Source organism: Rhabdaerophilum sp. SD176 (genome assembly GCF_030143245.1).
Lineage (GTDB): Bacteria > Pseudomonadota > Alphaproteobacteria > Rhizobiales > Beijerinckiaceae > Rhabdaerophilum.
Genome location: NZ_JARJNS010000006.1, coordinates 114,337 through 172,007, shown reverse-complemented (window position 1 = coordinate 172,007; position 57,671 = coordinate 114,337). Strand labels below are relative to the sequence as shown.

At 65.4% G+C, this 57,671-nt stretch carries 50 protein-coding genes (2 of these 50 only partly in view); 29 read left to right on the top strand and 21 right to left on the bottom strand.

Annotation, left to right across the window (positions count from 1 at the left end; translation table 11 throughout):
* Positions 1-370, top strand: the end of a protein-coding gene (abc-f, locus tag P0652_RS15270) for a ribosomal protection-like ABC-F family protein (protein ID WP_284179718.1). It extends 1,253 nt beyond the left edge of the window; 370 of the gene's 1,623 nt are visible here — the last part of the coding sequence; its start codon lies beyond the left edge, outside the window; the stop codon is at positions 368-370.
* Between the two features lie 8 nt (positions 371-378).
* Here the strand turns inward: abc-f and P0652_RS15265 are convergent, their stop codons facing one another.
* The 3 genes from P0652_RS15265 to P0652_RS15255 all read right to left on the bottom strand — a co-directional run bounded on the left by P0652_RS15265 (position 379) and on the right by P0652_RS15255 (position 4,127).
* A complete protein-coding gene (locus P0652_RS15265) occupies positions 379-858 on the bottom strand; it encodes a DM13 domain-containing protein (protein WP_284179717.1) in 480 nt (159 codons plus the stop codon).
* 150 nt (positions 859-1,008) lie between these two features.
* Positions 1,009-3,108 (bottom strand): malate synthase G, encoded by a 2,100-nt coding sequence (locus P0652_RS15260; protein WP_284179716.1) that lies wholly within the window; start codon positions 3,106-3,108, stop codon positions 1,009-1,011.
* 182 nt (positions 3,109-3,290) lie between these two features.
* Positions 3,291-4,127: an SDR family NAD(P)-dependent oxidoreductase gene (locus tag P0652_RS15255; protein ID WP_284179715.1), complete on the bottom strand. Its 837-nt coding sequence runs from the start codon at positions 4,125-4,127 to the stop codon at positions 3,291-3,293.
* A gap of 221 nt (positions 4,128-4,348) precedes the next feature.
* On the opposite strand from P0652_RS15255, the gene P0652_RS15250 reads away from it, so the two are divergent.
* The 10 genes from P0652_RS15250 to soxA all read left to right on the top strand — a co-directional run bounded on the left by P0652_RS15250 (position 4,349) and on the right by soxA (position 13,311).
* Positions 4,349-5,182, top strand: a complete 834-nt coding sequence (locus tag P0652_RS15250; RefSeq protein WP_284179714.1) for an IclR family transcriptional regulator — start codon at positions 4,349-4,351, stop codon at positions 5,180-5,182.
* Between the two features lie 79 nt (positions 5,183-5,261).
* On the top strand, positions 5,262-6,890 hold the full coding sequence (locus tag P0652_RS15245; protein ID WP_284179713.1) for an acyl-CoA synthetase: 1,629 nt from the start codon (positions 5,262-5,264) through the stop codon (positions 6,888-6,890).
* 1 nt (position 6,891) lies between these two features.
* Complete coding sequence (locus P0652_RS15240; protein ID WP_284179712.1) at positions 6,892-7,755, top strand: PPC domain-containing DNA-binding protein; 864 nt, start codon at positions 6,892-6,894, stop codon at positions 7,753-7,755.
* Between the two features lie 9 nt (positions 7,756-7,764).
* Positions 7,765-8,550: an SDR family NAD(P)-dependent oxidoreductase gene (locus tag P0652_RS15235; RefSeq protein WP_284179711.1), complete on the top strand. Its 786-nt coding sequence runs from the start codon at positions 7,765-7,767 to the stop codon at positions 8,548-8,550.
* 121 nt (positions 8,551-8,671) lie between these two features.
* Positions 8,672-9,121: a (2Fe-2S)-binding protein gene (locus P0652_RS15230; protein ID WP_284179710.1), complete on the top strand. Its 450-nt coding sequence runs from the start codon at positions 8,672-8,674 to the stop codon at positions 9,119-9,121.
* Positions 9,122-9,134: 13 nt separating this feature from the next.
* Positions 9,135-11,306 (top strand): xanthine dehydrogenase family protein molybdopterin-binding subunit, encoded by a 2,172-nt coding sequence (locus tag P0652_RS15225; RefSeq protein ID WP_284179709.1) that lies wholly within the window; start codon positions 9,135-9,137, stop codon positions 11,304-11,306.
* Positions 11,303-11,761 carry a sulfur oxidation c-type cytochrome SoxX gene (gene soxX, locus P0652_RS15220; RefSeq protein ID WP_284179708.1) on the top strand — a complete coding sequence of 153 codons (459 nt, stop codon included), beginning with the start codon at positions 11,303-11,305 and terminating at the stop codon, positions 11,759-11,761. The genes P0652_RS15225 and soxX overlap by 4 nt, the downstream gene beginning before the upstream one ends.
* Entirely contained in the window at positions 11,727-12,203 is a 477-nt protein-coding gene (locus P0652_RS15215) for a SoxY-related AACIE arm protein (RefSeq protein ID WP_284179707.1), read from the top strand. Before soxX ends, P0652_RS15215 begins: the two co-directional genes overlap by 35 nt.
* Before the next feature lie 2 nt (positions 12,204-12,205).
* Positions 12,206-12,535 carry a thiosulfate oxidation carrier complex protein SoxZ gene (locus P0652_RS15210; RefSeq protein ID WP_284179706.1) on the top strand — a complete coding sequence of 110 codons (330 nt, stop codon included), beginning with the start codon at positions 12,206-12,208 and terminating at the stop codon, positions 12,533-12,535.
* Positions 12,532-13,311 (top strand): sulfur oxidation c-type cytochrome SoxA, encoded by a 780-nt coding sequence (soxA, locus tag P0652_RS15205; protein WP_284179705.1) that lies wholly within the window; start codon positions 12,532-12,534, stop codon positions 13,309-13,311. The genes P0652_RS15210 and soxA overlap by 4 nt, the downstream gene beginning before the upstream one ends.
* Before the next feature lie 4 nt (positions 13,312-13,315).
* Here soxA and P0652_RS15200 read toward each other — a convergent pair whose 3' ends face one another.
* Entirely contained in the window at positions 13,316-14,053 is a 738-nt protein-coding gene (locus P0652_RS15200) for a hypothetical protein (RefSeq protein WP_284179704.1), read from the bottom strand.
* A 172-nt stretch (positions 14,054-14,225) separates the two neighbouring features.
* On the opposite strand from P0652_RS15200, the gene P0652_RS15195 reads away from it, so the two are divergent.
* The gene (locus tag P0652_RS15195; RefSeq protein WP_284179703.1) at positions 14,226-15,620 is read left to right on the top strand and encodes a M20 family metallopeptidase; all 1,395 of its coding nucleotides are present in this window, start codon (positions 14,226-14,228) and stop codon (positions 15,618-15,620) included.
* A gap of 6 nt (positions 15,621-15,626) precedes the next feature.
* Here the strand turns inward: P0652_RS15195 and P0652_RS15190 are convergent, their stop codons facing one another.
* The gene (locus tag P0652_RS15190) at positions 15,627-18,011 is read right to left on the bottom strand and encodes a penicillin acylase family protein (RefSeq protein ID WP_284179702.1); all 2,385 of its coding nucleotides are present in this window, start codon (positions 18,009-18,011) and stop codon (positions 15,627-15,629) included.
* Positions 18,012-18,203: 192 nt separating this feature from the next.
* Between P0652_RS15190 and P0652_RS15185 the strand changes: the two genes are divergently transcribed.
* From P0652_RS15185 to P0652_RS15160, 6 genes are all read left to right on the top strand, one after another.
* Positions 18,204-19,718 carry an ABC transporter substrate-binding protein gene (locus P0652_RS15185; RefSeq protein ID WP_284179701.1) on the top strand — a complete coding sequence of 505 codons (1,515 nt, stop codon included), beginning with the start codon at positions 18,204-18,206 and terminating at the stop codon, positions 19,716-19,718.
* A 3-nt stretch (positions 19,719-19,721) separates the two neighbouring features.
* Positions 19,722-20,639: an ABC transporter permease gene (locus P0652_RS15180; protein WP_284179700.1), complete on the top strand. Its 918-nt coding sequence runs from the start codon at positions 19,722-19,724 to the stop codon at positions 20,637-20,639.
* A complete protein-coding gene (locus P0652_RS15175) occupies positions 20,639-21,541 on the top strand; it encodes an ABC transporter permease (protein WP_284179699.1) in 903 nt (300 codons plus the stop codon). Before P0652_RS15180 ends, P0652_RS15175 begins: the two co-directional genes overlap by 1 nt.
* On the top strand, positions 21,538-22,503 hold the full coding sequence (locus tag P0652_RS15170; RefSeq protein WP_284179698.1) for an ABC transporter ATP-binding protein: 966 nt from the start codon (positions 21,538-21,540) through the stop codon (positions 22,501-22,503). Before P0652_RS15175 ends, P0652_RS15170 begins: the two co-directional genes overlap by 4 nt.
* Positions 22,500-23,477 carry an ABC transporter ATP-binding protein gene (locus P0652_RS15165; protein WP_284179697.1) on the top strand — a complete coding sequence of 326 codons (978 nt, stop codon included), beginning with the start codon at positions 22,500-22,502 and terminating at the stop codon, positions 23,475-23,477. Before P0652_RS15170 ends, P0652_RS15165 begins: the two co-directional genes overlap by 4 nt.
* Before the next feature lie 163 nt (positions 23,478-23,640).
* Complete coding sequence (locus P0652_RS15160) at positions 23,641-24,768, top strand: S-(hydroxymethyl)glutathione dehydrogenase/class III alcohol dehydrogenase (RefSeq protein ID WP_284179696.1); 1,128 nt, start codon at positions 23,641-23,643, stop codon at positions 24,766-24,768.
* Between the two features lie 5 nt (positions 24,769-24,773).
* Here the strand turns inward: P0652_RS15160 and dinB are convergent, their stop codons facing one another.
* Together dinB and P0652_RS15150 are read right to left on the bottom strand one after the other, a co-directional pair.
* Positions 24,774-25,901 carry a DNA polymerase IV gene (gene dinB / locus P0652_RS15155; RefSeq protein WP_284179695.1) on the bottom strand — a complete coding sequence of 376 codons (1,128 nt, stop codon included), beginning with the start codon at positions 25,899-25,901 and terminating at the stop codon, positions 24,774-24,776.
* A gap of 120 nt (positions 25,902-26,021) precedes the next feature.
* On the bottom strand, positions 26,022-27,965 hold the full coding sequence (locus P0652_RS15150; RefSeq protein ID WP_284179694.1) for an FAD-binding monooxygenase: 1,944 nt from the start codon (positions 27,963-27,965) through the stop codon (positions 26,022-26,024).
* A 165-nt stretch (positions 27,966-28,130) separates the two neighbouring features.
* Here P0652_RS15150 and P0652_RS15145 point away from each other — a divergent pair, with 165 nt between their 5' ends.
* Complete coding sequence (locus P0652_RS15145; RefSeq protein ID WP_284179693.1) at positions 28,131-28,589, top strand: MarR family winged helix-turn-helix transcriptional regulator; 459 nt, start codon at positions 28,131-28,133, stop codon at positions 28,587-28,589.
* 12 nt (positions 28,590-28,601) lie between these two features.
* On the opposite strand, the gene P0652_RS15140 is transcribed toward P0652_RS15145, so the two are convergent.
* The 5 genes from P0652_RS15140 to P0652_RS15120 form a co-directional block, all read right to left on the bottom strand.
* Positions 28,602-29,480: a transglutaminase family protein gene (locus tag P0652_RS15140; protein WP_284179692.1), complete on the bottom strand. Its 879-nt coding sequence runs from the start codon at positions 29,478-29,480 to the stop codon at positions 28,602-28,604.
* Between the two features lie 8 nt (positions 29,481-29,488).
* A complete protein-coding gene (locus P0652_RS15135; protein ID WP_284179691.1) occupies positions 29,489-31,873 on the bottom strand; it encodes a circularly permuted type 2 ATP-grasp protein in 2,385 nt (794 codons plus the stop codon).
* Positions 31,870-35,208 carry a transglutaminase family protein gene (locus tag P0652_RS15130; RefSeq protein ID WP_284179690.1) on the bottom strand — a complete coding sequence of 1,113 codons (3,339 nt, stop codon included), beginning with the start codon at positions 35,206-35,208 and terminating at the stop codon, positions 31,870-31,872. The genes P0652_RS15135 and P0652_RS15130 overlap by 4 nt, the downstream gene beginning before the upstream one ends.
* Before the next feature lie 158 nt (positions 35,209-35,366).
* Positions 35,367-36,050, bottom strand: coding sequence for an ankyrin repeat domain-containing protein (locus P0652_RS15125; protein WP_284179689.1), 684 nt, complete (start codon positions 36,048-36,050; stop codon positions 35,367-35,369).
* 83 nt (positions 36,051-36,133) lie between these two features.
* The gene (locus P0652_RS15120; protein WP_284179688.1) at positions 36,134-36,505 is read right to left on the bottom strand and encodes a YciI family protein; all 372 of its coding nucleotides are present in this window, start codon (positions 36,503-36,505) and stop codon (positions 36,134-36,136) included.
* Between the two features lie 239 nt (positions 36,506-36,744).
* Between P0652_RS15120 and P0652_RS15115 the strand changes: the two genes are divergently transcribed.
* The 10 genes from P0652_RS15115 to hpxZ all read left to right on the top strand — a co-directional run bounded on the left by P0652_RS15115 (position 36,745) and on the right by hpxZ (position 47,754).
* Positions 36,745-37,713 carry a TAXI family TRAP transporter solute-binding subunit gene (locus P0652_RS15115; protein WP_284179687.1) on the top strand — a complete coding sequence of 323 codons (969 nt, stop codon included), beginning with the start codon at positions 36,745-36,747 and terminating at the stop codon, positions 37,711-37,713.
* Positions 37,714-37,832: 119 nt separating this feature from the next.
* Positions 37,833-40,016: a TRAP transporter permease gene (locus tag P0652_RS15110; protein ID WP_284179686.1), complete on the top strand. Its 2,184-nt coding sequence runs from the start codon at positions 37,833-37,835 to the stop codon at positions 40,014-40,016.
* Positions 40,017-40,306: 290 nt separating this feature from the next.
* Entirely contained in the window at positions 40,307-41,629 is a 1,323-nt protein-coding gene (gene ugpB / locus P0652_RS15105; RefSeq protein ID WP_284179685.1) for a sn-glycerol-3-phosphate ABC transporter substrate-binding protein UgpB, read from the top strand.
* Between the two features lie 95 nt (positions 41,630-41,724).
* Positions 41,725-42,606: a sn-glycerol-3-phosphate ABC transporter permease UgpA gene (ugpA, locus tag P0652_RS15100; RefSeq protein ID WP_284179684.1), complete on the top strand. Its 882-nt coding sequence runs from the start codon at positions 41,725-41,727 to the stop codon at positions 42,604-42,606.
* A complete protein-coding gene (locus P0652_RS15095; protein ID WP_284179683.1) occupies positions 42,606-43,133 on the top strand; it encodes a hypothetical protein in 528 nt (175 codons plus the stop codon). Before ugpA ends, P0652_RS15095 begins: the two co-directional genes overlap by 1 nt.
* Positions 43,134-43,155: 22 nt before the next feature.
* Complete coding sequence (ugpE, locus tag P0652_RS15090; RefSeq protein ID WP_284179682.1) at positions 43,156-44,004, top strand: sn-glycerol-3-phosphate ABC transporter permease UgpE; 849 nt, start codon at positions 43,156-43,158, stop codon at positions 44,002-44,004.
* The gene (locus P0652_RS15085; RefSeq protein WP_284179681.1) at positions 44,001-45,044 is read left to right on the top strand and encodes a sn-glycerol-3-phosphate import ATP-binding protein UgpC; all 1,044 of its coding nucleotides are present in this window, start codon (positions 44,001-44,003) and stop codon (positions 45,042-45,044) included. The genes ugpE and P0652_RS15085 overlap by 4 nt, the downstream gene beginning before the upstream one ends.
* Before the next feature lie 36 nt (positions 45,045-45,080).
* Complete coding sequence (locus tag P0652_RS15080) at positions 45,081-46,670, top strand: ATP-binding protein (RefSeq protein WP_284179680.1); 1,590 nt, start codon at positions 45,081-45,083, stop codon at positions 46,668-46,670.
* A 17-nt stretch (positions 46,671-46,687) separates the two neighbouring features.
* Positions 46,688-47,299, top strand: coding sequence for a response regulator transcription factor (locus P0652_RS15075; RefSeq protein ID WP_284179679.1), 612 nt, complete (start codon positions 46,688-46,690; stop codon positions 47,297-47,299).
* A gap of 68 nt (positions 47,300-47,367) precedes the next feature.
* Positions 47,368-47,754, top strand: a complete 387-nt coding sequence (gene hpxZ, locus P0652_RS15070; protein ID WP_284179678.1) for an oxalurate catabolism protein HpxZ — start codon at positions 47,368-47,370, stop codon at positions 47,752-47,754.
* A gap of 9 nt (positions 47,755-47,763) precedes the next feature.
* On the opposite strand, the gene hydA is transcribed toward hpxZ, so the two are convergent.
* From hydA to P0652_RS15025, 9 genes are all read right to left on the bottom strand, one after another.
* A complete protein-coding gene (hydA, locus tag P0652_RS15065) occupies positions 47,764-49,179 on the bottom strand; it encodes a dihydropyrimidinase (RefSeq protein ID WP_284179677.1) in 1,416 nt (471 codons plus the stop codon).
* 18 nt (positions 49,180-49,197) lie between these two features.
* A complete protein-coding gene (locus P0652_RS15060) occupies positions 49,198-49,941 on the bottom strand; it encodes an aspartate/glutamate racemase family protein (protein ID WP_284179676.1) in 744 nt (247 codons plus the stop codon).
* Positions 49,938-51,323: an amidase gene (locus P0652_RS15055; protein ID WP_284179675.1), complete on the bottom strand. Its 1,386-nt coding sequence runs from the start codon at positions 51,321-51,323 to the stop codon at positions 49,938-49,940. Before P0652_RS15055 ends, P0652_RS15060 begins: the two co-directional genes overlap by 4 nt.
* Positions 51,320-52,285, bottom strand: coding sequence for a polysaccharide deacetylase family protein (locus P0652_RS15050; RefSeq protein WP_284179674.1), 966 nt, complete (start codon positions 52,283-52,285; stop codon positions 51,320-51,322). Before P0652_RS15050 ends, P0652_RS15055 begins: the two co-directional genes overlap by 4 nt.
* Before the next feature lie 3 nt (positions 52,286-52,288).
* Positions 52,289-53,089, bottom strand: coding sequence for an ABC transporter permease (locus tag P0652_RS15045; RefSeq protein ID WP_284179673.1), 801 nt, complete (start codon positions 53,087-53,089; stop codon positions 52,289-52,291).
* Positions 53,086-53,922, bottom strand: a complete 837-nt coding sequence (locus P0652_RS15040) for an ABC transporter permease (RefSeq protein ID WP_284179672.1) — start codon at positions 53,920-53,922, stop codon at positions 53,086-53,088. The genes P0652_RS15045 and P0652_RS15040 overlap by 4 nt, the downstream gene beginning before the upstream one ends.
* Positions 53,919-54,995: an ABC transporter ATP-binding protein gene (locus tag P0652_RS15035; protein ID WP_284179671.1), complete on the bottom strand. Its 1,077-nt coding sequence runs from the start codon at positions 54,993-54,995 to the stop codon at positions 53,919-53,921. Before P0652_RS15035 ends, P0652_RS15040 begins: the two co-directional genes overlap by 4 nt.
* A 46-nt stretch (positions 54,996-55,041) precedes the next feature.
* Positions 55,042-56,109 (bottom strand): ABC transporter substrate-binding protein, encoded by a 1,068-nt coding sequence (locus P0652_RS15030; protein WP_284179670.1) that lies wholly within the window; start codon positions 56,107-56,109, stop codon positions 55,042-55,044.
* Between the two features lie 200 nt (positions 56,110-56,309).
* On the bottom strand, positions 56,310-57,671 hold the 3' portion of the coding sequence (locus P0652_RS15025; RefSeq protein WP_284179669.1) for a hypothetical protein. It continues 12 nt past the right edge of the window; only the last 1,362 of its 1,374 coding nucleotides appear in the window; its start codon lies off the right edge, out of view; the stop codon is at positions 56,310-56,312.

Here is a 57,671-nt window from a genome sequence, read left to right as displayed (position 1 = left end):
GCAGGGCTCCCTTCGCACGCTTGCCGGTTGCTTCGGGTTTTCCGGCGATGATATCGAGAAGCGCTGCCGCGTGCTCTCCGGTGGGGAGAAGGCGCGGCTGGTCATGGCGATGATGCTGTTCGACCCGCCGAACCTGCTGGTTCTCGACGAACCGACCAACCATCTGGATCTCGCGACGAAGGAAATGCTGGTCAACGCGCTGGCGCAGTTCGAGGGCACCATGCTGTTTGTCTCGCATGACCGCCATTTCCTTGCCGCCCTGTCGAACCGCGTGCTCGAACTGACGCCCGATGGCGTGCATGCCTATGGCGGCGGCTATACGGAATATGTCGCCAGCACCGGGCAGGAAGCGCCCGGCCTCAGGAGTTGAGGGGCGCCTTACCGATACTTCGCTGCGCTGATGAATTCGCTGAAGGACTCGCACCAGACCAGCACGGTCGTGTACTCGGCAAGGTCCAGCCCGGCCGGCAGGTCGAGGATGAAGCCGTTGAACGTCTTCACGTCGCCGATCAGCCGGGATTCGCTCTTGACCGCGAGGAATTCCGCCTCGTCCTCGACGAAGGTCTTCACGAGATAGAGCTTGTAGTCCGGCCCCGGTGCCAGCTTGCCCTCATGGGCGATGCGCTGCGGCGTGAGGCTCACCTTGCCTTCGCCCCAGTGGAAGAAGTCGCTGCCCCTGAGGTCCCGCCGGAACTCGGCGCTGAACATGGCGCCCTCTGCCGCTGCGACCAGCGCGGCCCGGTCCGGCCCCTTCGGCGCGATCAGGATCGGCAGCATGTAGATGCCGAGGGCGAAGCCGATGCCCAGCATGGCGAGATGGGAGCCGACAAGGACGAATTTTCGCAGGGTCTTCAGCATCGCGCGGCTCCGGAACAAAATCAGCGTCCCGAAGGATGCCACAGCGAAGCGCGGGGGGGAATTGCCAGCGTGGAGAGCGGTGCGGGCTTGGAGTGTCATGGCCGGGCTTGTCCCGGCCATCCACGATTCCACTCGGCAGGCGAAGCGCCTTTACCCCTGCGCCTTCACGCGCTGGCGGAAGGCATGGAGCAGCGGCTCGGTATAGCCGTTTGGCTGGGTGATGCCGTCGAAAACCAGCGCCCGCGCGGCCTGGAAGGCGAGGCTGGTGGCCTCGTTCCCTGCCATCGGGCGGTAAAGCGGATCGCCGGCATTCTGGCCATCGACTTTCTTCGCCATGCGGGAGAAGGCCGCGTCGATCTGCTCTGCCGTGCAGACGCCATGGAGCAGCCAGTTGGCCATGTGCTGCGAGGAAATGCGCAGGGTGGCGCGATCTTCCATCAGCCCGACATCATGGATATCCGGCACCTTGGAGCAGCCGATGCCCTGGTCGACCCAGCGCACGACATAGCCGAGAATGCCCTGGGCATTGTTGTCCAGTTCGGCGGTGATCTCCTCCGGCGACCAGTTGCGGCCCTGCGCGGTGGGGATCGTCAGCAATGCCGAAAGCGGCGCGACCGGCTCGGCCAGGCGCTCCTTTTGGCGCGCATAGACATCGACCTGGTGGTAATGCGTGGCATGAAGCGTCGCGGCGGTCGGGGAGGGCACCCAGGCCGTGGTCGCGCCCGATTTCGGATGCCCGATCTTCTGCGCCAGCATGTCGGCCATCCGGTCCGGCGCGGCCCACATGCCCTTGCCGATCTGCGCCTTGCCCGAAAGCCCACAGGCGAGGCCGATCTGCACGTTTCGGTCCTCGTAGGCGGAGATCCAGGACGAGGCCTTCATGTCGCCCTTGCGGATCATCGCGCCGGCCTGCATCGAGGTATGCATCTCGTCGCCGGTCCGGTCGAGGAACCCGGTATTGATGAAGACGATCCGGTTCTGCACCGCCGCAATGCAGGCCGCGAGATTGGCCGAGGTCCGGCGCTCCTCATCCATCACGCCCACTTTGAGGGTGTAGCGGGTGAGGCCAAGCAGGTCCTCGACGGCATCGAACAGGTCATTCGTGAAGGCGGCCTCGGCCGGGCCATGCATCTTCGGCTTCACGATATAGACATTGCCGTTCCGGCTGTTGCGGAACTTGCCGAGGCCCTTGATGTCATGCAGGGCGATCGTGCTCGTCATGATGCCATCGAGAATGCCTTCCGGCGCCTCGCTGCCATCCGGCAGCAGGATGGCCGGGTTGGTCATCAGATGGCCGACATTCCGCACGAAGAGGAGGCTGCGGCCCGGCAGCGTCAGGCGCGTGCCATCGGGGGCGGAGTAGTTGCGGTCGCTGTTGAGGCGGCGCGTCATCGGCTTGCCGCCCTTCTCGAACGTATCCTCGAGCGTGCCGTTCATCAGGCCAAGCCAGTTTGAATAGGCCGCGACCTTGTCCTCGGCATCGACGGCGGCAATCGAATCCTCGAGATCAACAATGGTCGTCAGCGCAGATTCCAGCACGATATCGGCGAGGCCGGCCGGATCATCCTTGCCGATCCGGTGGGTCGGATCGATCACCAGCTCGATATGCAGGCCATTGTTCTTCAGCAGGAAATTGGCGCCATTCGTGCCGACGAACTGCGCGGGGTTGGCGAGAGCCGGCTGGCCACCCGCCCACTCGGTCCAGCTGCCGGAAGCCAGCGGCGCGGCCTTGTCCAGGAAGGCCTTGGCCCAGGCGATCACCTTGGCGCCGCGGGCAGGGTCATAGCCGCCGGCCTGCGGCGGGGCGAGCGCATCCGTGCCATAGAGCGCGTCATACAGGCTGCCCCAGCGCGCATTGGCGGCGTTGAGCACGAAGCGCGCATTGAGCACCGGCACCACCAGTTGCGGGCCGGCGGAAGAGGCGATTTCCGCATCGACATTGGTCGTGCTGACCTTGAACGGCGCCGGTTCGGGCACGAGATAGCCGATCTCGCGGAGGAAAGCTTCGTAGGTGGCTGCATCGAAGGGTTTGCCGGCCCGGTCAGTGTGCCAGGCATCGATCTTCGCCTGAAGCTGGTCACGCGCGGCGAGCAGGTCGCGGTTGCGCGGCGTGAACCGCTCGAAAATCGCGGCCATGCCGCTCCAGAAGGCGCCGGCCTCGAGGCCGGTACCCGGCAGGACGCGCGCCTCGACGAAATCGGCGAGTTCCGCCGCCACCTTCAGGCCAGCCTTGTCGATCCGGTTCGTCATGTCGGGTCCCTCCTTCGCGCGCTTCGCGGCTTCAGCCGCATGGCCATTTACGCCGGAAACGGCAATTCGCCGACATGTCAAGAATTCCAAGGAATTATGCAAGGAGGGAAAGAATAGTGGCGCTTGCTCTCCTGTTGCCTGCGAGGAGATTGCAGAGCCTTTCTTGGCCGTCGCGAGGGTTGTCAGCCGCGCATGGATTCGGTTTGCCCGCCATCGACCGGGAGAGCAACGCCGGTGATGAAGCGGGATTCGTCGGAGGCGAGGAACAAGGCGGCCGCGGCAATATCATAGGCCGTGCCCATCCTGCCCATCGGCACCGCCTGGTTGCGCTTGGCGATGACCTCTTCGACCGAGCCGAAGGATCCGGCGATCTGCTTGTAGACCAGCGGCGTGTTGATCAGACCCGGCAAGATCGCATTGGCGCGGATATTCTGCGCGGCATGATGCAGCGCAATCGCCTTGGTGGCCTGGATCACGGCGGCCTTGGCGGCGGAATAGATAAAATAGGGGTAGCCGGTCCAGCGGATCCCGGCAATCGAGGCGATGTTCACGAAAACACCGTGGCCTTGCGCAAGGAAGCGCGGCAGCATCACCTTCGCGCTGCGCCAGACCGGGCCGAGATTGAGGTCGATCCCGCGTTGGAAATCATCCTCGGTCAGCTCATGCGCGTCGCCGGGAACCACCATCCCGACATTGTTGTGGACGACGTCGATACGCCCGAACCGCGTGAGTGTCGCCATCACGGCGTCTTCGATCGAGTCCAGCCGGGTCACATCCGCCGCGAGAGCGATTGCCTCGCCGCCTTCCGCCGCGATCAGTCCGGCCGTTTCCTCTGCCGCTGAGAGCTGGATATCGACGCAGGCAACCCGGGCGCCTTCGCGGGCATAGAGAACCGCTGCCGCCTTGCCATTACCCCAGCCGGGCCCGGAGGAGCCGGCGCCGAAGACGATCACCGTTTTTCCGGCCATGCGGGTGCCGGCGCGGAAGGGCGGCATCGGGTTCGGCGGAATATGCGTCATGGCGTGGCTCCCGTCATTCCGGCCGGCCGGATCTCCCGTCGGGCCGGCATCGGGGCTGCCGGAACCCTCCGGGAAACCGGAAGGGCAAACCATAGGTCCATGATATGAACCAATGAGGCCCAGTTTCCGATTGTCTAATTCCACTCGCTGCAATAGCGTCTCAAGTCAATGAAAATTGACCGGATCATTATTCCATTATGTGGACCCAGGGTGCTGGAATCGTGACGGCTTTGGATCCTGTCGAAGCCTTCGGGGCCCAGAGCGCGATCCGGACATTGCGCCTGCTCCGGCTCCTTGGCGATGCCGGCACGGAGGGAGCTTCCCTCGCGGCTCTGGTCCGCCAGTCGGGCCTCTCGAAGCCGACCTGTCGTCGCCTGCTTATCGCCCTGATGGAAGAGGGGATGGCCGTACAGGACACCGCGACCCGCCTCTATTTCCTCGGTCGCGAGATCTACCTGCTCGGCATGGTCGCAGCCGATCGCTACGGCATCCATCGCGTTGCGCTCGACAGCGTCGCCCGGCTCGCCCAGCGAACCGGTGACGCGGCGTTCCTGCAGGTGCGCCACGGGGAAGAGGTGGTCTGCCTCGCGCGGGAGGATGGAACGTTCCCGCTCCGGTCTCATGTGCTGAAAGCGGGGGACAGGCACCTGCTCGGCGCCGGCGCCGGGCCGCTGGCGATCCTTGCCGCCCTGCCGGAGGCCGAGGCCGAAGCCTATCTCGCCGGCCATGCGCGGCCGCTGGCAGAGCGCTATCCGCCGCTCGTTCCGCTCCTGCCTGACCTTCTCCGCGAAACGCGCGAACGGAGATATAGCCTCAACCGTGGTATTCTCTTTCCCGGCTCCTGGGGGATGGCGATGGCCATTCGCGGCCCCTCGGGCCGGATCGAGGCCTGCCTCTCCCTTGCTGCTGTGGAAAGTCGAATGCAGCCGGACCGCGAGCCCGAACTGGCCGCGCTTCTCGCTGCGGAGGTGCAGCTTGTGGAGCAACGGCTCGCGCGGGCGCCAGGCCCGCCCACCCCGCTGACGAGCCCGCCCCGCAGGAGAACCATGGCATGAGGGAGAACCGTGCCGTCAGCCGGAAACCTCGCATGCGTGCTGCCCTTGCTGATCCAGTCACGATTGTGGAGTGCCTGAAATGATGCCTGAAGGACCGAAAGGCGGTCTGCCCCGCTGCTCGAACCGGGTGATGAATCTCGCGCATATTCTGCGCCAGAATGCCCGTCGCTTTCCCGAGAGGCCGGGCTTCGTCTGGGGCGAGCAGAGCTGGAACTGGGCCGAGATCGAGCGAGAGGTCAATGCGCTGGCCGGCGCCCTGCAGGCGCGCGGCCTCGGCAAGGGTGACCGGCTGATTGTGCATTCGAAGAACACCGCACAGATGTTCTTCTCGCTTTTTGCGGCCTTCAAGCTCGGTGCGGTCTGGGTGCCGACCAATTTCCGCCTGATGCCGGAAGAGGTGATCTATCTCGCCGATTTTTCGGGCGCGAAGGGCTTTCTCTGCCATGGCGACTTCCCGGATCATGCCGAGGCCGTGGCAAAAAACGTCCCCGGAATCGAATTCACCTGGCGGATGGACGAGCAGGCGAGGCCTGGCAGTTTCGGCGAGGCGGATGTCTCCGCGCGGATGGATGCCTTCCGCGGCCAGACCGTGCCGGACGTGCCGGTCGAGCATGATGATCCCTGCTGGTATTTCTTCACCTCCGGCACGACGGGCCGCTCCAAGGCGGCGGTACTGACGCATGGCCAGATGGCCTTCGTTATCACCAACCACCTTTGTGATCTGCTGCCAGGCACGACCGAAGCGGATGCCTCGCTGGTCGTCGCGCCGCTCAGCCATGGCGCGGGCGTCCACCAACTTAACATCGTCGCACGCGGAGCGCCGACCATCCTCCTCCCGACCGAGAAATTCGATGTCGAGGAAGCCTGGCGCCTCGTCGAGCACTACCGCGTGACGAACATGTTCACGGTGCCGACCATCCTGAAGCTGCTGGTCGAGCATCCGTCCGTCGACCGGTTTGATCATTCCTCGCTGCGCTCGGTCATCTATGCCGGCGCGCCGATGTATCGCGAGGACCAGAAATTCGCGCTGAAGAAGCTCGGCAAGGTTATCACGCAATATTTCGGCCTCGGCGAGGTGACCGGCAACATCACCGTGCTTCCGCCCGCCCATCACGACCCGGAGGATCAGGCCAATACAAAGTTCGGAACCTGCGGCTTCGAGCGGACGGGGATGCAGGTCTCGATCCAGAACGATGCCGGCGAGGAGCTGAGGCCTTTCGAGACGGGCGAGATCTGCGTCATCGGGCCGGCCGTCTTCGCGGGCTACTACAACAACCCGGAGGCCAATGCGAAAGCCTTCCGCAATGGCTGGTTCCGGACAGGCGATCTCGGCCATATGGACGAGCAGGGCTTCGTCTACATTACCGGCCGGGCCTCGGACATGTATATTTCCGGCGGCTCGAACATCTATCCGCGCGAGGTCGAGGAGAAGATCCTCACCCATCCGGCCATTGTCGAAGTGGCGGTTCTGGGCGTGCCCGACAAGCTCTGGGGCGAGGTCGGTGTCGCGGTCTGCGTGGCGCGGGAGCCGGTGGACGAGGCCACCCTTGCAGCCTTTCTGAGCCCGAAGATCCCGCGCTACAAGATGCCCAAGCGCTTCTTCTTCTGGGAGGCGCTGCCGAAATCCGGCTATGGCAAGGTGCCCAAGCGCCTTGTGAAGGACGAATTGATCGCCCGCGGCCTCATCACCGAAGACGGGTTGGCCTGACATGGCCCGCCCCGCCTTCATCGCGCAGCCGGGTCCGCCGCAATCGCCGCGCATTCTTGCGGTCGAGGGCAGGGGCCGCGCCTTCCGCATGGTGCTGAAGGCCGGGACGCCGCTGCTCGAGGCCACACGGCAGGGTTTCGCGGCGGAAGGCTTTGCCAGCGGCACGCTCACTCTCGGTGCGCTGGCTTTGGGACCTATCGCCTATGTCATGCCGGCCCTGAGCGTCGACGGGAAGAACGCCGCCTTCTATTCCGGGACCTTCCGGCCTGCCGGCATCTCCCGGCTCGAGGCCGGGGCGCTGACCTTCGGCTGGCGCGATGGCCAGCCCTTCTTCCATTGCCACGCCCTTTGGCGCGAGGCGGACGGGCACCGCACGGGCGGGCATATCCTGCCGGAGGAGGCCGTCCTCGCCGAGGATGCGGAGGTCGAGGCTTTCGGAATCGACGGCGCGCGCTTCGAAGGCAACCCGGACCCCGAGACGAATTTCAAGCTGTTCGGCCCGGTTCCCGCCGCGCCGGCCGGCACCCGGACCGACCGCCGCGCTTTCGCGGTGCGGCTGCGGCCGAACCAGTGTTTCCATGCCGCGCTCGAAACGCTGGTGCGGGAGCAGGGCCTCGCTGCCGCGTCGATCCATGGCGGCGTCGGCTCGCTGATCGGCTCTTCCTTCGAGCACGGGCTGGAGACAGAGCCTTTTGCTACCGAGGTCTTCATCACCCGGGCGCTTGTCCGCCCGGATGGCCCGGGACTGCGCGCCGAGATCGATATTGGCCTTGTGGACTATACCGGCGGCCTCGCCGAAGGGCGCCTGAAGCGGGGTGCCAACCCGATACTCATGACCTTCGAACTGATCGTGGCAGAAGCCTGAGGAATGACCATGAAACCGACCCCCTTGAAAACCGTGCTCGTCACCGGAGCAGCTCGTGGCATCGGTCTTGCCGCCGCCGAACGCTTTCTTGCCGAAGGCTGGGCCGTGGCCATGCTCGACAGCAACCATGAGACGCTGGCGGCCACCGTAAAGGCCCTTGATCGGCCTGACCGCGTCATGGAACTGCCGCTTGATGTCTCGAAACCAGCCGATGCGGCGGAAGCCGCCGAAGCGATGCGGGCCCGGTTCGGCCGCATTGATGCGCTGGTCAACAATGCCGGCATCGCGCATTTCGGCATGGCGATCGACACCCCGCTCGAGGTCTGGAACGAGATCATGGCGGTCAATCTGACCGGGCCCTTCATCATGACGCAGGCCCTGTTCCCGCTGATGCGCGAGACCGGCGGCGCGATCGTCAACATCACCTCGATCTCGGGGCTGCGGGCCTCCACCCTGCGCGTGGCCTATGGCACGTCGAAAGCCGGCCTTGCCCATCTCACGCGGCAGCTGGCGGTCGAACTGGCAAGCTATGGTATCCGCGTCAATGCCGTAGCGCCCGGCCCTGTCGACACAGCCATGGCGAAGAAGGTCCATTCGCCGGAAATCCGGAAGGATTACCACGATGCCATGCCGTTGAACCGCTACGGGCTGCCCGAGGAGCTGGCGGATGCGATCTTCTATCTCTGCTCGCCGGGTTCGAGCTACATCACGGGCCAGGTGCTCGCCGTGGATGGCGGTTTCGATGCGGCCGGGATCGGCCTGCCGACCTTGCGCCGCGATCTCGGAAACGGTTGAACCGGGAAGGGCCGATTTCGATCACGAAAATGTGGGCGGCTGCGGCCTCACAACCGCGTGACAACCATTATCCCTGGGATAGTCTCGAACCATTCCAGAAAAAGCTCCCGGGGAGGTCTCGATGGCCAGCTTGAATGTCAACGGACGCGTCGTCGAGATCGATGCGCATCCGGATACGCCGCTGCTTTGGGCCCTGCGCGAACAGGCCGGGCTGACCGGAACGAAGTATGGGTGCGGCATCGCCCAATGCGGCGCCTGCACCGTGCATATCGATGGTGAGCCCGTCCGCGCCTGCTCGGTCACGCTGGGTTCGCTCAATGCCAATCAGAAGGTTGTCACGATCGAGGGCCTTTCGCCCGATGTCAGCCACCCGATCCAGAAAGCCTGGCTACAGCTCGACGTGCCGCAATGCGGCTATTGCCAGTCCGGCATGATCATGGCGGCGGCCGCGCTTCTCGCGAAGAAGCCGAAGCCCACCGATGCCGATATCGACGAGGCGATGACGAATATCTGCCGCTGCGGCACCTATAATCGCGTGCGGGCGGGCATCAAGCTCGCCGCCGGCATCTGAGGGAGAGGCGATCATGGCTGACAATGCTGTTCTTTCCCGCCGCTCGCTCCTGAAGGGCTCCGCTGCGGCGGTTGGTGCCTTCACGCTGGGCTTCTCCATCCCCTTCACCGAGGCGCAGGCCCAGGGCGCAACGCCGGAAGTCAATGCCTGGGTTGTGATCCACCCGGATGACCGGATTGTTGTGCGCATTGCCCGCTCGGAGATGGGGCAGGGCACGCTGACGGGCCTTGCCCAGCTTGTGGCCGAGGAACTCGAGGCCGATTGGTCGAAGGTGAGCTGGGAATACCCGACCCCGGGCGAGAACCTGCGCCGCAACCGCGTCTGGCGCAATTTCGCGACCGGTGGCTCACGCGGGATCCGCGATAGCCACCAATATGTGCGCGAAGGCGGTGCAGCGGCGCGGATCATGCTGGTCCAGGCGGCGGCGAAGGAATGGGGCGTGCCCGAAGGCGAATGCCGCGCGGCGAAGAGCGTCATCACCCATACGCCCACCGGTCGTACCGTCACTTACGGCAAGGTTGCAGCCGCGGCGGCCAAGCTTGACGTGCCGAAAGAGGTCAAGCTCAAGCCAGCCAGCGAATGGACCATTGCCGGCAAGTCGGTGAAACGCCTCGATACGGTCGACAAGCTCAACGGCAAGCAGGTCTATGGCGCCGATATCCGGCTGCCGGGCATGCTCAATGCCGCGATCAAGGCCTGCCCGGTTTTCGGCGGCACCCTGGCCAGTTTCGATGCGGCCAAGGTCACTGGCATGCCGGGCGTGAAGAAGGTCGTGCAGGTCGACAGGCGCACGGTCGCCGTCATTGCCGATCATTGGTGGCAGGCCAAGACCGCGCTCGATGCGCTGCCCATTACCTGGGATAACGGCCCGCATGCCTCGGTCTCGTCCGAGACCATCGCCGCCACCCTGCGCGAGGGGCTCGATGCCGAGCAGGCGTTCGAGGGCAACAAGGCGGGCGATGCGAAGGGCGCGATCGCCTCGGCGGCCAAGCGTGTCGAAGCGACCTATTCCTACCCGTTCCAGAACCATGCCTGCATGGAGCCGATGAATGCCACGGCGCTCTGGACCCCGGAGAAATGCGAGGTCTGGTGCCCCACCCAGAACGGGGAATCGGCGCTTGCCGCCGCCATCGAGGCTTCCGGCCACCCGGCGGCGAAATGCGATGTCTACAAGGTCCATCTCGGCGGCGGTTTCGGCCGGCGCGGCCGCTCGGATTACGTCACGCAGGCCGTCTTGATCGCGAAGCAGATGCCCGGCGCGCCGGTCAAGCTGCTCTGGAGCCGCGAGGAGGACATGCTGCAGGGCACCTACCATCCTATCACCATGGCACGGTTGGTCGGCGGTCTCGACAAGGACGGGAACCTGACCGGCCTCCACATGCGGATTTCCGGCCAGTCGATCCTGTCGGGGGTCAACCCGCAGGGCTTGCAGAACGGCCGCGATCCGTTTGTTTTCCAGGGCCTGAATCCGGGCGGGCAGGAAGGCCCGTTCGGCTATGGCATCCCGAACCTGCTGATCGACCATGCCATGCGCAACCCGCATGTCCCGCCGGGCTTCTGGCGCGGCGTCAACCTCAACCAGAACGCCATCTATGTCGAATGCTTCATGGATGAGCTGGCGCATGCTGCGGGCGTCGACCCGCTCGAATTCCGCCGGCGGATGATGAAGAACACGCCGAGGCATCTCGCCGTGCTGGAGGCCGTCGCCAAAGGCATCGGCTGGGGTTCGCCCTCGGCGCCGGGCACGGCGAAAGGCCTCGCCCAGATCATGGGCTTTGGCTCCTATGTCGCGGCGGCGGCCGAGGTTTCGGTGTCGAATGCCGGCGAGATCAAGGTCCACCGCATCGTCGCGGCCACCAATCCGGGCCATGTGGTCAATCCGGACCAGGTGGCGGCGCAGGTCGAGGGGTCCTTCGTCTATGGCCTCTCGGCGGCCTTCCATCAGGAATGCACGGTGAAGAACGGCCGGATCGTCGAGGAGAACTTCGATACCTATCCCGCCATGCGGATCAACGAGATGCCGAAAGTCGAGAGCATCCTCGTTCCCTCCGGTGATTTCTGGGGTGGCGTCGGCGAGCCGACCATCGCGGTTGCGGCACCGGCCGTGCTGAACGCGATCTTCGCCGCCACCGGCAAGCGGGTCCGCTCGCTGCCGCTCAAGAACGCGGATCTCCGCCGCGCGTGAGCGGGCGGGCCGCACATGCCGGAACCGGGAGGGAGCTTTGGCTCGCCATTGCTGCCTTCCTCGTGGCCCTCGCCATGCCGGCAAGGGCACAGCAAGACGTGCCTGAGGCGGGGCCGCTGGCTGTCTCGCGTCCGCCGGACGCCGAGAATGGCCGCCGGATCGTCACGGATCGACGCAAGGGTCTGTGCCTGCTCTGTCATTCCGGCCCTTTTCCGGAGGTGCGTTTCCAGGGCGATCTCGCGCCCTCGCTGGCCGGTGCCGGCAGCCGCTGGACGCCGGCACAATTGCGGGCCCGGTTGATCGACAGCCGGCTCTTCAATGGCGAAACGATCATGCCGCCCTATTTCCGGGCGGAGGGACAGTCCAGGATGGCCGTCGCCTTCAAGGGCCGCACCATCCTCACAGCCGAGGAGATCGAGGATGTCACGGCGTTTCTTGCCACCCTTCGCGAGTGAGACCAGCCGGCGGGCTGTGCTGGCCGGCGGCATGGCGGCCATCGGTCTTGTGACGCTGCGGCCTGCCCGGGCGGAGCCGGATGATATGGTCCGCGCCATCCGTGAATTCACCGGAGGCATCGAGCCTCGCGCCGGCAAGGTCACGCTCGACATCGCGCCGCTGGTCGAGAACGGCAACGCGGTTTCCTTCGAGGTGCTGGTCGACCATCCGATGAGACCGGACGATCATGTGCGCGAGATTGCGCTCTTCACCGACAAGAACCCGTTGCCCGATGTCGCAGTCTTCCGCCTGACGCCGCATATGGGCAAGGCCCATGTCGTTTGCCGGATGCGGCTGGCCACGACGCAGCACGTAACCGCTGTTGCACGTCTGACCGATGGCTCCTTCTGGGCTGACCGGCGGGAGGTCATCGTCACTATCGCCGCCTGCACGGAGGAATAGCCATGGCCACGGCAATGATCCTGCTGCCGCGTACTACGATCCGGGCCGGGGATGTGGTCATGATCAAGGCGATGATCTCGCACCCGATGGAAACCGGCTTCCGTCGCACCGACACTGGCGGCGAGATCCCCCGGAACATCATCCGGCAGTTCTCCTGCCGCTATGCGGGCGAGATCGTCTTCTCCTGCAATTTCCACCCCGCCATTGCGGCCAATCCCTTCCTGTCCTTCCCGGTCCTCGCAGCCCGGAGCGGACCGCTGGAATTCGTCTGGCGCGGCGACAATGGATTCCTTCATCGCGAGCAGGCCATGCTGCAGGTCGCGGCTTCGTGACAGGCCGGGCGGGGCGCGCATTTGCGCTGGCTATCCTCCTGCTTGGCCATGCCCTGGCGGACGACATCCCCGCCAACCAGCGCTTGTCCGGCCATGACATGATGGGCGCCGAGGCTCAGGCCATGCAGCGGGATGACTTCGCGAACCCGGCCATGCTTGCCGTCAAAGAAGGGGAAGCCCTGTGGAAAGCCGCGCCGGGGGAAGGGCGCCCTTCCTGCCAGTCCTGCCATGGCGATGCGGCCGAGAGCATGAAGGGCGTGGCAGCCCGGTATCCCGCCCGCGACGCATCGACAGGACGGGCGTTTGACCTGCCGGGGCAGATCCAGGCCTGCCAGACCGGGCGGCAGGCCGTGGCCCCTTCGGCGCGGGAAAGCGCCGCCCTGCTGGCCCTCGAGGCTTATCTCTCCCTGCAATCGCGGGGCATGCCGTTGGCCTCGCCCCGGGCACGCGGGCTGGAGGATGCAGTTCTGCGCGGGGAGAAGCTCTATCGCCAGCGCTTCGGCCAACTCGACCTGTCCTGCGCGCAATGCCACAGCCAGAACTGGGGCCGATCCCTGGGCGGCACGCGTATTCCGCAGGCGCATCCGACGGGCTATCCCCTGTTCCGGATGGAATGGCAGGCGATCGGCTCGTTGCAGCGCCGGTTCCGTAACTGCATGACCGGCATCCGCGCCGAACCGTTTCCGGCCGGCGCGCCGGAATGGGTCGATCTCGAGATATACCTGAAGGAACGCGCGGCCGACATGGCGATGGATGCACCAGGCGTGCGGCCCTGATCGCTCATTGCCCGGTTTCGGGCACGCGCACGATATTCCAGTCCCCGTCCCACAGGCCGCGCCGGGCGGCCAAGGCGGCATCGCGCGCTGCCAGCATGGCGCGGTCCGGCAGCGGCCCCGCCGGTTTTACCCACCCACCTTCGACGAGCAGCAGGGCGAGGTCACGCCCCTCGACGGCGCAGCGCCAACGGGCGGTTCCCGGATCGCGCGGGGAGCGGATCGGCTGGCCGGATTGCAGCGTGCAAAGCAGGTCCTTGCCGCGGACATGGCCGATCAGGGCGGCGCGCGCCTGCAGGCCGCAGGCCCAGAGCCGCTTGTCACCCCCGAGGCAGATGGCCGAGGCGGGCGGGCTGTCGAGCCCGTCCAGCGCAATGGCGACCTCTTCGTTGGTCAGGATATCGCCCCGGAGCGGTTCGAAAGGGCCGGCTATCCGCACGGGCCGGGCGAAGCGCGAGCGATGCCCGAAATCCCGGGGGGCGAAGGGCGAGAGCCGGTCATCGCCTGCATCCTCCTGCAGGCCGGCCGGTGACACCGGGCGCGGCGCCTGCGGGACGCCGACGAGGATGTCCGGCGGCTGGGGGCGCAGCGCGGGGATGAAGCGATAGGCCGCAAGGCCGATTGCGACGACGAAGAGACTGCCGAGAGCGGTCAGCGTCAGGCTGCCGAGGCGCAGCCTCGGCTGTCGGGTATTGCTTCCTTCACTGGGCCCCGTCCGGGGGGCTTCGCTCGATCGTGGCGGCATTCGGGCCCCGGATGCATGTCTGCCCGACGATAAGCCCAAACCCGGGCCGGGTGTCCAGCCTCCGCGTCGCGCATCGGGGCACGGGATTGGCGATTGGCGGGGATCTCCCCTTGCACATGCAGCGTGGCTGGAGAACATTCGGGCCAACCTGATCATTGCCGGAAACCCGACCATGCCCCAACCCGATCGCCAGGCCGCCCTTTCCCGTGCGGCCGAGACCTTCACGTCCGGAGCCTTCTGGAACAAGCTGGCCCGCCGGATCGCCCTGCCAACCGAGAGCCAGAACCCTGACCGGGCGGAAGCTCTGGCGGCCTATCTCACGGACGAGATGGTGCCGGATTTCGCCGCCATGGGCTTTTCGACGGAGATCCTCCCGAACCCGAAAGGCGGCGGGCCTTTCCTGCTGGCCTCCCGGATCGAGGATCCAGCCTTGCCGACTGTGCTCGGCTACGGCCATGGCGATGTCATCCGCGGCATGGATGCCGAATGGGCCGAGGGACTATCGCCCTGGCAGCTCGTCGAGCGTGGAGATCGCTGGTATGGCCGCGGCGTCGTCGACAACAAGGGCCAGCACCAGATCAACATGGATGCGCTGCGCGCCGTGCTGGAAACGCGCGGCAAGCTTGGCTTCAACGCGAAATACATCATCGAGATGGGCGAGGAGATGGGCTCGCCCGGTTTGCGAGAGATCTGCGAACAGAACCGCGAACGCCTCGCCGCCGACCTGCTGGTCGCTTCCGATGGTCCGCGCCTCTCGGCCGCCCGGCCGACCATCTTCCTCGGCGCGCGCGGTGGCTTCACCTTCGATTTGTGGATTGATGCGCGGGATGGCGGGCACCATTCGGGAAATTGGGGCGGGCTGATCTCCAATCCGGGTATCGAGCTGGCCCATGCCATCGCCTCTCTGGTCGGCCCGACAGGCCAGATCCGCGTGCCTGAATTCGTCCCTAAGGAGATTCCGGCTTCTGTCCGCCGGGTGCTGGCGGATATCGAGGTCACCTCGAACGAGGGCGGCCCCGCGCTGGAACCGCATTGGGGCGAGCCCGGCCTGACCCTCGCCGAGAAGGTGTTCGGCTGGTGCAACCTCGAGGTGCTGGCCTTCGAATGCGGCAATCCGAGAGCCCCGGTCAATGCCATCCCGCCCCGCGCCTGGGCGCGGATGCAGCTGCGCTTCGTCGTGGGCATCGATACCGACAACCTGATGTCCAACCTGCGCCGCTTTCTCGACCGGCAGGGTTTTGCCCATGTGAAGATCGGCCCGTCGCGCGACTCGATGTTCATCGCGACGCGGATGGACCCCGATCACCCGCAGGTGCAATTCGCCATCCGCAGCCTCACCGCGACCCATGGGACGGCGCCGGCCATCCTGCCCAATCTCGGCGGCTCGCTGCCCAATGACATCTTCACCGATGTGCTCGGCCTGACGACGATCTGGGTGCCGCATTCCTATCCGGCCTGCTCGCAGCACGCGCCGAACGAGCATGTGCCGGTCGAGATCATCCGGCAGGGCCTTCAGCTGATGGCCGGCCTCTACTGGGATATCGGCGAGGGCATTCCGCGCGGGTGAGGTTTGTCAGACCGGCAGCAATGTCCAGGTGAAATGCGTGGCCTCCGCGATGGCCGCATCGGAATAGAGCATCGGCACATACGCACCCTCGGCCCAGAGCGGTGCGAGGTCGGCGTAATGCGCCGAACGCGGATCACCCGACTGCCCTGGTGCATTGATCGTGACAGAGCGATCCAGATCGGCAAGATCCACCACCATCCGGAAGCTCGCCCCGTGCGTTACGCGGAAATCGGAGGGCCGGTAGCCGGCATGCATCGGCGAGGACGCGGACCCGCCTTTTGGCAGCGGGCCGATATCGAGGCTCCGCTCCGGGTTCCGCTGCAGCAGCGACGAAAGAGGGTGGTCGAACTGGCCGTGATGAAGCTTCCCCCAGGCCCAGCGCGCCGGGTCGGGGCCGAGCCGTTCGTTGGCATCAGCCCAGGCGGCGGCGAGGGTTTCGCAGAGCATGGCGTCCCGGGCGGCCTCGGGCGAGGTACCCCAGCGCGAATCCGGTGCTTCGAGGGCCCGGCAGATCCCCTCGACATCGCCCGGCAGCAGCAGCTTGCGCACGGCCTCCGGGGCAAGTTTCGCCATGACAGCATGGCGGAGATGGCTTGTATACCAGAGCTCGAACAAGGCGGCCGGCCCGCTCCCGGCGGAGAGGACATGGTCCCATCCCGCAAGCAAGGCGAGCGCGGGCGCAATGCCCGCCGGCACCGGGTCCAACGCACCGAGCAGCCCGCAGAGCCGGCGCGCCGGCACGGAGAACGCATCCGTCTGGAGCGCCTGGCTCTCCGCCACCCCAACGGGATGATCGCCGGCCAGCACCTCGTGGATTCGCGTGGCCCGGCTGGCTTCGGTCCATTCGAACCCCACCGGCATGGCCTCGTGCGGCCAATCGGCCGGCAGGTTCATCTCGTTCGCCGTCGCCACGAACCCGGCCTCCGGGTTGCGCAGGAAAGGCAATTGTCCGGCATCGAGGAACCCGTCCCATTCGTGGCTGCCCGTCCCGGGAACGGGTGTCAGGCCCTTCCAGTTCCGCCGGGCCGGCATGAAGCCGCCGGGTGACCAGGCGATCTCGCCCTGCCGGTCGGCATAGACGAGGTTGACCGAGGGCGAACCCCAGCGTTCCGCACTGGCCCGGAAGGCTTCGGGCGTGCGCGTCCGCAGCATGGTCAGGCTCTGGAGATAGGGCGCCGAGCCCGGCTCGAACCAGACCGAGCGGAGTGCTACGGCGCGCGTTCCCCCGGCATTGCGCCACAGGATCGGGCCGTGATGCGAGAAAACGAGGCGGCAAGGCTGGTCCGGATGTCCTTTGACAGGGATCGCCTCCTCAAGAACGGTCATGGCCCGCCAGCCACCCTCGAAACGGTAATGCTCCGGCCGGGCAGGGTCCGTCTCGAGCAGATAGACATCCTCCTGGTCGGCCCCGAAAATCGTCAGCCCGAACGCCGCATCGCCGTTATGCCCGATCGAGAGACCCGGGACGCAGGGCTCGCCGCCGCCGATCGCATCGAAGCCCGGCGCTCTCAGATGCTGGATATAGCGCAGGCTGGGCAGGGAATGGGCACGATGCGGGTCCGAAGCGAGGATCGGCAGTCCGGTCGGGCTGCGCGCACCGGCAATCACCCAGTTGTTCGAGCCCGAGGCCTCGGCATCGAACAAAACCTCATTGAGATCATTGACCTGCCGCCAGTGGGGCGCATCAGTCAGCCCGGCGGCCAGCCGCTCCGGCGAGAAGGTGACATTGGCTTGCGCCAGCCTGAAGGGCAGAAGGGCCTCGATCGGGCAATCCTCCGCCCGGACTCCCTCGGGGAGGGGAGTATCGACCGCGGGATAGAGATATTTCCGCAGGAGGTCGGTCTCGGCATCGGCGCCGGCCAGAACCTGCAGGCGCTGTACTTCCCAGAGGGCATTCCGCGTCAGCCCATGGCTCCGGATCCGGACGACATCCGCGGCCTGCCAGCGCGCGGGCTGGGTTCCGAGCATGGAAAATTCCGGCGGCATCAGCGTGGGGTCGCGTTCGGCTAGCGCGATATAGGCGTTGATCCCGTGAGCGAACCGCGAGCAGATCGCCTCGGCATCGGGCGCATAGGCGGCCCATTCCGCTGTCAAGTCGCCGCGATAAAGGAACAGCCGCGCGGCCCGGTCCTGTTCGAGGAAGCCGGGGCCGAAATCCGCCGCGAGCAGGCCGAGCCCGCGCTTGCGCCAGAGATCGATCTGGAACAGCCGGTCCCGCGCCGCATTGAACCCTTGCACGAACCAGAGATCGTCGAGGCGCGCAGCCTCGAGATGCGGTATGCCCCACCGATCCACCCGGATGCGCCCCGGCGCGGCGAGGCCGGGCAGGCTGAATGTCAGGTTATGCTCGAGCGGCGAGGGCGGGGTGGCATGGGCATTCGGCGAGGTCATGGACGGGAGAATCCGGCTGGGGAGTTGCCATCAAAGCATCGCACCCCTGATTGCGCCACCCCCCGGCACGGCACTTGCTGGCTAAGCCCCGTCTTGGTTGTTGACTCGTCAGGCTTCGCCCGCCGACACTGTGATCAAAGTCAGGGACCGGGCCGCTTTCAGGCACCGGTCCCGCCAACGGGAGATCGTCACATGCGCCTGCTGAACCTCGCCACCCTCGCATTGGCCGCCAGTGTCAGTGTCACGCCGGCCCTTGCGCAGAAGGCCCAGAATACCGTGCGTTTCGGCTATGATCAGGTGCCGGAAAACATCGATCCCTTTTTCAACAATGTCCGGATCGGTGTCATTCTCGGCCAGCATGTCTGGGACACGCTGATTTATCGCGATCCCAACACCAACGAATACAAGGGCCAGCTCGCCAAGGCGTGGAAATGGGTCGATGACAAGACGCTCGAATTCAGCCTCCGCGAAGGCGTGAAATTCCACAATGGCGAGGAATTCGACGCGGATGACGTCGTCTACACGCTGAATTTCGTGTCGAAGCCGGAGAACAAGGTCGTCACCCAGACCAATGTGAACTGGATCGAGTCGGCCGAGAAGGTCGACAAATACACCGTCCGGCTCAAGCTGAAGCGCACCTTCCCGGCGGCAATCGAATATCTCGCCGGTCCGGTGGTGATCCATCCGAACGAATATTACGCCAAGGTCGGCCCCTCGGGCATGAACACCGCCGCCATCGGCTCCGGCCCCTACAAGGTGGTCGAGCATGTCGTCGGCAAGTCGGTCAAGCTCCAGCGGAACCCGGATTATTTCAAGGACAGCCCGAAGCCGCAGCCGAAGCTGGAGCGGATCGAGGTGCGCTTCATCCCGGATCGCCAGACCCAGATGGCCGAAATGCTGGCGGGCGGCCTCGATTTCATCATGAATGTCCCGCCCGACCAGGCGAGCCAGCTCAAGGCCGTGCCGCATCTCGCCGTGACCAGCGGCGAGACGATGCGCATCGTCTTTCTCAACCTCAACACCCTGCCGGATGGCCCGACGCCCGCCCTGCGTGACATCCGCGTCCGGCAGGCCATCCAGCATGCGATCGACCGGCCGACCATGGTGAAGCAGCTGGTCGGCGAGGGCGCCCGCGTCCTCAACGTGATCTGCTATCCCTCGCAATTCGGCTGCTCGGACGAGAAGGCGAAGAAATTCGAGTACAACCCGGCCCGCGCCAAGCAATTGCTGGCCGAAGCCGGCTTTGGCAATGGTCTCGAGCTGGATCTCTTTGCCTATCGCGAGCGGCCGCAATCGGAAGCGATGATCAACTATCTCCGTGCGGTCGGCATCAAGGTCAACCTGCGCTTCATGCAATATGCCGCCATGCGCGAGCAGGTGCGTGGCAACAAGGCGGCAATGGCTCACCAGACCTGGGGCTCGTTTTCGGTCAACGATACCTCCGCCTCCACGCCGGTCTATTTCGGCGGCGGTCCGGATGACGTCAACAAGGATCCGGAAGTGATCGCTTTGCTCAAGAAGGGCGACAATTCGGTCGATCCTGCTGTCCGCAAGGCCGCCTATGCCGAGGCCCTCGGGCTCATTGCCGAACGGGCCATGGGCGTGCCGCTCTATGCGCTCGTGACTTACTATGTCAGCGGCAAGGGCCTGGACTTCAAGACCTATGCCGACGAGATCCCCCGCTTCTGGGAAATGAGCTGGAAGTAACGGGTGATCGGCTACGCGCTCAAGCGGCTCGGGCTGGCCTTGCTGGTCGCGCTCGCGGTTTCGGCCGCGAGCTTCGTCCTGCTGCGCCTGTCCGGTGATGTCGCGCTGGCCATTGCCGGCGAGGGCGCCCGCACAGAGGATATCGACCTTGTCCGGAAGACCTACGGGCTCGACCGGCCATTGATCGTCCAATACGGCGAATGGCTGTTCCGCACGTTGTCAGGCGATTTCGGCCAGTCGCTTTATTTCAAGACCGGCGTGACCGGGCTCATCCGCGAGAAGATCGGCGTGACGCTGGTCCTCGCCTTTGCCTCGCTGGCTTTGGCCCTCGTCATGGCCGTCCCGCTCGGCGTGCTGGCGGCGCTCTTTCCCAATACCTGGATTGACCGCCTCAGCCTCGCTCTGGCCGTGGCGGGGCAGGCCCTGCCGAACTTCTTCTTCGCGCTGGTGCTGGTCATGATCTTCTCGATCAAGCTGCGCTGGTTGCCGGTTTCCGGAAGCGAGACCTGGGCGCATTTCGTCCTGCCCACGCTCTCGCTCGGTCTCTACATCACGCCGCCCTTCATGCGGCTGATCCGCGCCGGGATGATCGAGGTGCTGGCGGCGGATTACATCCGCACCGCCCGGGCCAAGGGGCTGTCACCAGCCAGCGTGGTCATGAAACACGCCCTCCGCAATGCCCTGGTGCCGGTCGTGGCGCTCGCCGCCGTGCAGCTCGGCTTCCTGCTGGGCGGCTCGATCGTGATCGAAACCATCTTCGCCCTCGATGGCCTCGGCTATCTCGCCTACCAGTCGATCACCCACAAGGATTTCCCGGTCACGCAGGCCGTTCTGCTCATTCTCTCGGTGGCCTATGTGCTGCTGACGCTCTGCGCCGATCTCGTCAATGCGTGGATCGATCCGCGCCTGAGGGTCGCGTGATGGCAGGACTTGCCGAAGCAGGTGCTGTCACCGCACTGCCCGAACTGTCGCAGCGGGCCTTGCTCTGGCGCCGCATGCGCGGCCACAAGGGCTTCCTCGCCGGTGCCACTCTGCTGGTACTGATCATCCTTGCCTCGCTGCTGGCGCCCTGGATCGCCCCGCATGACCCCTACGCGCAGGATCTGACGAAACGCATGATCCCGCCGATCTGGGAGGCAAGCGGTCAATGGGCTCATCCGCTTGGGACCGACAATCTCGGCCGCGATTACCTCTCCCGCGTACTCTGGGGCGGACAGATCTCGCTGCTGATCGGGCTGTCGGTCATGGTGATTTCCGGCTTCATCGGCGCTGGACTTGGCCTCGCCGCGGGCTATTTCGGAGGCCGCATCGACCTCGCCATCACCTTCATCATCACCACGCGCCTTGCCCTGCCGGTCGTGCTGGTCGCGCTGGCGGTCGTGGCGATGATCTCCGGCTCGCTCCTGGTGGTGATCCTGATCCTCGGCCTGCTGAAATGGGACCGGTTTGCAGTGGTCATGCGATCGGCCACCCAGCAGGTGAGGGGACTCGACTATGTCGCTGCTGCCGAAGCCGCCGGCGCCTCCACGCCTCGGATCATCCTGCGCGAGGTGCTGCCCAACGTGGCGCCGCAGCTTATCGTCGTGGCCACGGTGGAGGCGGCCAGCGCCATCCTGCTGGAGGCGGCCTTGTCCTTCCTCGGTCTTGGTGTGCAGCCTCCCTTGCCAAGCTGGGGGCTGATGATCTCCGAGGCCAAGGCCTACATGTTCTTCTCGTTCTGGCTGATCGCCATTCCCGGCTCGGCGCTTGCCCTGCTGGTCCTGGCGATCAACCTCGTCGGCGATGGCCTGCGAGACGTTCTCGCCCCGGATGGCCGCGCATGACCCTGCTTGCAGTCGACAATCTCCGGGTGGATCTCGCGACGCCGCGCGGCACGCTCCATGCCGTGCGCGGCATTTCCTTCTCGGTCGCACGCGGCGAGACGCTCTGCATCGTCGGCGAGAGCGGCTGCGGCAAGTCCATGACGTCGCTTGCCCTGATGAGCCTGCTGCCGAAGACCGCGACACGCCGGACCGACAGGCTGGAATTCGACGGGCAGGATCTCGCGGTTCGTCCGGCCCCCGCCATCAATGCCCTGCGCGGTAACCGCATGGCCATGATCTTCCAGGAGCCGATGACGGCGCTCAATCCCGCCTACACGATCGGCAACCAGATGATGGAGGGCTATCTCCGCCACAAGGGGGCGAGCCCGGCCGAGGCGGAAGCCCGCGCGGTCGAGTTGCTGGGCAAGGTCGGCATCGCCAATGCGCGCGAACGCCTCGGCCAGTATCCACACCAGCTTTCCGGCGGCCTGCGCCAGCGCGTGATGATCGCCATGGCCCTGATGTGCGGGCCCGACCTGCTGATCGCCGACGAACCGACCACCGCGCTTGATGTGACGATCCAGGCGCAGATCCTGCGGCTTCTGGTCGATCTCGCGCGGGAATTCGGCCTCGCGCTGATCCTGATCACCCATGATCTCGGGCTCGTCGCCCGCATCGCTGACCGGGTCGCCGTGATGTATGCCGGCGAGATCGTGGAGAGCGGCAAGGTGGCCGATCTCTTCGCCCGGCCGCGGCACCCCTACACGCGCGGGTTGATCGATTGCATCCCTGTGCCCGGCCGCACGGCGCGCGGGGCGAGGCTCGGGGCGATCCCCGGTACCGTGCCTTCGCTGGTTGGCGAACTGGCCGGCTGCATGTTCCGGGGCCGCTGTTCCAAGGCCCGCCCGGCCTGCGAGGGGCCGATCCCCTGGCAGGAAGCCGCCGGCGGCCATGGCATGCGCTGCGTGCTGGAGGGGCGATGACGATCCTGCTCGAAGCCCGGGATGTGACACGCCGCTTCACGGTCAGCCGCGGCCTTTTTTCGCCGAAACGCCGGCTCAACGCGGTCAATGGCGTGTCTCTTTCTGTCGAGGAAGGCGAAATCCTTGCCATCGTGGGCGAGAGTGGCTGCGGCAAGTCCACCCTCGCGCGCATGCTGCTGGGCCTCCTGCCGGCCAGTTCCGGCGAGATCCGGCTCGGCGGGCAGGATATGCGGAGCATGGGCCGGCTCGACATTGCCCGCCGCGTGCAACCTGTCTTCCAGGACCCGTATTCCTCGCTCAATCCGCGCCGTCGCATCGCCGAGATCGTGGCCCTGCCGATGGAAGTGCAGGGCAAGGCCGATGCCGCCACTTGCCGCCGTGCGGCAATGGAGATGCTGGAACGCGTCGGCCTGCCTGAACGCTTCGCGCAGGCCTATCCCGCCCAGCTTTCCGGCGGCCAGCGCCAGCGCGTCGCGATCGCCCGGGCGCTCGTGATGCGGCCGGAACTGGTGATCTGCGACGAACCGACCTCGGCGCTCGATGTGTCGGTCCAGTCACAGATCCTCAACCTGCTGATGGATCTCCGGCGTGATTTTGGCACGACCTTCGTGTTCATCAGCCACAATCTCGCAGTGGTCGAGCATATCGCCAGCCGGGTCGCGGTGATGTATCTCGGGCAGGTTGTGGAACAGGCGCAGACAGCTGCCCTGTTCGAACGCCCGCGCCATCCCTACACGCAGGCCCTGCTCGCTTCAGCGCTGACGCCGGAGCCCGGACTCGGCATCCCGGATACGGGGCTCGGCCTCGCCTTTCCCGATCCGCTTGATCCACCGCCGGGCTGCCCGTTCCATCCGCGCTGCCCGAAGCGCATCGCATCCTGCAATTCAATCGTCCCGCCGGTCATCCTCGATCAGGCCGGCCGCGTGGCCTGCCATCTCCTGGCTCAGCCGCCGGGCACAAGCGCCACGCCGTAATCGGAATAGGGCGGGCGGCACTCATGCATGGACCAGAACCGGTCCGGCCCGGAACATCGCACGCCAAAAACGCAGCCGGTGACGGAGACGTCCGCCGACCTTACGGGACTTGACTTGGCTGGCAGCACCGGAAACGCTCGCCGCCAGTTCAAGGAGAATCCCCATGAAGAGCCGCGCCGCTGTTGCCTGGGAGGCCAAGGCGCCTCTCACCATCGAGACCATCGACATTGCCGGCCCGAAGCCGGGCGAGGTTCTGGTGGAGATCATGGCGACAGGCATTTGCCACACCGATGCCTACACCCTGTCCGGTCTTGATTCAGAAGGGAAATTCCCGGCAATCCTCGGCCATGAAGGGGCCGGGATCGTCCGCGAGATCGGCGCTGGCGTGACCAGCCTCCGCCCGGGCGATCATGTAATCCCGCTTTACACGCCGGAATGCCGCAGCTGCAAGACCTGCCTCTCGCAGCGCTCGAATCTCTGTACGTCCATCCGTGCGACGCAGGGCCAGGGCGTGATGCCGGACGGGACCAGCCGCTTTTCCTGCACGCCGGTCGGGCCGCGCCCTGGCGAGATCTTCCATTACATGGGCTGCTCGACCTTCTCGAACTTCACCATCCTGCCGGAGATCGCCCTCGCCAAGGTCCGCGAGGACGCTCCGTTCGACAAGATCTGCTATATCGGCTGCGGCGTGACCACCGGCATCGGCGCGGTGATCTATACGGCAAAGGTCTGGCCCGGTGCGAATGTCGTTGTCTTCGGGCTCGGCGGTATCGGGTTGAACGTCATTCAGGCTGCACGGATGGTCGGGGCCGACAAGATCATCGGCGTCGATCTCAACCCCGCCAAGGCGGCGATGGCACGCAAGTTCGGCATGACCGACTTCGTGAATCCCGACGATGTCGGCCGCGACAAGGTCGTTCAGGCGATTGTCGACCTGACGGCGGGCGGCGCGGATTTCTCGTTCGAATGCATCGGCAACACGACGACGATGCGGCAGGCGCTGGAATGCTGCCATCGCGGCTGGGGCGAGAGCATCATCATTGGCGTGGCGCCCTCGGGGGCCGAGATTGCCACGCGGCCCTTCCAGCTTGTCACCGGAAGGGTCTGGAAAGGCTCGGCTTTCGGCGGAGCGCGCGGCCGGACCGACGTGCCGAAAATCGTCGACTGGTACATGGAGGGCAAGATCAACATCGATGACCTGATCACCCACACCATGCCGCTGGAGGAGATCAACACGGCCTTCGACCTGATGCACGAGGGCAAGAGCATCCGGTCGGTCGTGGTGTTCTGAACCGTTCAGGTCTCGCCGCCGAACAGGTCGAGTTGCGGGAGGTCCGGTTCTTCGGCAGCGTCAAAGGAGGAGAGGGTCACCCCCAGCAGGCGGATATCCTTGGCCAGCGGGAAGAGCAGGCCGAGGAGATGAATGACGGCTTGCTCGATCGCCACAAGCGACGGAACCGGCCGGGCGAAGGTCCGGCTGCGGGTGATCAACTGGAAATCGGTGAACTTCACCTTCAGTGTGACCGTCCGGGCCTTCAGCCCGTGTCGCTCGCAATGCGTCCAGACCTTTGCCATCAGCGGCCGGAGCCCCTCATGCGCGCCCTCGAAATCACGGATATCGTTGGAGAAGGTATCCTCGGCGCCGACCGACTTGCGCACCCGTTCCGGCCGGACAGGGCGGTGGTCTATGCCTCGGGACAACCAGTAATAATAGGGGCCGGATTTGCCAAAATTCTCCTGCAGGAAGGCCAGATTCCGGCCCTTCAGATCCGCGCCTTTATGAATGCCAAGCCTGTTCATCTTCGCCTCGGTCGCCGGGCCGATGCCGTGGAACTTGCCGATCGGCAGGTTTTCCACGAAGGCTGGCCCGGCCTGCGGCGGGATGACGAACTGGCCGTCCGGCTTGCGCTGGCCTGAAGCCAATTTCGCGAGGAACTTGTTATAGCTGATGCCCGCTGAAGCGGTCAGCGCCGTCTCCTCGCGGATGCGGGCGCGGATCCGGCTTGCCACCTCGGTGGCGAGGGCTATTCCCGCGAGATTCTCGGTGACATCGAGATAGGCCTCATCGAGCGAGAGGGGTTCGATCAACGGCGTAAAGGCCGAGAATATCTCGTGAATCTGGTTCGAGACGGCGCGGTAGGTCTCGAAGCGCGGGCGCACGAAAATGAGATCCGGGCATTTTCGCAAGGCCGTCACCGAGGGCATGGCCGAATGAACGCCGAAGCGGCGGGCCTCGTAGCTCGCGGCAGCAACCACGCCGCGCTTGGCGCCGAAGCCCACGGCGACCGGCTTGCCGCGGAGTTCAGGATTGTCCCGCTGCTCGACCGAGGCGTAGAAGGCATCCATGTCGACATGGATGATCTTGCGGATATCCTTGAGGGATTCCGTCCCAACCACAGCCGGGGAAAGGGGCTCTTCGCTCATGCCCTGGGCAATGCCGTCTTCCTGCAACGACAGCGAATCCTAGCACGGATGCTGTTCATGAACGAGCCTCGCCCCCTCCGGTCGGAGGGGGCTCCTGCCAGATTTCGGCAGGAATGCCGTTCAGGCGCCCGGCAGCAGGATCCGCTCGAAGAAGGCGCTGATTTCCGCATGCGCATCGAGCGGAAAAAGCGCCGAAACGAACTGATCCGGGCGCAAAATGACCACGCAACCGCGCCTGGAATCGACCCCGCGATTGACAAAAATATTTTGACGATCGGCCGGATCGTTGCAAAAAATTTTCTCATAATCCCGAAGCCGGAGGCGGCCGGTCAGCGGCAGGAGGAAGGTCGGCATCCGCTCGATCGCCAGCGACCGATGCGGCTTCCGGAAGATCGCCCGGACATCAATCACCGCATCGATATCCGCGCGGGCCGGCGTGAACCGGCGGACGGGCGATGCCGCCGAGTCAAGAAAGCCGCAGAGCCGTCCGATCCCGCCTTCCGGGCGGCCATCATCCTCCGCATCGGCGAAAGCGAACAGCCGCCAGCGCCCGTCCGCCTTGGCGACATGGCCGAGATGCATCGGCTTGGCATCGGCCAGCCGGATGACCGGGGCGGAATGGAACCGCGTGCCGATGGCAAATCCCGGTGCCAGCGCCTGATGTCGGGCATCCGCTGTCAGCAATGAAGGACGGTATTGCGTGGCCGTGCCTGCGGTATAGCGGCCGTGCTGGACGAAATAGCGCTGGGTCTCGGAGGGATCATAGGGCAGGCCTGCGGCGGCGGCCTCCTTGGCCTTGCCGAGAATGCCCGCCCATTCCCTGTCGAATTCGATCAGTTCGCGCGCAATCGCCTGCCGTTCCTCGGAATAGGTGGCGAGAAGTTCCGGCCGGGCGGCGCCGCGCAGCACCTGCGCCAGTTTCCAGCCGAGGTTGAAACTGTCCTGCATGGACACATTCATGCCCTGGCCGGCCTTGGGGCTGTGCGTATGGCAGGCATCGCCGGCGATGAAGAGCCGCGGCAGGCGGCTGGCTGGCGCGTCTGGTTGCCGGTCATCGAAGCGCGGGCAAAGGCGTTGGCCGATCTCGTAGACCGACCACCACGGAATGTCCTTCACCTCCAGCGTGTAGGGGTGGAGAATGCGCCGGGCGGTGGCGACGAGATCCTCCGCCGTGATCGCCTTCTGGCTGACGCGCTCGCCCTCGGCCAGCTTGTCCAGCTCGACATAGAGCCGGACCATATGGCCGCCCTCGCGCGGGATCAGCACCATCGAGCCATCCCGGGCGGATTGGATCAGCGCCTTCATCCGGATGTCCGGGAAATCGGTCACGGCGAGGAGATCCATCACACCCCAGGCCTGATTGGCGGAATCGCCCTCGAGCGCAAGGCCCATCGCCTTCCGGACGCTGCTGCGGGCGCCATCGCAGCCGACGACGAACCGGGCGCGGATCGTCTCCGTCCGGCCTTCATGCGAGGGGTCGAGCCGTTCCAGCGTGGCCGTGACGGGATAGGCCGCACCGACCGGGCCGGCAGCGGCCTGATCATCAACCGAGAGCGAAACCAGCCGCCGGCTGTAATGCGGCGCCAGCCGGGCAGGGGCCTTGCGCATCACATCGAGGTAGAAATCCTGCACGCGAGCCTGGTTGAGGATGACATGCGGGAATTCCGACAGACCGTCCTCCGTGTCCTGAACCCGGCCGGACCGAGCGATATGGTCAGGCTGGGCCTCTTCCGGCTTCCAGAAGGTTGTCTCGAGAATCCAGCAGGCCTCGCGGGCCACGCGCTCGGCGAATCCGAAGGCCTCGAACATTTCCATGGTGCGGCAGGCAATGCCATCCGCCTGTCCGCGAAAGAGGCGGGTCGGGCGCTGCTCGACAATGCAGGTGCGGATCTCGGGGAAGGCGGCAAGCTGGGCGGCGAGCGTCAGCCCAGCCGGCCCGGTGCCGACGATCAGCACATCCACCTCGTCCGGAACCGGCCCGACGGCGCCGCCTTGGCGATAGCGTTCGGCAGGGTCATGGTTCTCCGGATCACCCGGCTCGAAGCCATTCTGGTGGAACTGCATGATCTCGTCGCTCCGTCAGATGAAGCAGGTCTGCCCTGTCCCGCGCCGAGAAGTCCGGCCCGGCTGGACGCCCGGATTGATAAATGATAAGTATGCTGATTATAAGTATGCTGTCAATTAGTGGGAGCAGCTGGCGGCATCGCGAGGGATCGAGAGGAAAAAGCCATGCACGATCATTCTGATATGCCCGGCCATCTCGCGCGCCGCTTCCAGCAGATCGCGGTGGCGGTCTTCCATGCCGAGGCAACAGCGGCTGGCTTTGACCTGACGCCGGTGCAATATGTCGCCCTGGCAGTGTTGAGGCACCATCCTGGCATCGACCAGGCGACGCTCGCTGGCCTCATCGCCTATGACCGCACGACGATCGGCGGCGTCATCGACCGTCTCGTCCAGAAAGGCCTGCTGGCCCGGGCAGCCAGCCCGAGAGACCGGCGGGCCCATATGCTGCACCTGACGGAGGCCGGGCTGGCCACGTTGGCAGGCATACAGCCGGCTGTAGAGACGGCCCAGCGCCATATGGTCGCGGGGCTCGAGCCGGCAGAAGTGACGGAGTTGATCCGGCTGTTCCGGAAGGCGATCGCTGCGCATGAGCAGGGCCACGCGCTGATGAAGCCCGCGCCGTGAGCAGCGGCAGCCCTATCCGACGGGGATGACATCCACCGTGTGGTGGCCGGTCTGGCCGCCGGCCGTGCGACTGACGCCCCGGATCGGCGCGACATCGGCATAGTCCCGCCCGTAGCCGACGAGGATATGGTCATCGGCAACGGCCATGGCGTTGGTCGGGTCATATTCCAGCCAGCCGACACTGTTTCCGCACCAGATGCGCACCCACGCGTGCATGGCATCGGCGCCGGGGAGGCGCTCCTCGCCGGGCGGCGGCAGGGTGCGCAGGAACCCGCTGACATAGCCGGCGGGAATGCCGATCGCGCGGAGGCTGGCGATCATGATCTGGCTGTAATCCTGGCAGACCCCGCGCCCCGCCTCGAAGGCCGCAAGCGGAGGGGTGTCGACATCGGTGGCGGCATCGTCGAATTCCATATGTGCCGAGAGCGCGGCGCCGATCGACCGCATCGCCTCGACAGGGCTCATGCCCGGGTTGAGGGCTGCCATCGCGAAATCGCGGAAGGGCACGAAATCGGGGATGCGTGGCGAGGGGCCGAGGAAATGAAGCGGCGAATCCGGGCCGAGTTCACTCCGCCGGGTGAGTTCGTCCCGCATCCGGTCGAGCGTCGGTGCGACATCCAGCACCGGCAACGCGCTCTGCCGTTCCACATAGGCGAGGAGCCGGAGATCAATCTCCGCATGATCCTCATGGAAATGCAGCGAATGGACGATGTTGCCGAAAAAATCCGTCCGGACCGCGCGCTCCGGCTGGCCGGGCTCGATGTCGAGCTGCGCCGCCACCAGCCTTTGCATGCCGGGCACGGTGCGCGGCTGTACCCTCAGAAGGTGCCGCGCCTGTGCGACAGGGTGGGCATAGGCATAGCCGAGCCGGAGGGTGATCTCGTATTGCATCGGTGCGCTCAGGCGAAGTAGGTGTCGGTGACGGCGTCCGACAATCCGGCGATGCGCCACTTCAGATCGAGCAGCCATTCCGGCGTGATCGCCTCTGCCGGCATGGTCGCCACATCGGTACGGAGCTTCAGCAAGGCCTGCCCGAGCGGCGAGAGGCGGTTCTCGCGGCGCGAACCGGGCAGCAGTTCGATATGGGATTGCATCCGCTCCAGTTCGAACAGGATGGAGCGGGGGTTCAGCGAATCGAGAACCATCAGGTCGCAGACGCTCTCCGGCATCGCCATCGCATAGCGGCGGCGATGCGTCATCACGCTGTCGCCCACCTCGATCATCAGGTCGAGCGCGCCATCCGGCGCATCCGCCGGGATCATTGCGGACAGCCAGCCCGCCATGCCGATCGCGCGCTCGATCGACTGCCCGATCGTCAGGAAGCGCCAGCCCATCGCGCGATACATGTTCTCGTGCACCAGCCCGGAAAAGCCGGTGAGCTTGCGGATCAGCACGCTGATGGCCCGGGCGGCATCATCGCCCGGCTGAACCTGCCGCCCGATCTGCTCGGCGGAACTCGCGAGATCGACAAGGGCCGACCAACCATCAAGCGAGAACCGGTCCCGGATCTTGCCGGCGCTGGTCACGGCGGACTGGATGCACGAGATGACTTCCGAAGGCAGCGGCTGGGCAAGATCCATCCCGTAGGTTTCGAGCAGCTCCGCCACCCGCTGCAGCAGGGGCGCCTCGGTATCCGCGCTCTCGGCCAGGCGGCCGTGATAGGCCCGAAGCAGGCGCAGCATGCCTTCGGTGCGCTCGACATAGCGGCCCAGCCAGAACAGGTTGTCCGCCGCCCGCGCCGGCAGGGTGCCAGGCTGCTTGCGCATGAAGGCAGTGCCATTCTGGCGCAGGAGGCTGGGTTCCGGCACCGGTTTGTCGGCGACAATCCAGACATCCGCGACATTCGAGCCATACCGCATGGCAATGCTGCCCGGTTCGAGCGTCTGGCCGACGCGGGCAAAGCCGCCAGGCATGGCCTGCCATCCCTCCGGTGTCCGGGCGAGGAACACGCGCAGGGTCATCGGCCGCGGCGCAAGCACCCCATCCTTCCAGGCCGGCGTTGTCGAGAGGCGCACGGCTTCCTGCCCGACCAGCGCGTGGCGCTCCTCGTCGAGCCAGCGTTCCGGTGTCATCGCCTCGGGCAGGGTGCTGCCCTGCGGGTCCAGCTCGATCGGCAGTCGGTTCGCATTGGCGCGCGAGATGACCAGCCTGTGGCGGTTCTCGCGCACATACTGATATTCGGCTTCCTGCCCGCACCACCATGTCGCGACATTGGGAATGGCGAGGCTCTCGCCGCGCAGCCTTTCGCAGAGGCGCGGCAGGAACGCGAGAAAGGCCTGCGTTTCCAGTGCGCCGGCCCCGAGCGCATTCGCCATCGTCACGCGGCCGGCGCGGATCGCGTCCAGCAGGCCCGGGGTTCCGAGCCGCGAGCGCTCGTCCAGTTCGAGCGGGTCGCACCATGCACTTTCCAGCCGCCGCCAGAGGACGCTGATCGGCTTCAGCCCGTCAATGGTGCGGACCTTGAGGTCCTGCCCCTCGACGACGAGATCCTCGCCTTCCAGCAGCGAAAGACCGAGATATCGGGCGATATAGGCCTGCTCGTAATAGGTCTCGTTGAAGAGGCCCGAGGTCAGCAGGCCGACGCTTCCGGTCCCGGGCGTGCGCATCCAGTCGAGCATGTCGCGGAAGGCGCCGAAGAAACCCGCCAGCCGATGCACGTTGGACTGCCGGTAGATTTCGGCGAAAACGCGCGATGTCGCCACCCGGGTCTCCAGCGCGAAGCCGGCGCCGGACGGCGCTTCCGTCCGGTCGCCCAGCACCCACCAGCGGCCATCCTCGCCACGGCCGAGATCCATCGCGATGAAATGGAGGAAATGGCCCGAGGCCGGCTTCACCCCGACCAGCGGGCGCAGCCAATGCGGGTTGGCCGCGAGCAGGGTGCCCGGCAGGTCGCCGCTCGTCAGCAGGGTGTTTTCGCCGTAGATGTCGGCCATCACGGCTTCGAGCAGTTCGGCGCGCTGCACCAGCCCGTCGGCCAGCGCCTGCCATTCGCTCTCCGCGAGGATGACGGGAACATGGCTGAGCGGCCAGTCGCGGCTGGCGACATCTCCCTTGCCATAATGGCGGTAATAGACGCCGGCATCGCGCAGATACTGGTCGCCACGGCCGAACCGGGCGGCGATCTCCGCCGGCGATAGCGCGGAGAGATGCGCGAGAAGGGGCAGCCACGGCGCGCGGATGCTTCCATCCAGGCCGATCATCTCGTCGGGGATGCCCTCCAGCGGCCGATAGCCGGCCACGATTGGCGGCAGGCCTTCCGACATCTCACGCGAGACGGCGCTCATGAGACGGGGCCCGGAGGCATCCGGAGGTCGAGTGTCATCGGGAATTCGGGATGCGGTTGGGTGCGTGCCGGGACATAGGAACCGGCAGAATGGCCGTAAGGTTCGAACCGGGCAAGACGGCGGGCCTGCGCTTCGTTCGAATTGACGGGAAAGGTTTCGTAGCTGCGCCCGCCGGGATGGGCAACGTGGTAGACGCAGCCCCCGAGCGCGCGGCCGGAATGGGTGTCGAAGACATCGAAGGTCAGCGGCACGTCGAGCGGGAGCACCGGATGCAGCCCGTTCGGCGGTTTCCACGCCTTGAAGCGCACGCCGCCGATGCCGATGCCGCTCGAGCCGATCCGCGTCAGCGGCACCAGCCGGCGGTTGCAGGCAACATGATACCGCGCCGGATCGCCCGTCTGCAGCTTGACCTGCAACCGTTCGATCGAGGAATCCACGAACCGGACGGTTCCGCCCGGTGTTCCGCTTTCGCCCAGCACATGCCAGGGTTCGAGCGCCTGACGAATTTCGAGCTTCACGCCCTCGAACTCCACCTCGCCGCAGGTCGGGAAGCGGAACTCGAATTGCGCCTCGTACCATTCCGGCAGAAGCGGGAAGCCATGTCGGCCGAGATCGTCCAGCACCTCAAGGAAATCGGCCCAGATCATGTGCGGCAGCATGAACCGGTCATGCAGCTGCGTGCCCCAGCGTGTCAGCGTGCCATCTAGCGGCTTCTGCCAGAGCCGTGCGATGAGCGCGCGGATCAGCACCTGCTGCGCCAGGCTCATCCGGGCATTGGGCGGCATCTCGAAGCCACGGAACTCGACAAGGCCGAGCCGCCCGGTCGGGCTATCCGGCGAGAACAGCTTGTCGATACAGATCTCGGCGCGATGGGTGTTGCCTGTCACATCGACCAGCATGTTGCGCAGCAGCCGGTCCACCAGCCAGGGCGGCGGCGCCTGCCCCTCGCCGGGGCGGGGGATCTGCCGCATGGCGATTTCCAGCTCGTAGAGGGCGTCATGCCGGGCCTCGTCGATCCGCGGGGCCTGGCTGGTCGGGCCGATGAAGAGGCCGGAGAACAGGTAGGACAGGCTGGGATGGCGGTTCCAGTGCAGGATCAGGCTGCGCAACAGGTCCGGCCGGCGCAGGAACGGGCTGTCCAGCGGCGTTGCCCCGCCGACAACGACATGGTTGCCACCGCCCGTGCCGCAATGGCGGCCATCGATCATGAACTTGTCGGCGCCAAGCCGGCAGAGCCGCGCTTCCTCATAGATCGCCTCGGTCGTGGCCACGCAATCCTGCCAGCTTGAAGCGGGGTGGATGTTCACCTCGATCACACCGGGGTCGGGCGCGACGCGGATAACGTTGAGCCGCGGGTCATTCGGCGGAGAATAGCCCTCGATATGGACGGCAAGGCCGCGCCCGGCGACCTTCTCCTCGATGACCGCCAGCAGATCGAGATAATCCTCGGCGCGCTCCACCGGCGGCATGAAGATGCAGATCCGCCCGTCGCGCACTTCGATCGACATCGCCGTGCGCACGGCGGTCGATCCGTCGCTGACCAGCGATTGCTCGTTGCGTTCCTGCCCGGGCTCGCTGCTCTCCACCGAAACGAAAGCCTGCTCGCCGCGATCGGGCTGCGGGGGTGCAGGTGGCGGAGCGAAACCGGGGAAATGGGCGCTGATCGCGGTTGGATCTGCCGGATGGGTGAAGGGGTATTTTTCGGGTGGAACATAGGGCAGCGCCTTCAGCGGCAGGCGGAAGCCGGCCGGGCTGTCCCCGGGAATGAGGGTGAGCTTGCCGCGCCGCGTCCGCCATTTCTCGCTCCGCCAGGGCCGGTGCTGCGCCTGCGCCCGCTGGACCGGCAGCACGTAGGCGACAGGGTTGACGAGCCCCCGTTCGAACACCCGGGCGATGCGGGAGCGCTCCTCCGGATCGTCAAGCTTCGAATCCCCCGGCGTAACGTTGGTGGGCAGGTTGGCCTCCTGCATCACCCAGATGGCAGGATCCTCGTAGACCGGCTGGACGAAATCATTCTCGATCCCGAGCCCCTCGGCGATATCCGCAAGCAGGACGCCGGCATTCTCCACTGTCGCATCCGCGCGCGGGGCCTCGCCGGCGATCCGCGCCGCATCCTTCCAGACCGGCTGGCCATCGCGCCGCCAGTAGAGCGAGAACGTCCAGCGCGGCAGGCTTTCTCCGGGATACCATTTGCCCTGGCCATAATGCAGGAAGCCGGACGGGGCGAACCGGTCGCGCAGGCGGCGGATCAGCGTATCGGCGAGATCGCGCTTGGTCGGGCCGACAGCATCGGTATTCCATTCGGCGGACTGGAAGTCGTCGATGGAGATGAAGGTCGGCTCGCCACCCATGGTCAGCCGGACATCCTCGGCGGCGAGGACAGCATCAACCTTCTCGCCCAGCGCGTCGAGCGCAGCCCAGGCCGCGTCCGAGAACGGCTTGGTGATGCGCGGCCGCTCGGCGAAGCGCGAGACCTTCATGTCGAACTCGAAATCGACATTGGCGAAGCTGGCCATGCCGGCAATCGGCGCGGCATTGCGGTAATGCGGTGTCGCGGCCAGCGGGATATGGCTTTCGCCGGCCAGCAGGCCGGAGGTCGGGTCGAGCCCCACCCAGCCGGCGCCGGGCAGGTAGACCTCGGCCCAGGCATGGAGATCGGTGAAATCGACCTCGGTTCCTGCCGGCCCGTCCAGCGCCTTGAGATCCGGCTTGAGCTGGATCAGGTAGCCAGAGACGAACCGCGCGGCAAAGCCGAGATGGCGCAAGGCATTGACCAGCAGCCAGCTGGAATCGCGGCAGGAGCCGAGCGCGCCCTTCAGCGTCTCCTCGGGCGTCTGGACACCAGGCTCCATGCGGATCGTGTAATTGACCTCCTTCGCAATCCGGGCATTGAGCGCGACAACGAAATCCACCGTCGAGGGGGCCTCGCGCGGGACATCCTGCAGGAACCGGGCGAGCAGCGGCCCGGCCGGCTCGACCGCCCGGTAGACAGCGAGATCGTCGCGGATATCGGCGGGGTAATGGAACGGATACCGCACCGCCTCTTCCTCGACGAAAAAGTCGAACGGGTTGTAGACCGTCATGTCGGCCACGAGGTCAACCTCGATCCGGAATTCCGTGACCGGCTCCGGAAACACGTAGCGCGCCTGCCAGTTCCCGTAGACATCCTGCTGGTGGTTCACGAAATGCCCGCCGGGCGACACCTTGATCGAATGCGAGAGCACCCGCGTGCGGCTGTGCGGCGCCGGGCGGAGCCGGACAATCTGGGGCCCGAGCGTGACCGGTCGGTCATAGCGGTAATGGGTGAGGTGGTGCAGGCCGGCAAGGATGGTCATGGGCTTCCAGACTTGAGAACAGGCGTCCAGTGTGGGCGCATGTGAACGAGGGAAGCAAGCTTATTGCCGGACTTGTCCCGGGCCCATGCGGCTGCCCGGGCGGGAAAAACCGGAAGGGGATGCCTTTTTTCCGGGCAGGATGGTCCCTCGCGCGGCATCTATCGGGCCAGCAATGTCACCATCGCGGCATAACCCCGGCTGCGGGCATGGTCGAGCGGCGTCCGGCCTTCGCGATCAGCGAGATCGCGTCGGGCCCCCGCCTCGACGAGCAGCCGGACGGTCTCGACATGGCGTGCCCCGCCATTGCCGAGGATCACGGCCTCGATCAGCGCCGTCCAGTGGAGGTTGTTCACATGGTCCAGCGGCGCGCGGGCCCCGATCAGCGTTTTCACCACCCCGTCATGGCCGAGATGCGCGGCCGCGATCAGCGCCGTGCCCTGATAGGGGCTGGTGATCTGGCGCGGATCGCCGCCGATGGCGATGGCGGTTTCCAGCGTCGGCACATCATCGGCCACGGCGGCAATGGTGATGCAATCATAGTTCTGGGCATCGACCGCCTTCGGATCCGCCTTGCCGGCGACCAGCGCCCGCATCGCTTCCCGCTGGCGGGCATGGCAGGCGACAAGAAGCGGCGTGCGCTGGCGGCCATCGCGTGCATCCGGTGCGGCGCCGGAGGCGATGAGGCGGCGGATCTCGGCTACATCGCCGGCATGGGCGGCACGGTGCAGCCCCTGATAGGCGGCGATCTCCTCGGGGCCGGCCGGCACCTGCGCCGGCAAGGGGCCCGCAAGACCGAACGCAGCCAGCACGAGGCCGGCCCTGAATGCAGAACGGATATCCATGGCATCATCTCCCGGTCAGGGCGGGTTGCCCCCGCTTTCAAGCAGGGCATCGGAACGCAGAACGTGGCGCCCGGCAAGGGCTGCTAGGGCTGTTCCCATTGCGCAATGGGCCAGATCTCGATCGCCCCTTCGAACATGCCGCCGAGATGCGCACCGGGATGCATCCGCGCAATCTCGACCGCCTGTTCCATGCTGCTGGCCTCGATCATGAAAAACGCGCCGGGCGGTTCCGTCGTCGGCTCGTAGAGGCCTTCGCCCGCTGTCACGCCGGAAGCCGTCGCCTTGAGCCAGCGCGCCTCTTCCGGCAGGCCGAGGGACCCTGTGATCCGAACATGGCCGCTTGCCTTGAAGGCCTGGTCAATCGGCGCACACATCTCGCCGATCCGGTCGAACTGCGCCGAATCCAGCCCGGCAAAGTCGTCCGCATTGTATCGGCAGAGGCAGAGGAACAGCATCGTCATCTCCCGGAAGGGCAGGGGGGTGCAAGGCAATCCACAGGCCGGAACAGACGCTATCCTGCATTGTCCCGGCGCGGCTTCCAAGCCTTGGAGCCCGGTTTTCCAGCCTCCATCCCGCAAGGTCCTGACCGGGCGCTGCAAGAACAGCCTTGCGCCTTGCGCCGGAGATTGCAAACATTGCCCCGGTGGCGGGGGCAACGATGCCCACAGCCTTTCCTCGTGAAGCGGAGTGTACCATGTTCCTTTCCCGTCGTGACGCCCTCAAGGGCGCTGCTGCCCTCGCGGCCCTTTCCGCCACCGGCGGTTCGGCCCTGGCGCAGGCCAAGTTCTTCCGCATCGGCACCGGCGGCACCGGTGGCACCTATTATCCGATCGGCGGCATCATCGCGAACGCGATCTCCGGCGACAAGTTGAACGCCTCGGCCGTCGCCTCGAACGGGTCGGTCGCCAATGTCAACGCGATTGTCGGCGGCGCCTCGGAATCCGGCTTCAGCCAGGCCGATGTCGCCGCCTGGGCCTATACCGGCACCGGCATCTACGAAGGCAAGCCGAAGGTCGCCGAACTCCGCGCCATCGCCAATCTCTATCCCGAAACGGTGCATATCGTCGTCAAGAAGGGACTCGGCGTGAAATCGCCGGCGGATATCAAGGGCAAGCGCTTCTCGGTGGACGAGCCGGGCTCGGGCTCGCTCGTCAATGCCCGCGCCATCCTCGCCGCCTATGGCGTGACCGACCGCGATTACAAGCCGGAATTCATCAAGCCGGGCCCGGCCATCGAGAAGATGAAGGACGGCTCGCTTGACGGGTTCTTCTTCACCGGCGGCTATCCGTTCGGCGCGCTGACCGAACTCGGCGCCACGCAGGGTTTCGAGCTTGTGGCAGTGGATGGCCCGCAGGCCGCGGAACTGAAGAAGAAGTTCACCTTCTTCGCCGACGACATCATCCCGGACAATGCCTACAAGGGCACCAAGGGTGTGAAATCGCTGGCTGTCGGCGCGCAATGGGTCACCACCGCGAAGATCGATGCCGACACGGTCTATGAGGTCACCAAGGGCCTCTGGTCAGACAAGGCCCGCGCCGCCCTTGATTCCGGCCATGCCAAGGGCAAGGCCATCGTGAAGGCCAATGCCCTGGCGGGCCTCGGCATTCCGCTGCATCCCGGTGCCGAGCGCTTCTACAAGGAAGCCGGCCTCCTGAAGGGCTGAGCCCGCTCCTCGAAGAGGGCTGATTACCCGCGCGGCAGGCGCTGCCGTGCGGGTTTTTCAATGGGAAGACGGGAAGGGGCCGGCGTAAGGCAGGTCCGTTCGGGCTATTGGGGGCGCGGATGTCGACAGCCAATTCACCGATCGGGGATCTCGATCTCAAGAAGGCGCAGGAACTCGAGGAAAGCCTTGATCACGAGATCCGCTTCCGGCCCCTCCTGCCGCTGACCGGCTGGATCGTCGCCGGTATGCTTCTGGCGCTGTCGCTCTTCCATTACTACACCGCAGGTTTCGGCCTGCTTCCGGAAGTCACCCATCGCGGCATACATCTCGCTTTCGTGCTCGGCCTGATCTTCCTGGTCTTCTCGGCCAGCAAGGCGCGCAACAATCGCCCGCCGGTCGCCTCGCTGTTCCGCCCGCTCGGAATCAGCATCATCGACTGGGCGCTCTTCCTGGCTGCCGTGGTTTCAAGCCTCTATGTGCCATGGATCTTCCATGACCTCGTCTTCCGCGTCGGCAACCCAATGCCGATGGACGTATTCATGGGCTCGCTGGCTATCCTCGTGCTGATCGAGGCGACGCGGCGCGCCATCGGCTGGCCGTTGCCGATCATCGCGGTTCTGCTGATGCTCTATGCCATGGCGGGGCCGTCGCTGCCCGGCATCTTCGCCCATCCCGGCAACAGCTGGAAGGCCATCGTCAACCACCTCTACCTGACATCGCAGGGCGTCTACGGCATCGCACTTGGTGTCGTGGCGACCTATGTCTTCCACTATGTCCTGTTCGGCGTGCTGGCGACACGGGTCGGCCTCGGCAAGCTCTTCATCGATCTTGCCATGGCGCTGGCGGGCCGCTTCTCCGGCGGGCCGGCCAAGGTGTCGATCTTCGCTTCCGGCCTGTTCGGCATGATTTCCGGCTCGTCCATCGCCAATACGGTCACGGTCGGCTCGCTGACCATCCCGATGATGATCCGCACCGGCTATCCCCGCCATTTCGCCGGCGCTGTGGAAGCTGCCGCCGCGACGGGAGGTCAGATCACGCCGCCGATCATGGGCGCCGCCGCGTTCCTGATGGTCGAGTTCCTGAACCTGCCGTACCAGACGATCATCATCGCGGCGATCGTGCCGGCGGCGATGCATTTCTTCGGCGTCTTCTGCCAGGTGCATTTCGAGGCCAAGAAGCTCGGCTTGAAAGGCGTGCCGAAGGCGGATCTGCCCCGCGCGATGGATGTGCTGGCCGAAGGCTGGCCCTCCATCACCCCGCTCGTCGTGCTGCTGGCTGTGCTGCTCTCGGGCTATACGCCCTATCTCGCCGCCTTCTGGGGCATCACCGCCTGCATGGTTGTCGGGCTGACAGGGCGGAACAAGGTCATCTCGGTGGCCTTGCTGCTGATCATGGTCGCGCTCATTGCCACCGGCGCCATCATCACCGTCTGGGGTCTCGCCATCGCGTTCGGCTTCTCTGCCATCGCCTCGCTCGCCTTCGTGGCGAAAGACTGGGCGAAAGGCGGCATGGCCCGCGTGATCGATCTCTCCGATGCCTTCGTCACCGGCGCGAAATATGCGATCGGTGTTGGTGCGGCCGCTGCAACCGTGGGCATCATCATCGGCATCGTCACGCTGACGGGCGTCGGCTTCAAGCTGTCGGACATCGTGATCGGCTTCGCCCGCGACCTGACAACCCTCGTGACAGCCGTCCTGCCGGCGGCCTGGTTCACCCCGAGCACGCTGACGCTTTTCTTCACATTGGTAATGACCGGCATTGTCTGCATCCTGCTCGGTTGTGGCATCCCGACGACCGCGAGCTACATCATCATGGTCACCATCGCGCAGCCGGCCCTCGGCAAGCTGGGGGTGGAGCCCATCGTCTCGCATTTCTTCGTCTTTTATTATGGGTTGCTGGCCGATCTCACGCCGCCGGTCGCGCTGGCCGCCTATGCCGGCGCCAGCATGGCCGGGGCTGACCCGTTCAAGACCGGGAACACCGCCTTCCGGCTCGGGCTGGCCAAGGTCATGGTGCCGTTCGTCTTCGTCTTCTCGCCAGCCATGCTGATCATGACCAAGGGCTTCACCTGGGGAGATTTCTTCTTCACCACAGGGGGCTGCATCATCGGGGTCGTGATGCTCGCTGCCGCCGTGACCGGCTATGGCCTCGCGCCGATGCGCCGCTGGGAGCAGCTGCTGCTCTTCATCGGCTCCGTGCTGGTGATTTCGCCGAACCTCACCGCCACGGTGATCGGCATCGCGCTGGCCGTGCCGGTCCTCCTCCGGCAGGTCACCGCGTCACGGACGCTCGCCCCGGCCTAACATATCCGCAGTCGGGCCCGTCATCCTCCGCAGGATGACGGCACCATGTCTGCACCAGCGGGTCGAGATCGGGGTGTGTCCCGGCCATCCATCGGTTTCATACCTGAAATGGCCAAATTCCAAGGCGGAACGACCATGAACGGGCGAGGATTGCGGATGTCTGCTCTGTCGCGGCATTGTCACACACTTGTCATCCGACGCTGATTAGCCTTTCATGAGCCATTCGGAAAATCGAATGGAAGCCATCCTCATCCTGCTTCCCAACAAGAAGTTCGCCAGGGAGATTTCTCATGAAATTCGATCGTCGTTCACTGCTCGGCGCCGCGGTGCTGGCCGCATCGCTCGGCACTGCGCCCGCGCAGGCGCAGACCGAGATCCAGTGGTGGCATGCCATGACCGGCGCCAACAACGATGTCATCGTTCGGCTGGCCGAGGAGTTCAATGCCAGCCAGAAGGACTTCAAGGTCGTTCCGGCCTACAAGGGCTCTTATGCCGATACGCTGAATGCCGGGATCGCAGCTTTCCGCGCCGGCAATGCGCCGCATATCCTGCAGGTCTTCGAGGTCGGCACCGCGACGATGATGGGCGCCCGCGGCGCCATCAAGCCGGTACAGGACATGATGAAGGAAGCGGGCGAAGCGTTCGATCCGAAGGCCTATCTCCCGGCGATCACCGGCTATTACTCGACCACCAAGGGCGAAATGCTCTCCTTCCCGTTCAACTCGTCCTCGGCGGTGATGTGGTTCAACAAGGACAAGTTCCGCCAGGCCGGCCTGAACCCGGATCAGCCGCCCAAGACCTGGCCGGAAGTGTTCGAGGCCGCGAAGAAGCTGAAGGCCGTCAGCCCGACCTGCGGCTTTTCGTCGGCCTGGATCACCTGGGTGAACATTGAGCAGCTCGGCGCCTGGCACAATACCCCGCTTGGCACCAAGGCCAACGGCATGGACGGTTTCGACACGCAGTTCCAGATCAACGCGCCGCTCTTCGTCCGCCATCTGCAGAACCTGATGGACCTCCAGAAGGACAAGACGTTCGACTATTCCGGCCGCACCAACACCGGCGAAGGCCGCTTCACGAGCGGCGAGTGCCCGATCTTCCTGACGTCTTCCGCCTTCTTCGGCAATGTTCGCGCCAATGCGAAATTCGAATGGGGCAATACCGTGATGCCGTATTATCCCGACATTGCTGGAGCGCCGCAGAACTCGATCATCGGCGGGGCCTCGCTCTGGGTGATGGGTGGCAAGAAGGCCGACGAATACAAGGGCGTCGCCAAGTTCTTCTCGTTCCTCTCGAATGTCGACCGCCAGGTGAAGCTGCACACGGAATCGGGCTATCTGCCGATCACCAAGGCCGCTTACGAGAAGGTCAAGGCTTCGGGCTTCTACAAGCAGAACCCGCATCTCGAAACGCCGCTGCTGCAGCTCAACAACAAGGAGCCGACGCAAAATTCGCGCGGTCTCCGCTTCGGCAGCCTCGTCCAGATCCGCGATATCTGGGCCGAGGAATACGAAGCCGCATTGACGGGCAAGAAGTCGGCAAAAGACGCGATGGACTCTGCCGTCAGCAAGGGCAATGACATGCTCCGCCAGTTCGAGCGGACCGTCTCGCGCTGAAGCCGGCGCATGGCATGTGTCGGTCGGCCTGACCTGAACAAGGGTCAGGCCGACTCGTTTCGTTCCGCCTTGTGCGGAACCGGGGGAAGGGGATCATGGAGAAGCGCGTCGTTTTCAACGGCAGGCTGCTGCCGTATCTGCTGCTGGCGCCGCAGCTCCTGATCACGCTCGTTTTCTTCTACTGGCCGGCCGGGCAGGCCGTGCTGCAAAGCTTCCTCGTGCAGGATGCCTTCGGGCTCTCGACCCAGTTCGTCTGGTTCGAGAATTACGAGGTGCTGTTTTCGAAGCCGGAATATTACAAGTCCATGCTGACCACGGCGGTCTTCTCGTCGCTGGTCGCGTTCTTCTCGCTCTCCATCGCGCTTCTCCTTGCGGTTCAGGCGGACCGGCACATCAAGTTCGCGGCGGGCTACAAGACGCTGCTGATCTGGCCCTATGCCGTCGCGCCGGCCGTGGCCGGGGTGCTGTGGCTCTTCATGTTCCAGCCTTCGCTGGGTATTCTCAGCCAGTCGATGCGCGTCGCCGGCCTTGAATGGAACCCGCTGCTCCGGCAGGACCATGCGATGACGCTGGTGGTCATGGCCGCGACCTGGAAGCAGATCTCCTACAATTTCCTGTTCTTCCTCGCCGGTTTGCAGGCCATCCCGAAATCGGTGATCGAGGCGGCCGCCATCGACGGCGCGCGGCCGGCCCGCCGTTTCTGGACCATCATCTTCCCGCTGCTCTCGCCGACAACCTTCTTCCTGCTGGTCGTGAACATCGTCTACGTCTTCTTCGATACGTTCGGCATCATCGATGCCGCCACGCAGGGCGGGCCGGCCAAGGGCACGGAGACCATGGTCTACAAGGTCTATTCCGACGGCCGTTCCGGCGGCGATCTCGGTGGCTCCGCAGCGCAGAGCGTGGTGCTGATGGTGATCGTCATCCTGCTCACGGCCGTCCAGTTCCGGTATGTCGAGCGGAAGGTGCAATATTGATGACCCATCGACGCTGGAATGCCCTGCTGACATTGATGGTTGCTGGCTTTTCCGCTGGCGCGCTGGCCCAGACCGCGCCGTCGCCGAAGCCGGAAATCGACTATCACGACGGGATCTTCTTCTTCTGCAAGCCGGCAGCGGGTCAGGCCTGGTCGCTGCAGGCCTGCACGGAAGCGGGCAAGCATCTGGCCGATCTCGCTGCAAAGGCGAAGAAGCCCATCGTGCTCCTGAAGATCGGCGACACCCGCGATAAATATCCCGCGCTCGCGCAGGCGGCCGGCTTCGATTCCGCCAAGGCGATCTGGTTCCTGCTGAGCATCGATCCCCATGCCCAGAACAAGGGTCAATGGGAAATCGCAGCGCGGGCGGATGCCACCAATCGCGCGCCCTCCGCTCCTAGCCAGCCGCAGGTGGTGACCTATTCCCGCCGAGCGGACGTCGTATCGTCGAGCGCCGTGGCCGACAAGGGCAAGGAGCTGCTTTCCGGAATCATGCTGGTCCTGACAACCAGCATGAAGCCGCTCTGAGCCCGTTCAAGGATTTCCACCAATGGTCCAGCGCCGCCGCCTGTTCGATTTCCTGCCGCATCTGATCCTGATGATCGGCGTCGCGATCGTCGCCTTCCCGGTCTACGTGGCCTTCATCGCCTCGACCTGGGATGCCGCCACCATCTCCAACGGCACGATGCCGCTGCGGCCCGGCCCGCATTTCGCCGAGAACTACTACCGGACGATCTTTGTCGGGACCTCGTCCACGACGCGCGAACCGGTCGGCACGATGATGCTCAACTCGCTGATCATGGCGCTGACCATCGCCATCGGGAAAATCGCGATCTCGCTGATCTCGGCCTTCGCGGTCGTCTATTTCCGCTTCCCGTTCCGGATGACGGCCTTCTGGATCATCTTTGTCACGCTGATGCTGCCGGTCGAGGTGCGCATCTTCCCGACCTACAAGATCGTCGCCGATCTCAACCTGCTCGACACATTCGCCGGCCTGACCATCCCGCTGATCGCCTCGGCCACCGCGACCTTGCTCTTCCGGCAGTTTTTCATGACGGTGCCGGACGAGCTGGTCGAGGCCTCGAAGATCGACGGCGCAGGGCCAATGAAATTCTTCGTCGACACGCTGCTGCCGCTCTCGATCACGTCGGTCGCGGCGATGTTCGTGATCCAGTTCATCTATGGCTGGAACCAGTATCTCTGGCCCCTGCTGATCACGACGAAAGACAACATGCAGACCATCGTCATCGCCATCAAGAAGATGATCGTCACGCAGGATGCCCTGACCGAATGGCAGCTCGCCATGGCCACGGCAATCCTCGCCATGCTGCCGCCGGTCTTCGTGGTGGTGGTGATGCAGCGGCTCTTCGTGAAGGGCCTCGTGGAGACCGAGAAATGAGTGACGTTCGCCTCCAGTCTGTCCGCAAGGTCTATCCCGGCGGTGTCGAGGCCGTGAAAGGCGTGAGCCTCGAGATCGCGGACGGGCAGTTTTGCGTCCTGGTCGGGCCTTCGGGCTGCGGCAAATCCACCCTGCTGCGCATGGTGGCCGGGCTGGAGACCATTTCCGGCGGCACCTGTTCGATCGGCGATCGCGAGGTCAACGAGGTCGAGCCGGCGGATCGCGATATCGCGATGGTCTTCCAGAACTACGCGCTCTATCCGCATATGTCGGTCTACGACAACATGGCCTATGGCCTGCGCAATCGTGGCACGCCGAAGGACGAGATCGACCGCCGCGTCCGGGAGGCCGCGCGCATCCTCGAGGTCGAGCCTTTCCTCGAACGCAAGCCGCGCGCCCTGTCCGGCGGCCAGCGCCAGCGTGTCGCCATGGGCCGGGCCATCGTGCGCAAGCCGAAGGTCTTCCTCTTCGACGAGCCGCTCTCCAACCTCGATGCCAAGCTGCGCATCCAGATGCGCGTCGAGATCAAGAAGCTGCAACGCGCGCTGGCCACCACCTCGATCTATGTGACCCATGACCAGCTCGAGGCGATGACGCTGGCCGACCAGCTCGTCGTCATGAACAAGGGGCAGGTCGAACAGGCCGGCGCGCCGATCACGCTTTACGAGCGGCCGATGACCGTTTTCGTCGCCGGCTTCATCGGCGCACCGCCGATGAACCTGCTCGACCTGCCGGCCACTGGCTTGCCCGGGCTGAGCCTCGCCAGCCCGGTTTCCGGCTCTGTGACGCTGGGTGTCCGACCGGAGCATCTCGAGCTCTCCGCAGAAAGCGGCGCGCTGGCCATTGATCTCACGGTCACCGCAGTGGAAGCTGTCGGGGCCGAGAGCTACATCTATGGCGCGCTGGGCGGGCAGGGGCCCGAGATCATTGTGCGGATTCCCGGCCGGGACCTTCCGGCCATCGGCACATCACTGCGGGCAATCGCCCGGTCGGAGAACCTGCATTTCTTCTCGCGGGAGACAGGTATCCGGCTGAACTGAGCCGGCTGGACAATCGGAAGAGGGGAGCATGGGCGGGTGAGGGCCGCAGGGGATCGAACCGACTGGCGGGTCTGGGCCGGACGTATCGGGCCGAGCCTTGCCTATTTCGTCCTGTTCGTCCTGCTCGACAATCTCGCCTATCGCCGCGCCGGGATTCCCGACGACACCGCGATTGTCTCGCTGAATTCCGGGCTGTCCTACATTCTCGTTCTCAAATTCGGCAACATCTACCTGCCTGCCGTCATTCTGGCGCCGGTGCTGGCAGAGCTTGTTCTCGACCAGTCGCGCCTGCCCGGGATGGTCGAACTGCTCCGTGATCTGTCGTTGGGCGCCACGACAGCGCTTGCCCTGCTGGTCCTGACCAGCCGGCGCATGCGGTTTGACCCGGCGCTCGCATCGCTCAGGGATCTGGCGACGCTCCTCGCCATCGCCGCTCTGGAGGCCGCCGCCGCTACCGGTCTGGTCAGCCTCGCGCAGGCCTTCGGCGCGGAGCGGAGCGACCCGGTCAGCGTGCGCGATATCCTCGATCTCTGGGTCGCGCATTTTCTCGGCGTCGTGATGGTCGCGCCGCTGGGTATCGTCGCGATCCGGAACCGCTGGCATATCCTGCGCCTGCGGGACTGGTTGCTTCATCTCGCGGCCATTCTTGCCGTTTTCCTCACGCTGGCCTTTCTCGACAAGTCCCAGCCCTTCCAGTCCTTCTACGTCCTCTCGCTGCCGATTATCTGGATGGCCGCGCGCGGCGGGATCGAGGCGGCGAGTGTCGGGCTGGCCGTCACCCAGGTCGGGCTGATCGTCGCCTCGCAGACACTCCCCAATGCCAGGGTCGACATTCCCGAATTGCAGGCCCGCCTGCTGGTGCTCACGGTGACCGGGCTGGTTATCGGCGCGCTGGTTGTCGAGCGGTTGCGTTTCGAGCGCCAGCTCCGGCAGCATCAGGAGGCCGTCGAGCGCATGGCCCGCATCGCCAGCATGGGGCAGCTCGCTTCGTCGATCGCGCATGAGATCAACCAGCCCCTGATGGCTGCCGGCACCTATTCCCGGCTGGTAACAAGCGCGCTGGCGGAAAGCGCGCTGAATATCGAGGATGCCCGGCGGGCGGCGGAGAAATCGAGCGGGCAGATCACGCGGGCCGGCGATGTGGTGCGGCGGCTTCGTGCTCTGTTCAAGCTCGACACAACCCTGCAACGGCCGCATGACCTTGGCGAGATCATCGCAAATGCCCGTTCGCTGTGCCTCGGAGACCTCACGGCAAAGGGCATCTCCTGCAAGCTCCGCCTGCCAAACCCGGTTCCGCTGGTCATGGCCGACCAGCTCCAGATCGAACAGGTCTTCGTGAATCTGATCCAGAATGCCGCGCAGGCCATGGAATCCGGGGGGCAGATCGGCATCGAGGTGCTGCCCCCGCGTGACGGCCTTGTCGATGCCATTGTGTCGGATAGCGGGCCCGGCCTTCCAGTGGAGCTGATCAACGGCGTGCCGATTCCGTTCTTCTCGACGAAAGAGACGGGAATCGGCGTCGGGCTTGCATTGAGCCGCACAATTGTCGAGGCTCATGACGGTTTGCTGCGACTCGGCAACGGCACGGTAGGCGCGCGGATTGTCGTGTCCCTGCCGGCCGGCTGAAAAGAAGGAGAGAGAGGATGGAAAGGGCACGCCTCGCCTTGCTGGATGATGATCCCGCCGTTCTGGATTCGCTGTCGATGTTCTTCGCGCAGGGCGGCATGGAGACATTGTGCTTCGTCGATGCGGAGACATTCCTCTATCGCTTCGACAAGGGGCTCCAACTCGATTGCATCGTGACGGATGTGCGGATGCCAGGCCAGTCCGGCCTTGATGTCGTCCGCCATGTCACCGCCCACCCGGCCGCGCCGCCGGTCATTGTTATTACCGGCCATGGCGATGTGGCGATGGCGGTTTCGGCCCTGAAGCAGGGCGCCCATGATTTTCTCGAGAAGCCGTTCAACGAGGCGGGCCTTCTCGCCTTGATCCACGACGCAATCGCCGCCACGCGGGACCGCAGGGCGGCCGAACTGGCCCGGTTGGCCATGCGCGAACAGTTCGAGGCGCTTCCGCCCCGCCAGCGTCAGGTGCTCGTACTGGCTGCCGAGGGATACAGCACGAAGGAAATCGCACTGAAAATCAACATCAGCCCGCGTACTGTCGAGGGCCATCGCGCATGGGGCATGCAGAAGCTCAAGGCGCGCAACCTGGCCGATGTGGTGCGCATCGTTCAGGGTTACGCCTTTTCCTGACCGGGGCGCAGGGCAGGGTGGCACGGCCATTGCCTGTCCAGGCCTGACAGCAGGACTGGAAAGGGACCATGGAAATCAACATCCCCGACGTGCTCGCCGAGGTTGAGGCCGTCTTCGCGCGCTATGAAACCGCGCTCGTGACGAACGATGTCGAAACGCTCGATGCGCTGTTCCTCGACAGGGACACGACGATCCGCTTCGGCGCCACGGAGAACCTCTATGGTTATGCCGAGATCGCGGCCTTCCGCGCGGCACGCCCTTCCGTCGGGTTGGCGCGTCGGCTGGACCGGACGGTGATCACCACCTATGGCCGGGATTGCGCGACGGCCTGGACGCTCTTCTACCGCGACAACCAGCCCGGCAAGGTCGGGCGGCAAAGCCAGGTCTGGGTCCGCACGCCGGAAGGCTGGAAGGTGGCGGCGGCGCATGTCAGCGTTATCGCCGAGGCAGGCTGACGGCCGAGTTCAGCCCCCGGCTCTTGCATAGGGAGAGATATCGCGGCGCAGGAAGCTGCCATCGCCTGGCTGGCCCAGCACCTTTCCCTCCTCCACGACGATCCGCCCGCCGGCAATGGTCATGACAGGCCAGCCGGTCACGGCGAACCCTTCCCAAGGCGTATAATCCGAGCCGTGATGCAGGGCCTCCTGCCGGATGGTTTCCTTTCGGTTCGGATCCCACAGAACGAGATCGGCATCAGCCCCGACAGCGATTGTCCCCTTGCGGGGGTACAGGCCGTAGATCCGGGCATGGTTGGTTGCTGTCAGCGCCACGAATTCGTTCGGGCTGATCCGCCCTCTGGCCACGCCCTCCGACCACAGGATCATCATCCGCGTCTCGATTCCGGGAATGCCGTTCGGCACATATCGGAAGGATTGTGCCGCCTTGGGATGCAGCTTGCCGGCCGTACTGTCATAGAAGAACGGGCAATGATCCGAGGAGAAGACCTGGAAGGTTCCGTCTTTCAGACCCTCCCAGATCGCGTTCCAGCTGTCCTCGTCACGCGGCGGTGGCGAGCAGACATATTTGCCGCCCTCGAGGTTCTCGCCTTTCAGGTCATCGGCCGTCAGCGAAATGTATTGCGGGCAGGTCTCGGCATAGACCTTGAGCCCGCGCTGCCGCGCCCAGCGGATCTGCTCCATCGGCTCGCGCCCGGAGACATGGACGATCATGATCGGCACGTCGATCAGTTCGGCATGGCTGATCGCGCGGTGTGTCGCCTCACGCTCGATCAGTTGCGGCCGGGAAACGGCATGGAAATAGGGCGCGGTCTTGCCCTCGCTTTCCAGTTTCTCGGTGAGATACTTGATCGTGTCGTAGCCCTCGGCATGGACCATCACCAGCGCCTGTTCGCGGCGGGCCACGGCGAAGACATCCAGCAACTGGCGGTCGTTGAGCACCAGATCGTCATAGGTCATGAAGACCTTGAACGAGGTGCAGCCATCGCCGAACAAAGCCGGCAATTCCTGGTTGAGAACGCTGGGCGTCGGATCGGAAACGATCAGGTGAAACCCGTAATCGATCAGCGCCTTGCCCTCGGCCTTCTTGTGATAGGCCTCGACGCAGGCACGCAGCGACGTCCCCTTCTTCTGCTTCGCGAAGGCGATCACGGTCGTCGTGCCGCCGGCGGCAGCCGCGCGGGTGCCGCTCTCGAAACCGTCTGCCATCCGGATTTCGGGGCCGGAATCCTGATCGAGATGGACATGGCTGTCGATCCCGCCTGGCAGCACCATCAGCCCGCTGGCATCAATTTCGCGCGCAGCGCCGGTTATCGCCTCGGCCAGCTGGACGATCCGGCCGCCGCGCACACCGATATCGCATCGGATCGTGTCGGATGCGGTCACCACGGTGCCATTGCGGATGGCTAGGTCGAATTCGGCCATTCTGTCCTCCTCGGTCCGTCAGTCATTATGCTCGAAGCGCGCCGCAAGGGCCGGGCTCAGGCCGCTGGTTGGCTTGGCACCCGGCCTGCGGAAACCGCCTGCGCTTGCCTTGTGCGGTGCCAGGGCCACGAGCGTCTCGGCCTGCCGGACCGCCGCCTGCACCTGATCGACGAGCGGCACGGGAATGAGCGTCGCGACCTCGCGCGCCAGCCCGGCCAGCGGCGCTCCGGCGAGGATGATCACATCCGCGCCCTTCGCCACGGCCTCGCCGGCCAGTGCGACCAATGCCTCCTGCTTCTCGGCGGCGACATCGGTGATCGAGGTGAAGGCCTCCCGGAGGCAGAACACGCCCGCACAGCGTGGCACAAGCCCATGGCTCTCGACGCATTCCTCGTACCACGGACCCATCTGGGCCGCGAAGCTGACAATACCGAACCTTTTGCCGAGCATGCAGGCGGTGAGCATCGCCGCTTCCGACATGCCGATGACAGGCGCATCGAACAATTCCCGGGCCCCGAACAGGCCGGGATCGCCGAAAGCGGCGATGATCGCCGCATCGAAAGTGCCTTGCCGTTCGGCCAGCATCTCGAGGGCGATCGCGCCGGCAACCTGTGCTTCCGCCCGGCTGGAAATATAGGGGAAGCCGCACGGCGCCGTCGCCGTCTCGAGCTGCGTGCCGGGCGAAAGCACCGGCCGGGCCGCTCCGGCCAGCCGTTCGGTCACGGCTTCCGTCATGTTGGGGTTGAGCAGCAGGATCTTCATGGTAGCCCCGCCCAGAGCCCCGCTTCAGCGAGGATGCGTTCGGCTTCGGCGGCAAAGGTGAGGACGCGGTAATCCTCGCCCACGGCACCGGCAATCTGCAGGCCGACCGGCAAGCCATCGCGGCCGCGTCCGCAGGGGATCGAGAGGGCCGGGTTCTGGCCATGGTTGAAGAGGGGCGTGAAAGCCGCATGGCCACGCGGGTCGACCGGCTTGCCGCCGATTTCCGGCGGGCCGAGCTGGGCATGTGGCCACGCAACGCAAGGGGTGGTGGGGGAGAGCAGGAGGTCATGCTCGACGAAGAAGGCGCCCAGCGCTCGGCGGATCTGCTGGCTCGCCTCCAGCCCGAGCGCGACATCCGTGCCCTTCGCGGCAAAGCCCTGCTCGATCTGGACCGCGACATCCGGATCCGTCAGCTCCGGATCCCGGCGATAGGCCTCGCCATGCAAGGCCGCGAGCCCGGCAAACTGGATCGCGGCGAGGCTCGACCGAAGCGCGGGCGCCGGCCATGCCGGAGCAGCGCCGGCGATACGCAATCCCGCCTGTCGTAGCGCTGCGATGGCGCGGTCACAGACTTCCGCCACATCGGAATCGACCGGCGCGTCGAGGCCGAGGGTCGGATGCCATGCCAGGCGGAAGCCCTTCATGTCCTCATTCCGCAGAGGCATGATCATCCGGCTTTCCGGATCCCGCAGGTCCGGACCCGCCATCGCGGCGAAGAGCAGCGCCGCATCGGCCACATCAAGCGTGATCGGCGCGATGCAGGTGATCCACCAGAACGGCTCGGCAAAACCGAACGGGTGCGGGATGGCACCGTAGCTCGGCTTGAACCCGACCAGCCCGCAATGAGCCGGCGGGCGGCGGCTCGATCCGCCGCCATCCGTGCCAATCGACATCGGCACCGCGCCGGCCGCGACGATGGCGACATTGCCCCCCGAGGAGCCACCCGGCGTCAGGTCCGGATCCATCGGGTGATGCGTCACCCCGTGGAGCGGCGAGCGCGTATTGCCCTTGCAGGCGAATTCCGGGCAATGCCCGATCGCCACGACCACCGCACCGGCTTTCCGGGCGCGCTCGACACAGAGGGCATCACGTGGGGCGATATGATCGCGGAAGGCCATCGAGCCTTGGGTGATCCGCCAGCCGCCGACCCAGATATTGTCCTTGACCACGATCGGCACGCCAGCCAGCGGCAGGCTCTCGCCGGCTGCCAGACGAGCCGGGATCGCCGCTGCCTCGGCCTCTGCCCGCGCGCCGTCGATCACGGTCAGTGCGTTGAGTTGGCCCTGGCTGGCGATACAGGCCGCCGCCGCCTCCCGCGCCAGCTGGACGGGGTCGAGCCTGCCCCCCTGCACGGCGGCGGCTATGTCGCGCCCACGGTTCATGGAGTGACCTCGAAGGCGGAGAGGGAAGGGCGCGGCGCCCAGGCGGGCAGGCCGAGCCCGGCCCGCCACGCCATGGCGATCTCGTCGCGCCGGGCGAACCAGACGCCCGGCTTGCCGGCCATATGCGCCAGCAGGCGCTCCAGCCCACCGATCCGGGCCGGGCGTCCGATGATCCGGAGATGAAGCCCGATCGAGAGCATGCGCGGCGCGTCGGCACCCTCGCGATACAGGCGGTCGAACGCGGCGATGCAGTAGGCGGCGAAATCATCGCCCTGCACGAAGGCCCCGCCGGGCTGGAACCGCATGTCATTCGTGTCGAACGCATAGGGCAGGATCACGAGATCGCGCCCGCGCTCATGGGCCATGAAGGGGCAATCATCGTTATAGGCGTTGGAATCATACAGGAATCCGCCATGCTCGATCAGCAGGCGGCGGGTATTCGGCGAGGTGGCCGAGCGCGTGTGCCAGCCCCGGGGCGGGCTGCCCGCACTGGCGGAAATGGCGGTCACGGTCCGCGCAATCGCACGGCGTTCCGTCGCCTCGTCCATATGGACATGCCGCTCCCAGCGCCAGCCATGGGCGGAAATCTCGTGCCCGTCAGCCACGGCCTCGGCGGCGATCCAGGGCGAATGGGCCAAAGCCCGGCCGCAGGCATTGAGTGTCGCCCGGACCTGATGGGCCTTCAGCGCCGCCCGGATCCGCGACCAGCCGCGCCTTGTGCCATATTCGTAATGGCTCTCCATGCAGAGATCCCGCACGCCTTCTGTCCGTTCATGCGCCTCGTAGATCGCCTCGTTGGCCTCGTCCCCGGCAGAAATTGCCAGTTCTGCGCCTTCCTCGACATTGACGACCACCGAAACCGCCAGCCGGGCCCCGCCGGGCCAGCGGATATCGGGTTCGCCGTGCCGGTAGCCTTCGAAATCGCGGTCGGTCGGCTCAAGCCAGGGGAGGGAAGGCGTCATTGATCAGAAATCCGCCAGCCGCTTCAGCCCGACCAGCCGGTCGCCGACGATCATGGCCAGAACAGCCAGCAGGATAAGCAGGGTCGAGACGGCGGCAATCATCGGATCGGGGCGTTCCTCCACCAGCTGCAGCATCTGGATCGGCAGGGTTTTTGTCCAGGCATCTGTAAAGAAGATCGAGATCGGGTAATTGTCCATAGAGGCGAGGAAGGCGAACATCCCCGAGGTGAGGAATGCCGGCGCCAGCGCAGGCACCAGCACCTTCCGGATGGCTTGCAGATACGAGCAGCCGAGCGTGCGCGCCGCCTCGATCAGCGTGAAATCGAACAGGCTGAGCGCTGCGAGGACCGTTCGCACCACATAGGGCATGGTGATGATCACATGCGCCACCAGCAGGCTGGTCCAGGTATCGCGCAGGCCGAAGGCGCGGAAGCCCTGAAGCATCGCGATGCCAACCACGAGGCCCGGCAGCATCAGCGGCGAGATCAGGAAGGTTGTGATCGCCTCTCGCCCCGGGAATGTGCCGCGGACCAGCGCGATCGCGCAAAGCGTGCCGAGGATCAGCGCCAGGAGGGTCGAGAGGGCGGCAATCTGCACCGAGGTCCAGAGCGACGCGGCGAGGCCGCGTGTCGTCGGCAGGCGCTCGTACCAGCGCAGCGACCAGCCCGGCGGCGGCAGCGAGAATACGGTGGAATCGCCGAAGGAGACCGCCACCGTGATCACAAGCGGCGCCATGAGGAAGATCACCGCCAGGCTGGCAATCGTCCAGATCAGGGCTGTGGCAAGCTTCTCTATCGCGGTCATGCTGCTTTCCCGATCCGCCGCGAGAGGATCGTCGAGCCGACGACGATCGAAACCGCGAGCACCAGCAGCACGACGGCGGTAGCCGAGCCGAGCGCCTCGTTGCGCATCAGCAGGAAGGACCGGCCGGTCAGGGTGGCGAGGGTCTGGAACCGGTCACCCATCAACAGGCTGGGAATGACGAACATCGAGACCGAGAGCGAGAACACGAAGGCCATGCCGCTGATCAGCCCCGGCATGGTCAGCGGCAGGATGATCTTGCGGAAGCGGTAGATCGGGCTTGCGCCGAGGGTCGCCCCGGCTTCGGAGAGGCGCGGATCGATCAGCTTCACCACCGAATAGATCGGCAGGATCATGAAGGGCAGGAAGACATTCGCGGCGCCGATCACGAGGCCGGGCTCGGTGAAGAGCAGCCGTTGCGGCTCATCCCAGATGCCGGTGGCGACAAGCAGCTTGGCAATGGCCCCGTCGCGCCGGAGCACGATCTGCCAGGCAAAGGCCTTCACCACCACGCCCACGGACAGGGGAAGGATGATGGCTGTCAGCAGCATGACCTGCGCCAGTCCGCGTGCCCGGGCAAGCGCGAGCGCGACCGGATAGCCGATGACAAGTGAGACCAGCGTCACCAACAGGGCGATCCGCAGGGTGTTGCCGATAACGCGCCAGTTATACTCGTCAGCGAAGAAGCCCGCGAAGAGCGACAGGGTCGGCCCGTTCGGGCCGATCACGCTGCGTCCGAGCAGGTAGATCAACGGCATCGCATAGAAAAAGGCGAGATAGAACAGGGCCGGCGCGGCGAGCCACAGCATCCGGTCGCGGGGGAGCCAGCGCATCATGCTGCGGCCAGCGGATAGGCGATCGTATCCTCGACCGCGAAGGAAATCGTGACCGGCGATCCCGCCGTCAGCCCGGCAGGCAACGCGCCGGAGGTCTCGATCATCACGGGGCGCTGGTCCGCGCTGGCGAAATGCGCCTGGATGCGCGCGCCCTGGAAGACGATATCGGTCAGAACGGGTGCGGCGACATTCGCCCCGTCTTCCGCGCCGAACCGGATCCGCTCCGGCCTGACACCGAGCAGCACCGGGCTCCCGACCTCGAACCGCCCACGACCACGGATCGTGCCGAGCGGCGTCTCGACCGTGACGAAGCCGTCCGGATCATAGCCTGTCACTGTGCCGGCAATCCGCGTCGAGAGCCCGACAAATTCGAGGGCGAATGGCGTTGCCGGCCGGGCATAGATCGCCTCCGGCGTATCGAGCTGCTCGATCCGCCCGCGATTCATCACTGCGATCCGGTCTGACATGATCAGCGCCTCGTCCTGGTCATGGGTGACGAAAATCGCCGTGGTGCCAAGTTCGCGCAGCAGCCGGCGCAGGTCGATCTGCATTGTCTCGCGCAGCTTGCGGTCGAGCGCCGAGAACGGCTCGTCGAGCAGAAGCAGTTTGGGCTTCGTCGCAAGGGCCCGGGCGACCGCCACGCGTTGCTGCTGGCCGCCCGACAGGGCCCGGACCGAGCGACCGGCAAGAGCCTCCATATGGATCAGCGTCAGGAAGCGCTCGACCGTCGCCGTGATCTCCGCGGCCGGCGCACCCTTGGCCCGGAGCCCGAAGGCGATGTTCTCCGCCACGGTGAGATGCGGGAAGAGGGCGTAGTTCTGGAAAACCACGCCCACATCGCGCCGATGCGGCGGAAGGCGGGAAATCTCCTGCCCGTCAAGCGTGACGATTCCGCCATCGGCTGCCGTCAAGCCTGCGATGATCCGCAGCAGGGTGGTCTTGCCGCAGCCCGAAGGGCCGAGCAGCGAGATGAACTCGCCGCGCGAGACCGCCAGGTCGACTCCGTCAAGGACAGGCCCAGATCCGAAATCCTTGCTCGCCTTCCGGATATCAAGAAACGGGGCGGGGTTCATGGTCAGGCCTGTTCGGATCGAGAGAGGGAGGGGCGCAAGGCCAGCCTCAGCTGGCCATTTCGCGGTCCCAGCGCTTCACCCACTCGTTGCGGTTCTCGGCCACGAAGGCCCAGTCGATCGTGTGGATCTTCGCATCGGTCGGCATGCCCGGCGGAACCGGTGCATCGACATTGGTGGGCAGGGCGAAAGTCGGCGGGGCAATCTTGGACTGGACCTCGGCTCCCAGCAATTCGTTGATATAGGCGAGGGCCAGTTCCATGTTCGGCCCGCCCTTGACGACGGCGATGCCCGAGGGAACCGGGAAAATGCCTTCTTTCGGCGCGGCCATGGAAACCGGCGCGCCGTCGAGCCGGCGCTGCATCCCGAAGGAAGACAGCGCGCCCAGGATCATGTGCGCTTCGCCCTGCTCCAGCAGCGAGAAGGCCTGTGGCATCTGGCTGTAGACGGTCAGCAGGTTCGGCTTGAGCTTCTTGATTTCGCGGAAGGCGGCGTCGATGTCCTTGTAGGCTTCCGTCATGGGCTTGCCGGTGGCGAGATGCGCGAACATGAAGAGGTTCGGCAGGCCTTCCGTATTCTGAAGCGACGGCACGATGATCCGGCCCTTGAATTTCGGATCGAGCGCTTCGGCCCACGAGGTCGGCGGCGTCTTCAGCACATTGGTGTTGTAGGCAATGCCCTGCCAGGGCTGGAGATAGTTCGCCCACATCCCGTTCATATGCACGGTGCCGGGCTTGAGCTTCGCCATGTTCGGCACCTTGGCCGGCGTGATCGGCTCGAGCAGGCCTTCCTTGACGGCAAGAATCATGACCGGGTCGTCCATCTGCACGATGGAGAGATAGGGCTTGTCCTTGTTCTTCTGCATTTTCTCGAGGTTTACGAGCGACTTCGTGCCTTCGAAGGTGATCCTCGCATTGTACTTCTTTTCGAAGGCCGGCATCACATGGGCTTCGACCCAGGGCTTGTGGCTTGCGGCGCCGCCGATGACGATCTCGCGCGCCTGCGCCCGCAGGATGCCGGGCATGGCGATCCCGGCCCCGAGGGCCGCGCCGGTATGGAGCAAGGTCCGGCGGGTCAGGCGTGTTCCGGCGCTGTCGGTTGTCACAATCTTGGTCATACCCTGGCTCTCCTGTTGCTGGTCCGGTTCGCAGGCGCGATCCGGTTTCTGCCTCAGGACAAGCAAGGGGCATGCCGGCCAGTTCTGTATGCGGTTCAGGTCCGGCTGTAAAAAAACGCTTAAAAAATAGGCAAACTGACTTTGTTCAGCAACAATGCCTCAGACCAGATCTTTCGCTGGCCGCTCTGTAAATCGGCCTGTCAGCCCTCGGCAGGGCCTGGCATATCCCTGCTCAGGCGCAGGCCCGCCATCTCGGCGCCGGAAAGCAGAACGAGGAGCAGGGGAAGCCATGCGACACGACCCTGATAGCGGTGGTTCGGGTTCGAGAACGCCCCGCAGACAACAGCGTTTCCGGCAAGGGCGAGGAACACGAACAGAGCGGCCATTGCCGGCCAGCGACTGCCGGAGAGCCACCGGCTGATCGCGAAGAACAGCATCGCGAAAAGTGATGTCCAGTAGAGGATCGTATCTCTCGCGGCATAGCTGTGAAAGTCGATCATCACCTGTTGCCTTGCGCCGAGGAATTCCTCGATGGAACCGGGATAGAGACGGCGGATGGGCTTCTCCAGATGCCAGTGCATGGGCCGGATGCCATCGCCGGTCTCGACCATGCGGAACTGCACGACGGCCGCCTTGCCGAGACGGCTGAAGGTCTCGCCCGGGTAGCGGTTCAGGATTTCCCGGACGATGACCTTGGCTTCCTGCTTGTGCGGCTCGCTCTGCCAGCCACCAAGCTCGTGGAACGGACCGAACGTGTTCCAGAGATAGGCATTCGCAGTGGTCGGGAGCCGCTTCCGATACGGGCAGAGGAGCGAGGCCTTGTCATTGCCCGGGCAGACATCATCGAGATAGCGCTGCACGAGGCCGGTCTCGACAAAAAGGGCGAGCCGCAGATTGGCGGGGTCGCGGAAAAGGAAGATGCGCCCGGTCGCGGTGTAATTCGCAGTGACCGCAATGACGATGGCGATGATGATTGTGGCGGCGAGGTCTCCGAGCCGGAGAGGGGCCGAAATCCGCCGCAGGCTGAGGATCATCCGCGCCGCAGCGCCGGCTATGAAAAGCCCGCAAACGACGGCGAGATGGCTGAGATGGAAGGATGTCCCGATCGCTGTCAGCCCGATCAGCAGCCATCTCTGGCCGCGTGGCAGGCGCTCGCCGCAGAGCAGCGCGACAGCAGCCAGCAGCACCGCGCCGGTCACCGCATCCGCCATGATCTGGCTGACATACCAGGCCCAGCCGGTGACGGCGGCCAGCAGGCCGGCGCCGAGCAGGAACAGCCAGGACGGCAGCCTTGGCACGAAGCTGCGGGCCGAGAGCCAAACCATGGTGGCGACCATCAGCGCCTGCAGGACGAGGGGCGTCCAGAGGCTGCCGGAGATCCGGGCAAACCACTGGAACCAGCCATACGGCGCGGTCCGGAACACGGGCAGGCTGCCGGTGAACGGCATCTCGAGATAGTCGACGCTGTCATAATAGAAGAGCGGGGCGCCGTTCCAGAAGGCGGGCCAGAGCAGCAAGGCTGTCAGTGCTGCCAGCGAGAAAGCGGTCGTCGCGTTGGCCTT

Bases quoted from the DNA above. Each gene is read 5' to 3' on its own strand.
- P0652_RS15265 (WP_284179717.1), bottom strand. From the start codon at position 858: ATGCTGAAGACCCTGCGAAAATTCGTCCTTGTCGGCTCCCATCTCGCC.
- P0652_RS15260 (WP_284179716.1), bottom strand. From the start codon at position 3,108: ATGACGAACCGGATCGACAAGGCTGGCCTGAAGGTGGCGGCGGAACTC.
- P0652_RS15255 (WP_284179715.1), bottom strand. From the start codon at position 4,127: ATGACGCATATTCCGCCGAACCCGATGCCGCCCTTCCGCGCCGGCACC.
- P0652_RS15245 (WP_284179713.1), top strand. From the start codon at position 5,262: ATGATGCCTGAAGGACCGAAAGGCGGTCTGCCCCGCTGCTCGAACCGG.
- P0652_RS15240 (WP_284179712.1), top strand. From the start codon at position 6,892: ATGGCCCGCCCCGCCTTCATCGCGCAGCCGGGTCCGCCGCAATCGCCG.
- P0652_RS15235 (WP_284179711.1), top strand. From the start codon at position 7,765: ATGAAACCGACCCCCTTGAAAACCGTGCTCGTCACCGGAGCAGCTCGT.
- P0652_RS15230 (WP_284179710.1), top strand. From the start codon at position 8,672: ATGGCCAGCTTGAATGTCAACGGACGCGTCGTCGAGATCGATGCGCAT.
- P0652_RS15225 (WP_284179709.1), top strand. From the start codon at position 9,135: ATGGCTGACAATGCTGTTCTTTCCCGCCGCTCGCTCCTGAAGGGCTCC.
- P0652_RS15215 (WP_284179707.1), top strand. From the start codon at position 11,727: ATGTCACGGCGTTTCTTGCCACCCTTCGCGAGTGAGACCAGCCGGCGG.
- P0652_RS15210 (WP_284179706.1), top strand. From the start codon at position 12,206: ATGGCCACGGCAATGATCCTGCTGCCGCGTACTACGATCCGGGCCGGG.
- P0652_RS15200 (WP_284179704.1), bottom strand. From the start codon at position 14,053: ATGCCGCCACGATCGAGCGAAGCCCCCCGGACGGGGCCCAGTGAAGGA.
- P0652_RS15195 (WP_284179703.1), top strand. From the start codon at position 14,226: ATGCCCCAACCCGATCGCCAGGCCGCCCTTTCCCGTGCGGCCGAGACC.
- P0652_RS15190 (WP_284179702.1), bottom strand. From the start codon at position 18,011: ATGACCTCGCCGAATGCCCATGCCACCCCGCCCTCGCCGCTCGAGCAT.
- P0652_RS15185 (WP_284179701.1), top strand. From the start codon at position 18,204: ATGCGCCTGCTGAACCTCGCCACCCTCGCATTGGCCGCCAGTGTCAGT.
- P0652_RS15175 (WP_284179699.1), top strand. From the start codon at position 20,639: ATGGCAGGACTTGCCGAAGCAGGTGCTGTCACCGCACTGCCCGAACTG.
- P0652_RS15170 (WP_284179698.1), top strand. From the start codon at position 21,538: ATGACCCTGCTTGCAGTCGACAATCTCCGGGTGGATCTCGCGACGCCG.
- P0652_RS15165 (WP_284179697.1), top strand. From the start codon at position 22,500: ATGACGATCCTGCTCGAAGCCCGGGATGTGACACGCCGCTTCACGGTC.
- P0652_RS15160 (WP_284179696.1), top strand. From the start codon at position 23,641: ATGAAGAGCCGCGCCGCTGTTGCCTGGGAGGCCAAGGCGCCTCTCACC.
- dinB (WP_284179695.1), bottom strand. From the start codon at position 25,901: ATGAGCGAAGAGCCCCTTTCCCCGGCTGTGGTTGGGACGGAATCCCTC.
- P0652_RS15150 (WP_284179694.1), bottom strand. From the start codon at position 27,965: ATGCAGTTCCACCAGAATGGCTTCGAGCCGGGTGATCCGGAGAACCAT.
- P0652_RS15145 (WP_284179693.1), top strand. From the start codon at position 28,131: ATGCACGATCATTCTGATATGCCCGGCCATCTCGCGCGCCGCTTCCAG.
- P0652_RS15140 (WP_284179692.1), bottom strand. From the start codon at position 29,480: ATGCAATACGAGATCACCCTCCGGCTCGGCTATGCCTATGCCCACCCT.
- P0652_RS15135 (WP_284179691.1), bottom strand. From the start codon at position 31,873: ATGAGCGCCGTCTCGCGTGAGATGTCGGAAGGCCTGCCGCCAATCGTG.
- P0652_RS15130 (WP_284179690.1), bottom strand. From the start codon at position 35,208: ATGACCATCCTTGCCGGCCTGCACCACCTCACCCATTACCGCTATGAC.
- P0652_RS15125 (WP_284179689.1), bottom strand. From the start codon at position 36,050: ATGGATATCCGTTCTGCATTCAGGGCCGGCCTCGTGCTGGCTGCGTTC.
- P0652_RS15120 (WP_284179688.1), bottom strand. From the start codon at position 36,505: ATGCTGTTCCTCTGCCTCTGCCGATACAATGCGGACGACTTTGCCGGG.
- P0652_RS15115 (WP_284179687.1), top strand. From the start codon at position 36,745: ATGTTCCTTTCCCGTCGTGACGCCCTCAAGGGCGCTGCTGCCCTCGCG.
- P0652_RS15110 (WP_284179686.1), top strand. From the start codon at position 37,833: ATGTCGACAGCCAATTCACCGATCGGGGATCTCGATCTCAAGAAGGCG.
- ugpB (WP_284179685.1), top strand. From the start codon at position 40,307: ATGAAATTCGATCGTCGTTCACTGCTCGGCGCCGCGGTGCTGGCCGCA.
- ugpA (WP_284179684.1), top strand. From the start codon at position 41,725: ATGGAGAAGCGCGTCGTTTTCAACGGCAGGCTGCTGCCGTATCTGCTG.
- P0652_RS15095 (WP_284179683.1), top strand. From the start codon at position 42,606: ATGACCCATCGACGCTGGAATGCCCTGCTGACATTGATGGTTGCTGGC.
- ugpE (WP_284179682.1), top strand. From the start codon at position 43,156: ATGGTCCAGCGCCGCCGCCTGTTCGATTTCCTGCCGCATCTGATCCTG.
- P0652_RS15085 (WP_284179681.1), top strand. From the start codon at position 44,001: ATGAGTGACGTTCGCCTCCAGTCTGTCCGCAAGGTCTATCCCGGCGGT.
- P0652_RS15075 (WP_284179679.1), top strand. From the start codon at position 46,688: ATGGAAAGGGCACGCCTCGCCTTGCTGGATGATGATCCCGCCGTTCTG.
- hpxZ (WP_284179678.1), top strand. From the start codon at position 47,368: ATGGAAATCAACATCCCCGACGTGCTCGCCGAGGTTGAGGCCGTCTTC.
- hydA (WP_284179677.1), bottom strand. From the start codon at position 49,179: ATGGCCGAATTCGACCTAGCCATCCGCAATGGCACCGTGGTGACCGCA.
- P0652_RS15060 (WP_284179676.1), bottom strand. From the start codon at position 49,941: ATGAAGATCCTGCTGCTCAACCCCAACATGACGGAAGCCGTGACCGAA.
- P0652_RS15055 (WP_284179675.1), bottom strand. From the start codon at position 51,323: ATGAACCGTGGGCGCGACATAGCCGCCGCCGTGCAGGGGGGCAGGCTC.
- P0652_RS15050 (WP_284179674.1), bottom strand. From the start codon at position 52,285: ATGACGCCTTCCCTCCCCTGGCTTGAGCCGACCGACCGCGATTTCGAA.
- P0652_RS15045 (WP_284179673.1), bottom strand. From the start codon at position 53,089: ATGACCGCGATAGAGAAGCTTGCCACAGCCCTGATCTGGACGATTGCC.
- P0652_RS15040 (WP_284179672.1), bottom strand. From the start codon at position 53,922: ATGATGCGCTGGCTCCCCCGCGACCGGATGCTGTGGCTCGCCGCGCCG.
- P0652_RS15035 (WP_284179671.1), bottom strand. From the start codon at position 54,995: ATGAACCCCGCCCCGTTTCTTGATATCCGGAAGGCGAGCAAGGATTTC.
- P0652_RS15030 (WP_284179670.1), bottom strand. From the start codon at position 56,109: ATGACCAAGATTGTGACAACCGACAGCGCCGGAACACGCCTGACCCGC.